The organism is Streptomyces aureus (genome assembly GCF_000725495.1).
GTDB classification, from domain to species: domain Bacteria; phylum Actinomycetota; class Actinomycetes; order Streptomycetales; family Streptomycetaceae; genus Streptomyces; species Streptomyces aureus_B.
The window spans coordinates 1-57671 of sequence record NZ_JNZD01000007.1; the positions used below are offsets into that span (position 1 = coordinate 1).

General features: G+C 72.4%; 48 protein-coding genes (1 of these 48 running past the window's edge). 12 read left to right on the plus strand and 36 right to left on the minus strand.

From position 1 onward, the window contains the following. Positions 1-344 precede the first annotated feature (344 nt). The 3 genes from IO36_RS14320 to IO36_RS14330 form a co-directional block, all read right to left on the minus strand. Positions 345-2888 carry a polynucleotide kinase-phosphatase gene (locus IO36_RS14320; RefSeq protein WP_037619995.1) on the minus strand — a complete coding sequence of 848 codons (2544 nt, stop codon included), beginning with the start codon at positions 2886-2888 and terminating at the stop codon, positions 345-347. Beyond that, positions 2885-4423, minus strand: coding sequence for a 3' terminal RNA ribose 2'-O-methyltransferase Hen1 (locus tag IO36_RS14325; RefSeq protein ID WP_037619997.1), 1539 nt, complete (start codon positions 4421-4423; stop codon positions 2885-2887). Before IO36_RS14325 ends, IO36_RS14320 begins: the two co-directional genes overlap by 4 nt. 299 nt (positions 4424-4722) lie before the next feature. Further along, a complete protein-coding gene (locus tag IO36_RS14330; protein ID WP_051900468.1) occupies positions 4723-5334 on the minus strand; it encodes a TetR/AcrR family transcriptional regulator in 612 nt (203 codons plus the stop codon). A gap of 181 nt (positions 5335-5515) precedes the next feature. Here IO36_RS14330 and IO36_RS14335 point away from each other — a divergent pair, with 181 nt between their 5' ends. Both IO36_RS14335 and IO36_RS14340 read left to right on the plus strand, forming a co-directional pair. Then, entirely contained in the window at positions 5516-6229 is a 714-nt protein-coding gene (locus IO36_RS14335; RefSeq protein WP_037619999.1) for an SDR family oxidoreductase, read from the plus strand. A gap of 98 nt (positions 6230-6327) precedes the next feature. Further along, positions 6328-7251, plus strand: a complete 924-nt coding sequence (locus IO36_RS14340) for an LLM class F420-dependent oxidoreductase (protein ID WP_037620000.1) — start codon at positions 6328-6330, stop codon at positions 7249-7251. Positions 7252-7460: 209 nt separating this feature from the next. On the opposite strand, the gene IO36_RS14345 is transcribed toward IO36_RS14340, so the two are convergent. The 4 genes from IO36_RS14345 to IO36_RS14360 form a co-directional block, all read right to left on the minus strand. After that, positions 7461-7940 (minus strand): DUF6099 family protein, encoded by a 480-nt coding sequence (locus IO36_RS14345; RefSeq protein ID WP_037620002.1) that lies wholly within the window; start codon positions 7938-7940, stop codon positions 7461-7463. Positions 7941-8133: 193 nt separating this feature from the next. Then, entirely contained in the window at positions 8134-8466 is a 333-nt protein-coding gene (locus tag IO36_RS14350; RefSeq protein ID WP_037620003.1) for a nucleotide pyrophosphohydrolase, read from the minus strand. A 37-nt stretch (positions 8467-8503) separates the two neighbouring features. Continuing rightward, positions 8504-9661 (minus strand): AAA family ATPase, encoded by a 1158-nt coding sequence (locus tag IO36_RS14355; protein WP_037620005.1) that lies wholly within the window; start codon positions 9659-9661, stop codon positions 8504-8506. A gap of 96 nt (positions 9662-9757) precedes the next feature. Beyond that, positions 9758-10147 (minus strand): cell division protein SepF, encoded by a 390-nt coding sequence (locus tag IO36_RS14360; protein ID WP_037620007.1) that lies wholly within the window; start codon positions 10145-10147, stop codon positions 9758-9760. 175 nt (positions 10148-10322) lie between these two features. Between IO36_RS14360 and IO36_RS14365 the strand changes: the two genes are divergently transcribed. From IO36_RS14365 to IO36_RS14375, 3 genes are all read left to right on the plus strand, one after another. Further along, positions 10323-10742 (plus strand): TOBE domain-containing protein, encoded by a 420-nt coding sequence (locus tag IO36_RS14365; RefSeq protein ID WP_037620009.1) that lies wholly within the window; start codon positions 10323-10325, stop codon positions 10740-10742. A 97-nt stretch (positions 10743-10839) separates the two neighbouring features. Then, a complete protein-coding gene (locus IO36_RS14370) occupies positions 10840-12582 on the plus strand; it encodes a membrane protein (RefSeq protein ID WP_037620011.1) in 1743 nt (580 codons plus the stop codon). 138 nt (positions 12583-12720) lie between these two features. Further along, positions 12721-13467, plus strand: coding sequence for an SDR family NAD(P)-dependent oxidoreductase (locus IO36_RS14375; RefSeq protein WP_037620367.1), 747 nt, complete (start codon positions 12721-12723; stop codon positions 13465-13467). 125 nt (positions 13468-13592) lie between these two features. On the opposite strand, the gene IO36_RS14380 is transcribed toward IO36_RS14375, so the two are convergent. The 10 genes from IO36_RS14380 to IO36_RS14425 all read right to left on the minus strand — a co-directional run bounded on the left by IO36_RS14380 (position 13593) and on the right by IO36_RS14425 (position 28610). Then, a complete protein-coding gene (locus IO36_RS14380; protein WP_078943186.1) occupies positions 13593-14975 on the minus strand; it encodes a vWA domain-containing protein in 1383 nt (460 codons plus the stop codon). Further along, positions 14972-16246 carry an AAA family ATPase gene (locus IO36_RS14385; RefSeq protein WP_037620012.1) on the minus strand — a complete coding sequence of 425 codons (1275 nt, stop codon included), beginning with the start codon at positions 16244-16246 and terminating at the stop codon, positions 14972-14974. The genes IO36_RS14380 and IO36_RS14385 overlap by 4 nt, the downstream gene beginning before the upstream one ends. 525 nt (positions 16247-16771) lie before the next feature. After that, positions 16772-18211 (minus strand): hypothetical protein, encoded by a 1440-nt coding sequence (locus IO36_RS14390; RefSeq protein ID WP_037620014.1) that lies wholly within the window; start codon positions 18209-18211, stop codon positions 16772-16774. A 271-nt stretch (positions 18212-18482) separates the two neighbouring features. Then, positions 18483-19847, minus strand: coding sequence for a hypothetical protein (locus tag IO36_RS14395; protein ID WP_051900471.1), 1365 nt, complete (start codon positions 19845-19847; stop codon positions 18483-18485). A 180-nt stretch (positions 19848-20027) separates the two neighbouring features. Then, complete coding sequence (locus tag IO36_RS14400) at positions 20028-20561, minus strand: DUF7144 family membrane protein (RefSeq protein ID WP_037620016.1); 534 nt, start codon at positions 20559-20561, stop codon at positions 20028-20030. A gap of 615 nt (positions 20562-21176) precedes the next feature. Next, positions 21177-22241: an LLM class flavin-dependent oxidoreductase gene (locus IO36_RS14405; RefSeq protein ID WP_037620018.1), complete on the minus strand. Its 1065-nt coding sequence runs from the start codon at positions 22239-22241 to the stop codon at positions 21177-21179. Beyond that, on the minus strand, positions 22241-22765 hold the full coding sequence (locus IO36_RS14410) for an SRPBCC family protein (protein ID WP_037620019.1): 525 nt from the start codon (positions 22763-22765) through the stop codon (positions 22241-22243). Before IO36_RS14410 ends, IO36_RS14405 begins: the two co-directional genes overlap by 1 nt. 140 nt (positions 22766-22905) lie before the next feature. Next, a complete protein-coding gene (locus IO36_RS14415) occupies positions 22906-23403 on the minus strand; it encodes a winged helix-turn-helix transcriptional regulator (RefSeq protein ID WP_037620020.1) in 498 nt (165 codons plus the stop codon). Between the two features lie 136 nt (positions 23404-23539). Beyond that, the gene (locus IO36_RS14420) at positions 23540-25507 is read right to left on the minus strand and encodes an N-acetylmuramoyl-L-alanine amidase (protein ID WP_037620021.1); all 1968 of its coding nucleotides are present in this window, start codon (positions 25505-25507) and stop codon (positions 23540-23542) included. 451 nt (positions 25508-25958) lie between these two features. Further along, a complete protein-coding gene (locus IO36_RS14425) occupies positions 25959-28610 on the minus strand; it encodes a beta propeller repeat protein (RefSeq protein WP_037620022.1) in 2652 nt (883 codons plus the stop codon). 488 nt (positions 28611-29098) lie between these two features. Between IO36_RS14425 and IO36_RS14430 the strand changes: the two genes are divergently transcribed. Then, complete coding sequence (locus tag IO36_RS14430) at positions 29099-31006, plus strand: DUF2075 domain-containing protein (RefSeq protein WP_051900473.1); 1908 nt, start codon at positions 29099-29101, stop codon at positions 31004-31006. A 157-nt stretch (positions 31007-31163) separates the two neighbouring features. Here the strand turns inward: IO36_RS14430 and IO36_RS14435 are convergent, their stop codons facing one another. The 3 genes from IO36_RS14435 to IO36_RS14445 are packed head-to-tail and all read right to left on the minus strand — an operon-like array spanning position 31164 to position 33670. Then, positions 31164-31904 (minus strand): FAD:protein FMN transferase, encoded by a 741-nt coding sequence (locus tag IO36_RS14435; protein WP_425535529.1) that lies wholly within the window; start codon positions 31902-31904, stop codon positions 31164-31166. A gap of 1 nt (position 31905) precedes the next feature. Then, the gene (locus tag IO36_RS14440; protein WP_037620024.1) at positions 31906-32313 is read right to left on the minus strand and encodes an FMN-binding protein; all 408 of its coding nucleotides are present in this window, start codon (positions 32311-32313) and stop codon (positions 31906-31908) included. A 19-nt stretch (positions 32314-32332) separates the two neighbouring features. Continuing rightward, positions 32333-33670, minus strand: a complete 1338-nt coding sequence (locus tag IO36_RS14445) for a ferredoxin reductase family protein (protein WP_037620025.1) — start codon at positions 33668-33670, stop codon at positions 32333-32335. A 318-nt stretch (positions 33671-33988) separates the two neighbouring features. On the opposite strand from IO36_RS14445, the gene IO36_RS14450 reads away from it, so the two are divergent. Together IO36_RS14450 and IO36_RS14455 are read left to right on the plus strand one after the other, a co-directional pair. After that, positions 33989-34687, plus strand: a complete 699-nt coding sequence (locus IO36_RS14450) for a response regulator transcription factor (RefSeq protein WP_037620026.1) — start codon at positions 33989-33991, stop codon at positions 34685-34687. A gap of 17 nt (positions 34688-34704) precedes the next feature. After that, positions 34705-36144, plus strand: a complete 1440-nt coding sequence (locus IO36_RS14455) for a HAMP domain-containing sensor histidine kinase (RefSeq protein WP_425535530.1) — start codon at positions 34705-34707, stop codon at positions 36142-36144. Positions 36145-36254: 110 nt separating this feature from the next. On the opposite strand, the gene IO36_RS14460 is transcribed toward IO36_RS14455, so the two are convergent. From IO36_RS14460 to IO36_RS14470, 3 genes are all read right to left on the minus strand, one after another. Further along, entirely contained in the window at positions 36255-36854 is a 600-nt protein-coding gene (locus IO36_RS14460) for a DUF5994 family protein (protein WP_037620027.1), read from the minus strand. 330 nt (positions 36855-37184) lie between these two features. After that, complete coding sequence (locus tag IO36_RS14465) at positions 37185-37583, minus strand: DUF5994 family protein (protein ID WP_037620028.1); 399 nt, start codon at positions 37581-37583, stop codon at positions 37185-37187. A gap of 43 nt (positions 37584-37626) precedes the next feature. Then, a complete protein-coding gene (locus IO36_RS14470) occupies positions 37627-38223 on the minus strand; it encodes a hypothetical protein (protein WP_051900475.1) in 597 nt (198 codons plus the stop codon). A 592-nt stretch (positions 38224-38815) separates the two neighbouring features. Between IO36_RS14470 and IO36_RS14475 the strand changes: the two genes are divergently transcribed. Then, the gene (locus tag IO36_RS14475) at positions 38816-40564 is read left to right on the plus strand and encodes a SpoIIE family protein phosphatase (protein WP_245173277.1); all 1749 of its coding nucleotides are present in this window, start codon (positions 38816-38818) and stop codon (positions 40562-40564) included. A 157-nt stretch (positions 40565-40721) separates the two neighbouring features. Here IO36_RS14475 and IO36_RS14480 read toward each other — a convergent pair whose 3' ends face one another. Then, complete coding sequence (locus IO36_RS14480; protein WP_037620029.1) at positions 40722-42050, minus strand: class I SAM-dependent RNA methyltransferase; 1329 nt, start codon at positions 42048-42050, stop codon at positions 40722-40724. 130 nt (positions 42051-42180) lie between these two features. Then, the gene (locus IO36_RS14485) at positions 42181-44229 is read right to left on the minus strand and encodes an APC family permease (RefSeq protein WP_037620030.1); all 2049 of its coding nucleotides are present in this window, start codon (positions 44227-44229) and stop codon (positions 42181-42183) included. Positions 44230-44746: 517 nt separating this feature from the next. Here IO36_RS14485 and IO36_RS14490 point away from each other — a divergent pair. Next, positions 44747-45418: a potassium channel family protein gene (locus IO36_RS14490; protein ID WP_037620031.1), complete on the plus strand. Its 672-nt coding sequence runs from the start codon at positions 44747-44749 to the stop codon at positions 45416-45418. After that, on the plus strand, positions 45418-46098 hold the full coding sequence (locus IO36_RS14495; RefSeq protein WP_037620032.1) for a potassium channel family protein: 681 nt from the start codon (positions 45418-45420) through the stop codon (positions 46096-46098). The genes IO36_RS14490 and IO36_RS14495 overlap by 1 nt, the downstream gene beginning before the upstream one ends. A 156-nt stretch (positions 46099-46254) precedes the next feature. Here the strand turns inward: IO36_RS14495 and IO36_RS14500 are convergent, their stop codons facing one another. The 8 genes from IO36_RS14500 to IO36_RS14535 all read right to left on the minus strand — a co-directional run bounded on the left by IO36_RS14500 (position 46255) and on the right by IO36_RS14535 (position 54468). Next, positions 46255-47022: a DUF3159 domain-containing protein gene (locus IO36_RS14500; RefSeq protein WP_037620033.1), complete on the minus strand. Its 768-nt coding sequence runs from the start codon at positions 47020-47022 to the stop codon at positions 46255-46257. A gap of 3 nt (positions 47023-47025) precedes the next feature. Then, a complete protein-coding gene (locus IO36_RS14505; RefSeq protein WP_078943188.1) occupies positions 47026-47424 on the minus strand; it encodes an OB-fold nucleic acid binding domain-containing protein in 399 nt (132 codons plus the stop codon). A gap of 118 nt (positions 47425-47542) precedes the next feature. After that, entirely contained in the window at positions 47543-48226 is a 684-nt protein-coding gene (locus IO36_RS14510) for a response regulator (RefSeq protein WP_037620035.1), read from the minus strand. Beyond that, a complete protein-coding gene (locus IO36_RS14515) occupies positions 48223-50766 on the minus strand; it encodes a sensor histidine kinase (RefSeq protein ID WP_037620036.1) in 2544 nt (847 codons plus the stop codon). Before IO36_RS14515 ends, IO36_RS14510 begins: the two co-directional genes overlap by 4 nt. Before the next feature lie 315 nt (positions 50767-51081). Continuing rightward, positions 51082-52299: an alginate lyase family protein gene (locus tag IO36_RS14520; protein WP_037620038.1), complete on the minus strand. Its 1218-nt coding sequence runs from the start codon at positions 52297-52299 to the stop codon at positions 51082-51084. Positions 52300-52581: 282 nt separating this feature from the next. After that, positions 52582-53346 carry a DUF3710 domain-containing protein gene (locus tag IO36_RS14525; RefSeq protein ID WP_037620039.1) on the minus strand — a complete coding sequence of 255 codons (765 nt, stop codon included), beginning with the start codon at positions 53344-53346 and terminating at the stop codon, positions 52582-52584. 1 nt (position 53347) lies between these two features. Continuing rightward, a complete protein-coding gene (dut, locus tag IO36_RS14530; protein WP_107065712.1) occupies positions 53348-53839 on the minus strand; it encodes a dUTP diphosphatase in 492 nt (163 codons plus the stop codon). Positions 53840-53883: 44 nt separating this feature from the next. Beyond that, positions 53884-54468: a PaaI family thioesterase gene (locus tag IO36_RS14535; RefSeq protein ID WP_037620041.1), complete on the minus strand. Its 585-nt coding sequence runs from the start codon at positions 54466-54468 to the stop codon at positions 53884-53886. 58 nt (positions 54469-54526) lie between these two features. Between IO36_RS14535 and IO36_RS14540 the strand changes: the two genes are divergently transcribed. Beyond that, positions 54527-55006, plus strand: a complete 480-nt coding sequence (locus tag IO36_RS14540; protein ID WP_037620042.1) for a DUF3093 domain-containing protein — start codon at positions 54527-54529, stop codon at positions 55004-55006. Positions 55007-55295: 289 nt separating this feature from the next. On the opposite strand, the gene IO36_RS14545 is transcribed toward IO36_RS14540, so the two are convergent. The 3 genes from IO36_RS14545 to IO36_RS14555 form a co-directional block, all read right to left on the minus strand. Beyond that, positions 55296-56237 (minus strand): hypothetical protein, encoded by a 942-nt coding sequence (locus tag IO36_RS14545; RefSeq protein WP_167347399.1) that lies wholly within the window; start codon positions 56235-56237, stop codon positions 55296-55298. 13 nt (positions 56238-56250) lie between these two features. Beyond that, on the minus strand, positions 56251-56547 hold the full coding sequence (locus tag IO36_RS14550; protein WP_003997302.1) for a DUF4193 domain-containing protein: 297 nt from the start codon (positions 56545-56547) through the stop codon (positions 56251-56253). Between the two features lie 395 nt (positions 56548-56942). After that, positions 56943-57671 carry the 3' portion of a sensor histidine kinase gene (locus IO36_RS14555; RefSeq protein WP_037620044.1) on the minus strand. 504 nt of this gene lie beyond the right edge of the window, so the window shows 729 of its 1233 coding nt (coding positions 505-1233); its start codon lies off the right edge, out of view; it ends in the stop codon at positions 56943-56945.

Consider the following 57671-nt stretch of genomic DNA (forward strand, 5'->3'; position numbering starts at 1 on the left):
GCCCCGGTGGGGGCTGGGGGGCGTCTGCTGCCCCGGTGGGAGCTGGGGGGGGCGTCTGCTGCCCCGGTGGGAGCTGGGGGGGGCGTCTGCTGCCCCGGTGGGAGCTGGGGGGGCGTCTGCTGCCCCGGTGGGGGCTGGTCGCGCAGTTCCCCGCGCCCCTGACGGGGCTTGGCCCCACCAGGGTTCTCACGTGCAGGCACCCAGCGGGCACGGGTTCGGGTGCCCGCCCGGTGGGGGCCGGGCGCGCCGTTCCCCGCGCCCCTGACGGGGCTCGGGTCCACCGGGGTTCGTCAGTACCGTGCCTCGCACCCCGGCAGGCGGGCCGGGGTGCGAGGGTGGCCCCGCTACAGGCGGGGGTCGACCGGTTCGGATTCCAGGGAGAGGACTCCGAAGACCGCCTCGTGGACGCGCCAGAGGGGCTCACCCTCGGCCAGGCGGTCCAGGGCCTCCAGGCCGAGCGCGTACTCGCGCAGGGCGAGGGACCGCTTGTGGTTCAGGAAGCGGCCGCGCAGCCGTGCGAGGTTCTCCGGGCGGGTGTACTCCGGGCCGTAGATGATCCGCAGGTACTCGCGCCCCCGGCACTTGATGCCGGGCTGCACCAGCCGCCCCTGCGGCCCCCGCACCAGCGCCCCGGCCGGTTTCACGACCATGCCCTCGCCGCCACGGCCGGTCATCTCCAGCCACCAGTCCACCCCGGCCCGCACCGACTCCGGGTCGCCGGTGTCGACGAACAGCCGCCGGGTGGTGTGCAGCAGCCCGCTGCCGTCGCACTCCACGAGCCGGTCGATCAGGGCGAGCTGCTCGTCGTGCGGCAGCCCGGCGAGGCTCCGGCCCTGGACGGCCAGGATCTGGAACGGTGCGAGGCGGACGCCTTCGAGACCGTCCGTCGTCCAGCAGTAGCGCCGGTACGCGTCCGTGAACGCGGCCGCGTCCGCGGCCCGTTCACGCTGGCGCCGCAGCAGCTCCGCGACGTCCGCGCCCCGCGCCGCGGCCCCTTCGAGCGCGCTCAGCACCCCCGGGAAGACCGCCCCGGACGCGGCGCCGACGGCGGCGTACTGACTGCGCAGCAGCCCGGTCGCCTTCAGCGACCACGGCATCAGCTCGGCGTCCAGCAGCACCCAGTCGGTGTTCAGCTCCTCCCACAGCCCGGCCTCGGTCGCGGCCGCGCGCACCCGGCCGAGGATCTCCTCGGTGACGGCGGCGTCGTCGAAGAAGGGCCGGCCGGTACGGGTGTACAGCGACCCGGTGGGGCCGTCGACGCCGAACCGCTCGCGGGCCACGTCCGCGTCCCGGCACACCAGGGCCACCGCGCGCGACCCCATGTGCTTCTCCTCGCACACGACCCGCTCGACCCCGTCCTCCTGGTACTGGGCGAAGGCCTCGGCCGGGTGCTCCAGATAGCCCTCGACGTGCGAGGTCGCGGTCGGCGCCATGGTCGGCGGGAGGTACGGGAGCAGCCGGGGGTCCACCGCGAAGCGGCTCATGACCTCCAGCGCGGCCGCCGCGTTCTCCTCACGGACCGCCACCCGGCCGGCGTGCCGGGTCTCGACCGCCCGGCGGCCGTGCACGTCCGCGAGGTCCAGCGGCCGGCCCTCGTGGCCGCCCGGCGCCTCGGTGGCCAGCGGCTTGGACGGCTCGTACCAGACCCGCTCGGCGGGGACGTCGACGAGCTCGCGCTCCGGCCAGCGCAGGGCGCTGAGCTTGCCGCCGAACACCGCGCCGGTGTCCAGGCAGATGGTGTTGTTGAGCCAGGTGGCGTTGGGGACCGGGGTGTGGCCGTAGACGACCGCGGCACGGCCCCGGTAGTCCTCCGCCCATGGGTAGCGCACGGGCAGCCCGAACTCGTCGGTCTCCCCCGTCGTGTCGCCGTACAGGGCGTGCGAGCGCACCCGGCCCGAGGTGCGGCCGTGGTACTTCTCGGGAAGGCCGGCGTGGCAGACGACGAGGCGTCCGCCGTCGAGGACGTAGTGGCTGACCAGTCCGTCGACGAACTCCCGTACCGTGGACCGGAATTCGTCGGTCTCGGCGTCCAGCTGCTCGATGGTCTCGGCGAGTCCGTGCGTGTGCTGGACCTGGCGGCCCTTGAGGTAGCGGCCGAGCTTGTTCTCGTGGTTGCCGGGCACGCACAGGGCGTTGCCGGAGGCGACCATGGACATCACGCGGCGCAGCACGCCCGGCGAGTCGGGGCCTCGGTCGACGAGGTCGCCGACGAAGACGGCCGTGCGGCCCTCGGGGTGCACGCCGTCGGCGTAGCCGAGCTTGCCGAGCAGGGTCTCCAACTCGGAGGCGCAGCCGTGGATGTCGCCGACGATGTCGAAGGGTCCGGTGAGGTGGGTCAGGTCGTTGAACCGCTTCTCGGTCACCACCGTGGCGTTCTCGACGTCCTCCACCCCGCGCAGGACGTGCACCTTGCGGAACCCCTCGCGCTCCAGGTGTCGCAGGGAGCGGCGCAGTTCGCGGGTGTGGCGCTGGATCACGCGGCGCGGCATCCCGGCCCGGTCGGCGCGCGCCGCGTTGCGCTCGGCGCAGACCTCCTCGGGCACGTCGAGCACGATGGCGATGGGCAGCACGTCGTACTTCCTGGCGAGTTCGACGAGCTGGCGGCGGCTCTCCTGCTGGACGCTGGTGGCGTCGACGACGGTCCTGCGGCCGGCCGCGAGCCGCTTGCCGGCGATGTAGTGCAGGACGTCGAAGGCGTCGCCGCTGGCGCTCTGGTCGTTCTCGTCGTCGGCGACGAGGCCACGGCAGAAGTCGCTGGAGAGGACCTCGGTCGCCTTGAAGTGCCGTCGGGCGAAGGTCGACTTGCCGGAGCCCGAGGCGCCGATCAGCACCACGAGGGAGAGGTCGGTGACGGGCAGGACGCGCCCCTGGTCGTTTCGCTCGCTCATGCGGCCTGCTCCTCCTTCGTGTTCGCGGTACCGGTGGTGCTGGTGCTGCCCGTGGTACGAGCTGTTCTGGTGGTGTCCTTGGTGCCGGGGCTCCCGGCGGCCAGGGTGAAGACGGCCATCTGGGTGGGCGGGCCCACCTCGGGGTCGTCGAGGCCGACGGGCGCGAACTCCACGTCGTAGCCGTGCCGTCCGGCCACGGTGGCGGCCCAGGCGCGGAACTCCTCGCGGGTCCACTCGAAGCGGTGGTCGCCGCGCCGGGAGTGTCCGGCCGGCAGGCTCTCCCAGCGCACGTTGTACTCGACGTTCGGCGTCGTCACGAGGACGGTCCTCGGGCGCGCGGAGCCGAACACGGCGTACTCCAGGGCGGGCAGCCGGGGCAGGTCGAGGTGCTCGATCACCTCGCTGAGCACGGCGGCGTCGTACCCCTTCAGACGGCGGTCGGTGTAGGCGAGCGAGCCCTGGAGGAGCCGGACGCGCTCCGCCTGCCGCTCGCCCATGCGGTCCAGCTTGAGGCGGCGCGAGGCGATGGTGAGCGCGCGCACCGACACGTCGACCCCAACGATCTCGGTGAACCGGGTGTCCTTGAGCATCGCCTGCACCAACTGGCCCTGTCCGCAGCCGAGATCGAGGACCCGGCTCGCGCCGGCCGCGTGCAGCGCGGCGAGGATCGCGTCCCGGCGCAGCACGGCGAGCGGCACCGGCTTCTCCTCGGTGTCGGTGTCCTCGTCGACGGCGTTGTCGATCTGCTCGACGGCGATGTCGTCGGCCTCGGCGAGCCGGGCGAGTTCGAGCCGCTCCATGGCCTGACGGGTCAGGGACCAGCGCCGGGAGAGATAGCGGTCGGCGATCAGCTTCTGCTGCGGGTGCCCGGGCAGCCAGCCCTCGCCCGCCCGCAGCAGCTTGTCGACCTCGTCGGACGACACCCAGTAGTGCTTGGAGTCGTCGAGGACGGGGAGCAGCACGTAGAGGTGCCGCAGGGCCTCGGCCAGCGTCAGCCCCTCCGCCTCCAGTTCCAGGCGTACGTAGCGCGAGTCACCCCACTCCGGGAAGCGCTCGTCGAGCGGGACCGCCTCGGCCGTCACGGTCCAGCCGAGCGGTTCGAAGAGGTCCCGGACGAGACCGGCCCCGCCGCGCGCGGGCACCGCGGGCACCTCGACGCGCAACGGGCGGCTCTGCTCCGGCAGTTCGGGCCGGGCGGCGCACTGGCCCTTCATCGCGCTGGAGAAGACGGCGCCGATCGCCACGGCGAGCAGCGAGGAGGCGGCGTACGGGCGGTCGTTGACGTACTGGGCGAGGGCCGCGTCGGGGGCTCCGCCGCGTCCCTTGCCCTTGCCCCGCCGGACCAGCGCCACCGGATCGACCTCCAGCAGCAGCGCGGCCGTGCACCGTTCGGCGGTCGCCTCGGGGTACAGCACATGGGCCGTTCCGTACGACGTCGAGAACTTCTGCGCGTTGTCGGGATGCTTGTGCAGCAGGAAGCCGAGATCGGTCGCGGGTCGCTCTGGAGTACCGGTGGTACTGATCGTCAGGAACACGGTGCATCTGCCTCGAAACGTCTGCTGAGCTGTGGAGACCCCTGTGGGCCGTTCGACGCCCGTCCCCCCGGACGCGCCTGCTCAACGTACAGCGAACACCAGGAGCACACTCAGCCAATTTCGCCGCCCGGGGCGGGGGACAAGGGTCGGGGTCGGGTGTCGGGTGATGGGCGCGGGGGCTCGCGACAACCACCGGGATCAGGCGCCGGTCACCCAGGCGAAGGCTCGCGACGGAGGACCGGGGTCAGGCGTCGGTCACGGACCCGGGCCGCGCGACGACGGTCGCTGTCAGGCGCCGCTCACGGCCCCGGAATGACCGGCGGCGCGGCGCTTCCCACACCCCCGGCCCCCAGCAGGGCCGTCGCCGTGGCGAGGGCGAGGCCGTCGAGGCCCTGGCCCTGCATGACCGCGCGGACGCCCGAACCGTCGAAGGCGACGGTGAGCTGGCGGGCGAGCAGTTCCGGGTCCCCGGCTCCGCCGCGCTCCGCCTCCCGCCGGAAGAACGCGGTCAGCGCGTCCTTGCAACGGCGGGCGACCAGGCTCGCGGGGTGGTCCGGCGCCTTCAGCTCGGCGGTCACGGACACGAAGGGGCACCCGCGGAAGTCCGGCCGCGCGGCCATCTCCTCCAGCCGTTCGAAGACGTGCAGGACGCGCTCCCGGGGCGTCCCGCCGTCGTCGGGGGGCAGCAGGAACGCCAGATAGGCGGGCGCCCTGCGCTCCAGGCTCGCCGCGAGCACGCCGTCCTTGCTGTCGAACAGCTGGTACATCGAGCGCTTGGACACCCCGGCCACCCGGCACAGCGCCTCGACCCCGACGCCGACGCCCTCGCGGTAGAAGAGCTCGGCCGCGGCGTCGAGCAGCCGCTCGCGGGTCGGGGAACCGGTGTTCGCGGTCGCGGTCGGCTGTGTCATGAGCCCAGCTTACGTTCTCCGCTTGCCCATGGGAAACCGATCGGTTTACAGTGCGGACAACACAGAAAACCGATCGGTTTACGATGGATCCGCGCGGCGGACGGCGACGGCGGCCAGGTCCGCACCCGCTCGTTCCGTTCGGTTCCCCCGCGATTCCCGGCTGCCCCCAGAGGAGAAGCTCATGACCAGGATCGAAGGCTCGGTGGCGCTCGTGACGGGCGGCAGCCGCGGTATCGGCAAGGCCCTCGTGGACGCCCTCTACGAGCGCGGCGCCCGGAAGGTCTACGCGACCTCCCGCGACCCACGGGCCGTCGCGCACCCCGACGCGGTGCCGCTGGCCCTGGAGGTCACCGACCCCGCGTCGGTCGCGGCCGCCGCCGCACGGGCCCAGGACGTCACCGTGCTGGTCAACAACGCGGGCGCGACGGCCCCGACGTCGTTCCTCGACTCCCCCGTCGAGGACGTGCGGCGCGAGTTCGACGTCAACTTCTTCGGGCCGCTCCTCGCCACCCGGGCCTTCGTCCCGGTCCTGGAGCGCAACGGGGGCGGGCACATCCTCACCGTGCACTCGGTCCTGTCCTGGGTGACCGTCCCCGGCGCCGACGGCTACAGCGCCGCCAAGGCCGCCCTGTGGTCCCAGAGCAACGCCCTGCGCCTGGAGCTCCAGCCCCGCGGCATCAAGGTCACCGGGCTGCACGTCGGCTACGTCGACACGGACCTGACGAGCGGCCTCGACGTGCCCAAGGTCTCCGCGACCAGCGTCGCCGCACAGGCCCTCGACGGCATCGAGGCCGACGCCCACGAGGTCCTCGCCGACGCGCTCACCCGCCAGGTCAAGGCCGGCCTCTCGGGCGAGGTGAGCGACCTGTATCCACAGCTCGCCCCGCCGCGGTAGCGGCCGACCGCACGGTCCCCGAGAACGCCCGGCCACAGGGGCGGAAGTGCCAGCGGTTCGGCACGGGACGCCTGTTGCGGCCGGTGCATGATGGATACATGGATCTTCGAGTGTTCACAGAACCGCAGCAAGGCGCGACCTACGACACGCTGCTCCGCGTCGCCAAGGCCGCCGAAGACCTTGATTACGGAGCCTTCTTCCGCTCCGACCACTATGTGCACATGGGATCCGTCGACGGACTTCCCGGCCCTACCGACGCATGGATCACCCTGGCCGGCATCGCCCGCGAGACGAGCCGTATCCGGCTGGGCACCTTGATGACCGCCGGAACCTTTCGCCTCCCCGGCGTCCTCGCCATCCAGGTCGCCCAGGTCGACCAGATGTCGGGCGGCCGGGTCGAACTCGGCCTGGGAGCGGGCTGGTACGAGGCCGAGCACACGGCGTACGGCATCCCGTTCCCGAAGGAGAAGTTCGGCCGGCTGGAGGAACAGCTCGCCGTCGTCACCGGCTTGTGGAGCACGCCGGTCGGGGAGCGGTTCACCTTCGACGGAACGTTTTACCAGCTCAAGGACTCGCCCGCGCTGCCCAAGCCCACCCAGGCGAAGGTGCCCGTCCTGATCGGAGGCCACGGCGCGCGACGGACGCCCGCCCTCGCGGCGCGCTTCGCGGACGAGTTCAACATCCCCTTCGCCTCGGTCGCCGACTCGGAGCAGCAGTTCGGGCGTGTCCGCGCGGCCGTGCGGGGGGCCGGGCGCAAGGCCGACGAACTCGTCTACTCCAACGCCCTGGTGGCCTGTGTCGGCCGCACCGACAGCGAGGTGCGGCGGCGGGCGGACGCCATCGGCCGTGACGTCGACGAGCTGAAGGCCAACGGGCTCGCGGGCTCCCCGGCCGAGGTGGTCGAGCGGATCGCCCGGTATCAGGCGGTCGGTTCGCAGCGGATGTATCTCCAGATGCTCGACCTCGCCGACCTGGACCACCTGGACCTGATCGCCTCCGAGGTGGCACCCCAGCTCGACTGACCGCCTTCGAGGCGGCGCCCCGGCTCGACTGACCGCCTTCGAGGCGGCACCCCGGCTCGACCGGCCACCGCCGGGGCGAAACCCCAGCCGGACCGACCGGCCTTGAGCCGGCATCCCGGCTCGACCGACCGCCGCCGGGGCGGCGTCACGACCCGCCCCGGACGGAGTCGTGCCGTGCCCGGCGGGGAGTCACCGCCGCCCCCGGGCTTCTATCCCGCGGCCGGATCCCGCTCCACCACGCGTTTCTCGTCCCGCACCGCGAGACGTCGCAGCATCTCCAGGACGCGGTCACGGGACTCGTCCGCCGCGTCGATCGCCTCCATGCACTGCCAGTAGGTCCCCTCGTCGTCCGCCGCGCAGGCGACGGCGACCAGGGCGATACCGACTTCCGCGAGCAGAGCCCCCAGGCACAGCAGGGCCTCCCGCGCGTCGCCCAGCTCCGTGAGCCGGGCGGCCCTTAACGCGCCGACGTCGAGGGCGTGATCGCCGAGCACCCCGCAGCCGCGGCCCGCCAGCTCGGTCAACCCCAGCGCCTCGCCCCGGAGTTCAGGTGGACCAGACACGGCGAGGCGGCTGCCGATCGCCTGGGCCAGGGAATGCGCCTGCCACGCCTCCGCCATCACCTCCGGAGTCTCGCCGCTCTCCGCCAGGGCACGTCTGCTCGTCACGATGAGCCGCATCGCTTCCATGCGCTGCCCCCGTCTGTCCGACGCGCTCGCACGCGTCCGCCCGAACTCCCTTGTTCACTACCCAGAGTGAGGGTGCTTGAGACAGAAAGCCAGAGGAAGCCCGAAATCTGTGGACACGGAATCGCATCGACCCGGTCCGGCTACTACGGAGAGTGAGTGACTCCGTTTAGGGGGTCGTACGGCGGACGGACCGTCAGGGTTTGTCGGGCACCGGGAACCGCCGCTCGTTCCGCTCGATCTTCGCGGCGAGCGCTTCGAGCGGGTCGATCCCCAGCACCTCGCAGACCTGGAGCAGATACGCGAGGACGTCCGCGACCTCGTCGGTGACGCGGTGCGCGGTGTCCGGGTCCCGCATCACGTCCGCCGACTGCTCGGGCGTCAACCACTGGAAGATCTCCAGGAGTTCGGACGCCTCCACGCTCAGGGCCGCGACCAGGTTCTTGGGGGTGTGGTACGGCTGCCAGTTCCGCGCGGCCGCGAACTCGGCCAGCCTGCGCTGCAACGTCGCCACGTCCAGTTCACTCACGACGTCAGGTCTACCACCCCGGCCCGCCTCCCCCCCCTCACGGCGTCAGGTCGACCACCGTCGCCCCGGCCGTCGCGAAGCCCCGGGTCGCCTCGCTCACCGTGCCCAGGAGCCGGATGTGCCCCCGCTCGCACATCCGGGCCGCCAGCCGCACCAGCTCCCCCGCCTGCCGGGCGTCCAGCCCGCGGTCGAGTCCGTCGGCCAGGACCGTCAGTGACTGGAGCGCCGCGGGGACCTCACCCGCCGGGTCGACCTCCAGGACGCCGGGCCCGGTGAGCAGCACCAGGGCCAGCGCGAGAAACCTCAACTCCCCGTCCCCGAGCAGCCCGAGCGGCGTACGGACGCCGTCGCCGCGGTCGAGGAGCGCGCGCACGACGCCGTCGCCGAGCACCTCCGACGGGACGTCCGTGACGGGCCCGGCGCAGCCGGCGCGGACCGCCGCGACCAGGTGGGCGTACCGGTGGCCGCACTCCGACCTGGTGCGCCACAGGACGTCGGCGAGGTTGCCGCAGCCGCGCAGCAGCCGCCCCGAGCCGAGCGGAACCGGCGCCCGCATGGAGTCCGGGTCCGGATCGCAGACGTAGACGGACCGCAGGGCGAGCACCATCTGCTCGGCCGCCGCGAGGACATGGCGTTCCCCGGCGGTGCGGCCCGCGACGCGCAGGGGCAGCAGCGCGGTGCCGAGGCGGTCGTCGGGGAGCGGGACCCGGGTCACCGCGGAGGAACCCCCGGTGTGCCAGGCGGCCTGGACGCACGGGCGGCCCGGGTCGCGCAGCGCCGTCTCCAGCAGGGTCCGTCCGCCCGCCGACAACCGCTCGCCCACGACGCGCAGTTCGGGTTCGGCCTGGACGGCGACGTCGAGCCGGACCGGGCCCTCGGGGCCGTCGACCGTGCAGCCGATCCGGAAGCCGCGGCGGTGCTGTGCGTCGGGGCGGGACCGCTCGGGCACGCAGGCGAGGGGGTCGGGGAACACCTCGTGGAGCCCGGCGCCGGCACCGAGCCGGGCCAGTGCCTCGTAGGCACGCAGGGCGGACGTCTTGCCGGCGCCGCTGGGGCCGGTGACGAGGGTGAGCGGTCCGAGCGGGAACCGGACCCGGCGGTGGACGGCGAAGGCGGCGAGCCGCAGCTCGGTGAGCCCCGGACGGACGGGGCGCGCCTCGACCGCCGTGGGGGCTTCCGGCGAGGACAGAGTCATATGCGGACGGTAGGTCCCCCGGGGCGAGGCGAACCGTTACACCCCGGGGATCTTCCTACGATCGGGGGACGGACCCCCGATCGCCGCCGGACACCGTCAGAGGCCGGGAACGCCGACCCCTTCCATGAGCCCCCGCACCTCGGTCCCCGGGGGCGTCAGGAGGAACACGTTCCGGTCCACCCGGTGCATGCCGCTGGCGAGGCCGAAGACCACGCCCGTACTGAAGTCGAGGACCCGCTTGGCGACGTCGGTCTCCGCGCCCGTCAGATCGAGGAGCACGGGGATGCCGGACATGAGGGTCTCGGCGACGTCCCGGGCGTCCGCGAAGACGTTGACCCGCAGGACCACGAACCGGCGCCGCGTCTCGGTCTCGGCCTCGGGGATCGACCGGTGCCGCACCGCCGACGGCCAGGCGTCCCGGCCGCGCAACGGAACGACCTGGGCGAGCCCTTCCCACTGTTCATCGGTGACGTCGTGGCCGTTCATCGATCCACCCCGTCCTGGCTCGCACTCGTTGTCTGCACCGGGCAATTCTTACGCATGGTCACCCGTTCGGCCCAACAGCGACACGGTCCGCCACTCGGGCCGGCGGGCGGTGCGTGCGGCAAGCTACGCATATAACCCCGTATCCATCACCCAGGACAGCAAGCGAGGCCTCCCGATGAGCCTGAGCATCCGCAACCGACTCCCCGGCACGGTCGTCTCCGTCACCCCGGGTGAGGTGATGGCGACCGTGAAGGTCCAGCTCGACGCGGGGCAGGAGATCACCGCGGCGGTCACCCTGGAGGCCGTGCGGGAGCTGGGCCTGGCGTCGGGGTCCGCCGTGCAGGCCCTGGTCAAGGCGACGGAGGTGTCCCTCGCGACCGGTCCGGTGGAGGGGCTGAGCATCCGCAACCGGCTGCCGGGCACGGTCACCGACGTCACCTCGGGCGGGGCCATGGCCCAGGTCAAGGTGCGGGTCGCGGGCGGCGAACTGACCTCCGCGATCACCCGGGACGCGGTGGCGGAACTGGGTCTCGCGGTCGGCTCCGAGGTCGTCGCGCTCGTCAAGTCGACCGAGGTGTCCCTGTCCAACGCCTGACGCCAGGCGGCCACGGGAGGTGCTCTTACTCGCCTCACACCGGACTCTTCACCTCCCGTCGCACCCGGCTCACCTGCGAGAACTAGCGTATGGGGCCGTGTACTCGGCAGAAATCAAGCCGGCGCCCACGCGCCGGCAGGCCCCCGCGAAGGTGTCGCCCGGCGGGACGGCCGGGCGATGGAATCCGGACGACGCGCCCGCGCAGTGGCACCGCGTCCTGACCCTCCTGGCCGACATCAGCCTGTTCATCGGTACGCGCCCGCTCTGGGCGCAGGCCGCGAGTCACTGGCTGCTCGTGGCCGCGGTCGTCTCGCTCTGCTACGCCTCGATCCTGGCCTCGGGCGTCCTGGCGCTCGTCGTGCGCCGGGGCCGCTCGCTGGCCCGCGTCGACCTCGTCGTCCTGCTGACCGCGGTGACCCTCGTCGTGTGCGGGCTGGTGATGAACCACCAGGGCAGCGACGAGTCGGTCCTCACCACCCAGGCCGCCCACGAGTTCGTCGCCGGGCACCAGGTGTACGGGCGTCCGTGGCCGTGGCTGTTCGGTCACGGCGTCGCCCTCACCGCGACGATGAACGGCGGCTACGACTTCACGTACGGGTATCCGCCGCTCGCGCTGATGCTCACCGCGCCCCTGCTGTGGGTCGGACACGGATCGACCGCCGCGACGATGGTCGGCACCGGGGCCCTGATCGCGGGCGCGGTCGTCATGTGGAGGATGCTGCCGGTGCCGTGGCGGTCCGCCGCGACGATCTCCTGCCTCGGGCTCGGGCTGCTGCCGACGTACGCGCGGCTCGGCTATCCGGCGATCCTCGCCTGCGCCCTGCTCATCCCCGTGGTGCTGGGATGGCCGCGGACGGGCGGCGGGGGACGGGGCGACCTCGCCCGTGCGGCCTGTCTCGGCGCGGCCTGCGCGGCCCAGCAACTCCCCTGGTTCCTGGCGCCGTTCCTGCTGGCCGGGGTGTACGCGCTGCGCCGCGGCGACCTCGGCGCACGGGCGGCGGCGCTCGCGGTGGGCCGCATCGTCGGCGTCGCCGCCACCACCTGGCTGCTCATCAACGCGTACTTCATCGTGAGCGAGCCGCGCACCTGGTTCTCCGGGATCGCGCTGCCCCTGACCCAGAACGCCGACATCCACGGGCAGGGTCTGGTCGACATCTCGCTGTACTTCACCGACGGCAGCGGCCGGCTCGCCTGGTACGCGCACGCGAGCCTGCTGCTGGCGGCGGGTCTGCTGGCGCTGTTCGTGCTGTTCGTGCGGCGTCTCGGCCCGGCGGCGACGGTGCTGCCCTGGTGCGCGTTCTACGTGGCGACGCGCTCGCAGGACGGCTACTACCTGCTGATGACCCCGCTGTGGGTGGCCGCCGCGATCACCGCGCCCTGGCAGTCGTTCAGGACCGCGTGGCAGCCCCGTCCCGCGTTCCTGCGCGGTCCGCACCGGCGCCCGGCGCGGCTGGCCGCGATCGCCCTGCTGCTGGCCCCGTCCGCGGCGGCGGTGACCGTGGCGGCCACCGGGTCGCCCCCGCTGCACATGCGGATCACCGAGGCGCGCCGCGCCGCCCACGAGCTGACCGGCCTCACGGTCGGCGTCACCAATCGCGGGGCCTCGTCGCTGAGTCCGCACTTCACCGTGACCACGGGCCAGGGCATGAACCGCTACTGGTCGGTGACCTCCGGCCCCGCCACCCTGGCCGGACATGCCTTCGGGCGCTACGAACTCCGGCCCCCGGACGGGAAGTTCCCGCTCCCCCGGGCCGGTGTCCGGCTGCGACTGCGGGCCGTCTCGGAGTCGCCGATGACCCTGTCCAGCACGGACCTCCACCTGCCGGCGGCCCCGCGCTGAGCACTCCGCCGCCGATCCGTCGCGGCGGCGGCCGAGAATCGGCGCACGCGGCTGTTCGACGGAACGGGTACCTGCTGCAATGGTGCGATGCCGATACCGGGAACGTCGGATTTCTCGCACCGTGAGGGTGTCGCTTTCGTGTCGGGCGGTACCGGGGGCATCGGCGCCGCGATCGTGCGGACGCTCGCCGGGCGCGGCACCGACGTGGTGTTCACCTACCGCTCCAGCAAGGAGGCCGCCGAGGCGCTGGCCGCCCGGACGGAGGCGGAGTTCGCCGGTCAGGGCCGCCGGGTACGGGCCCTGCGCCTCGACCTGCGCGAGGAGGAGGCCGTCGCCGACGCCGTGTCCGCGACGGCGGCGGAATACGGCGGACTGCACACCCTCGTCCACGCGGCGGGCCCGCACGTGCCGATGGTGCACCTGAGCGTGGTCGCGCCGAGCGAGTTCCGGGCCCAGCTCGACGTGGACGCGGGCGCGTTCTTCACCCTGGTGCACGCCGCGCTGCCCCCGCTGCGGGAGAGCCGTGGCAGCGTCGTCGCGGTGACCACCGTGGCCACGCGGCGGTATCCGGTGCGGGACGGGCTCTCCGCGGGACCGAAGGGAGCGGTCGAGGCGGTCGCCCGCGCCCTGGCCGCCGAGGAGGGACGCTTCGGGGTCCGGGTCAACTGCGTCGGCCCCGGCATGCTGACCGACGGCATCGCCGCCCGCCTGATCGAGTCCGGCGAACTCGACGACAGGGCCCTGGAGATCACCCGCCACAACACCCCCCTGCGCCGCTTCGGCAACGCGACGGACGTGGCAGAGGCGGTCGCCTTCCTGGCCTCGGACCGAGCGGGCTTCATCACGGGCCAGGCGCTGGGGGTGGACGGGGGGTACAGCTTGTAGCGCCGACGACCGCGAAGGGGATGCGGCCGCGGGAAGGGGTGCGGGCGCGCGAGGCGTACGGCGGATGCGCCTGCGCGGGTACCGGACAGGCGGATGCGCCTGCGCGGGCATCGGAGCGGCTCGCCTCAGCCGATCTCGACCACGCGGGCCCAGGCGGGCGGGCGGTCGGGGACGTAGTCGGGGTCGTCCTCGTCGCACTCGCCGCCCGCCCGGCGGGCGAAGAGGCCCACCACCGTCCGGCACGGGGGCCGCGTGTCCGGCCAGGGGGTCTGTCCGTCGGTCAGGACCACGACGACGTCGGGCACCGGCCTGACCCGGAGCGCCGCCCTGAATCCCGAGCGCAGGTCCGTCCCGCCGCCGCCCAGGAGCGGGATGCCCTCGGCCCGGCACAGGGGGTGCGCGACCCGGGCCGCCGCGTCGCACGAGACGACGGTGACCAGGTCGCGGCGGCCGCCCACGGCGCGGGCGATCGCGGCGACCTCCAGCAGCGCGCTGCCCAGCTCCGTGTCGCTGACCGACCCCGAGGTGTCGATGACCACCGAGACCCTCGGCGGTCTGCGGCGCAGGCTCGGCAGCACGGCCCCGGGCACCGAGGCCGAGCGCCGCGACGGGCGCCCGTACGTGTAGTCCTCCCCCACGCCCGGCCCCGACGCCGCGGAACGGACCGCGGCCCCCAGCAACTCCCGCCAGGGCTGCGGCGGGTGGAAGGCCTCCTCGGCCCAACGCTCCCACCCCGCCGGGTTCCTCCCCGGGCGGGCCTTGATGCCCTGGGCCACCCGGAACCGGACCGCGTCGCGCTCCTGCGCGGTGAGGCCGTGCGCGCCGTCCGGCCCGAGGTCCCACTCCCTCTCGCGCCCGTCGGCCCCGCTGCCGCAGTCCAGCCAGGCCAGGCTCTGTGTGTGCGGCCCCAGCCGGAACAGACGCAGGTACTCCTCCATCAGCTTCCCGGAGGGCAGGTTCAGGAACTCCGGGGTGACGGCGCCCTCGGGACAGGCCAGCCCCTCACCGAACGCGTCGTCGTTGATCTCGCAGTCGGCGGCGATGTTCATCCGCAGCCGCTCCGCCGGGCCGGTCAGCCCCTGGGCGCGGGCGAACCGCTCGCTGCGGTCGTGGTGGTCGCGCAGCAGGTGCGACACCTCGTGCACCCAGACACCGGCCAGGTCCTCGACGGGCGTACGGTCCACGAACCCCGGCGAGACGTAGCACCGCCAGTGCCGGTCCACGGCCATCGTCGGCACCCGGCGCGAGGCGACGGTGTGCAGGGCGAACAGCGCCGTCGCCAGATAGGGCCGGGCACGGGCCGCGTGCAGCCGGGCCGCGTAGAGCTTGTCGAGGTCCAGGCCGAGGTTCGGGTCGAAGGCCAGGTCCGGGTGCGGGTGCGAGTCCGGGTGCCGGTGCGGGTCCGGGTGCGGGTGCGGGGCCGAGACCGGGTGCGGGGCCGGGTCCGGGTCCGGGTGCGGGTACGAGTCCGAGGCCGGGTGCGGCGCCCGTGGCGCGGGCGCCGTCATCGGCGGGCCCCGGCGGCGAGCGCGACGCGGGCCGCCGCGTCGTCCGCGCGCCGGGACAGGGTGACCGCTCCGGCCAGCCGCTCGATGGACTCCGGGACGTCCCAGTCCTCCCGGCGCAGCGTCGCCAGGGTCGTCGCGGGCACGACGACCAGGTCCGGGGCGCCGGTGTCCAGAGCCCGTACGAGCAGCGCCCAGGCGGCGTCCCAGCGGTCCTTGTCCGGCCGCTCGCGGACCGCGGCCACCACACCGTCGAGAACGGCCTGACGCAGGTCACCGCGCTCGGGCAGGACGGCGGCCGCCGGGTCGGCGAGCAGGGTCTCGGGGTCGGGCAGGTCCATGCGGTCCACGCTCGCCAGCAGTTCGAGCCCCGGGCCGTCGCCGACCGCTCCGCGTACGAGCAGGGAGAGCACGTCCCGCGAGGAGCCCGCGGCGTGCGCGAAGGCGATGAGCTTCAGGGCCGCCTCCCAGCTCCGGGGCGAGGGCCAGGCACCGCCCCGCCGGGCCTCGCCGCCGGGCAGCCTGTGGACGAGTCCGGGACGGGCCGCCAGGAGTCCGCACACGGCGCGGCGGGCGAAGTCCACGGCATCCGGGAGCAGATGCGGGTCGAGCCGGGGCAGGCTCGCGCGCGGCCAGGTCCCGCCGAGTCCGCGTACGACGACGTCGTGGTCGTGGGTCCACTGGAGGTGAACGAACCGGTTGGCCAGCGGCGGGCTCAGTTCCCAGCCGTCGGCCGCGGAGGAGCGGGGGTTCGCGGCGGCCACGATCCGTACCCCGGGCGGAAGCCGGAGGGCACCGACGCGCCGCTCCAGGACGAGGCGGAGCAGGGCGGCCTGGACCGCCGGGGGCGCGGTGGACAGTTCGTCCAGGAACAGCAGTCCCCGGCCGGCCCGCACGAGCCGCACCGCCCAGTCCGGCGGGGCCATGGGGACGCCCTGTTCGGCGGGGTCGTCGCCGAGGACGGGCAGCCCGGAGAAGTCGGAGGGCTCGTGGACGCTGGCGATCACCGTGGTCAGCGGCAGGTCCAGGGTCTCGGCGAGCTGGGTCAGGGCCGCGGTCTTGCCGATCCCGGGCTCTCCCCACAGGAGGACGGGCAGATCGGCGGCGACGGCGAGGGTCAGCGCCTCCAACTGGATGTCGGACCGCGGCTCCGTCTCGGTGTCGCGGAGCAGGGCGGACAGGGCGTCGGCGACGTCGAGCCGGCCGGCGCCGACCGGGTCGCCGACCGGGCCATCGGTCGTGTCGGCGGGAGCGAAGGAACTGCTTGTGGACATGTCTGATCACCTTTGAGTTCGTGAAGGGACCGCTCAGGCAGGGGACTTGGGCCCCAGGGCGGTCAACTGGCGCTGGGCGGACGGTGGACGAGCGGGCGGCCGGTGACCGCGTCCCGGGGTCGGCGGGCGATCGCCTCACACCCGGTGGACGAGCGGGCGGCGATCCGTCGCCTCGCGCGGACGGCGGGCGAGCGGTCGGCGTGCGGTCATGACGTGCGGGCGGTGGACGAGTGGGCGGCGCCCGTCGCATCCAGCGGGAGGTGAGCGGCGAGCGGTCATGGCATGGGGGCGGTGGACGAGTGGGCGGCGGCCGGTCGCGGCCAGCGGGAGGTGAGCGGCGATCGGTCGGCGGGTCGGCGGGCGGTCATGGCATGGGGCGGTGGACGAGTGGGCGGCGGCCGGTCGCGTCACGCGGAAGGTGAGCGGCGAGCGATCGGCGTTCAGTTGCCTGGCGCGGTAGCGGACGGCCGTGTCACGCACCTGCGAGAGGGGGGGTGGGTCTGCGAGACGGGGGTGGGGCAGGGGTCAGCGGGCGGTCGTGTCGCGTGGGTGGGAGCGGTGGTCGCGGGGCCGGGCGGGTCCCGGGGTGAGAGGACCGGGTGGGGGGCCGGCCAGGCCCGCCCGGAACAGCCCGTACATGAGCCGCCGTTGCGCGGCGGCCCGGAGTTCGTCCCGCAGCGCGCCGTCGCGCAGCACGGCCTCGGGACCCAGCAGTCCCTCGACGACGGCCAGCGCCCCGGCGGTGTCGCCGTGCCGCAGCCGTTCCCGGACGCCGGTCAGGCAGTGCGGCCGCCGGTGCGCCTCGTCGATGACCCGGAGGCAGGGAAGCGGTGTGCCGGTCAGCGCGACCAGCAGTTCCTCCCGGCGGATCTCGGCCGGATCGTGGTCGAGCGGCACGAGTACGCCGTCGACGAGACCGATCCGGTGCACGGCTCCCCTGCACTCCACGAGGCGGGACGCCTCCGCAGGATCCGGACCCGCGCCGGACGCCGGTCCGGCGGGGGCGTGTTCCGGTACCAGCGCCGCGGCGACCAGCGGATGCAGCCGCCCGGCCGCGACGGCCCCGGCGCGGAGCAGCGCCAGGTCGGGCAGCGTCCAGGTCGCGGCGTCGGGCAGGGCCGGCACCGCCCGACCGCCGCCGTCCGGGCCGGTGGGCGCGGCGGTGATCCGCAGTTCGGGCGGCCCGGGGCGTGCCGGGTCCGCGGCCACGTCCAGGAGCGCCCACCGGTGCCTCCCGAGCCGCACGCCGACGGTTCCGGCCGTACGTCCCTGGTCGGCCAGCAGGATCGCCGCTTCGTCCGCCCACCGGCCGACGGCACAGCCGAGGTCCGGGGACACCGGCCACGACGGTTCCCCCGTCCCCGTACAGGCGTCGTCCGTCGGCTGATCGGCCCCGGCCCTGACCCGCAGCTCACCGGTCCTGCGGGCGTCCCACAGGTGGCGGTGCAGGTCCAGGCGGTACCGCCGGCTGGGTCGGGGGTGCGGATGGCGGCGGGCCCCGGTGTCGAGGGCGAACCGGACCCGGGACGCGCCGGGAGCCGGGTCCCACAGGGCGAGGTTGAGTCGCTGGCCGCCGTCCGCCCAGGCCGGCGGAGTACGGACGACGAGGTGCACGGGACGGACGACACCGTCCCGCCCGGCATGCTCGTACCGGGCCAGGGTGATCGTCAGTCCGGGACGCAGCAGTCCGTCGGGGGCGACTCTCGGCAGGTGCCAGCGCAGCAGGTCGGGAGCCAGATGCCGGAGGTCACGGCGGAGCCCGGCCGCCAGTTCGCGGCCGTGGGTCCGTGCAAGCGACCGGTGATCGAAGTCGATGTCGACACCGGCGGCGGCGCAGGCCCCCGCCCAGTCGCCGTGGTGGCGGCGGGCGGTCGCGGTCTCGATCATGGCGGGCGGCACGGCGAAGTCGCGCACGCGCGGCCAGAAGGAGAGGAGGGAATCCTCGTACGCGGTCGAAGTGAGCATCAGCACTCACCTTGCGCGGACGGGTCCCCCCATCTGATCGGGGAGGAATGTGTCATCGACCGGAGGGTAGCCCGGCACCGACGATCCGGCAGGCGATTTTCCGCGCACACCGCTCCGGCGCCCTCGTCGGGACGACGGACGGAACCGGTCAGGGCCGGACGGGAGCGAGGACGACGGCGGGCGCGCGGGACGAGGACGGGCTGCGCGGGACGGGACGAGGACGGGGCGCCCGGTCGGAGAACGGGCGCCCCGTCACGCATGCGACCGTCCGTCAGGCCGGGCTCTTGGCCGCGGGCCCCGCCGGCGGCCCTCCCCCGGCACCGGCCAGGTGCGGGGTCCCGTCGTCGTCGAGGAACTCGACCACCGCCAGGGCCAGCAGGGCCAGTACCGCGATCCAGACGGTGACCACGGCCGTGGGGTAGTTCCAGACCAGCAGGATCACCACGGCGACCACGACCACGGTCCAGTTGAGCCACGTCTTGACCCGGTGCACCCACGCGCCGACCGCGCCGAGTTCGACCCCGGTCGCCGTCCGCACCGCGCCGATGCCGCCGGTCCAGGCCGCGTTGACCCGGGTGGCCGCCCGGCCCCTGCCGGTCAGCCAGGCCGCCAGCGCCACGATGACGCCGAGGGTGATGATCAGGCGTACCGAGGTCCGCAGGTAGCGCACCAGGGTGTCGAAGATCGAGGCGGCGGCGGGCTGGGAGACATCCGCCGGGAGGCCGTCGAGATAGATCGCCCGGAAGATCCACAGGGCGATGCCGAGGACGGCGGCCCCGGCCGCCACCAGCAGCGCCGCCGTGACCAGGGCGCGGCGTCTGCGGACGGCGAGCAGCACACCGCCGGCCGCCAGCAGCAGGGTCAGGACCGGCAGCCAGAACCCGACCAGCTCGAGCAGCCGGTACAGCTTCTTGGCCTTGCCGATGGAGTCGGAGGTCATCACGGTGAAGTTCGTGTGGACCTGGGGGATCTTCGCCGCGACGGTGAGCCCCTGGTCGACGAGCGCCTGCTTGACCTGGTCGACGACGGGGGCGAGGTCGATGACGACGGCGTCGTTGGTGAGCTTGACCGCTCCGCCGCCGCTCCCGGTCAGCGCCTTGTCGACGGCGGCGTGCGCCCTGCGGTTCAGCTGGGTCCACAAGGTGGCGAACGCGTCGCTGCTGACGAACTTCAGCGCCACGGTGTGCACGAAGTCCTTGATGCCGCTGGTGATCGGACCGCTGAGCGGCCCGAGGGCCTTGGTCAGCCGGGGCCGGTCGGCGGGGGCGACCGACTGGAGCAGGGTCTCGACGTCGACGTGCTGCATCACCGCGTCGGTCACGCGGTTGGCGACGGCGTTCTGGATGTCCGGGTCGGAGGCGAGCGGCTGCATGGTCTGTACGTAGCGGTTCGTGTTCCCGATCAGATCGCTCGACCAGGCCGCCACGGCGCTCAGCGGGGTGAGCAGGGCCGCGAGGAGCACCAGGACGACCGCGAAGGTCGAACGGACGCGGTGGTGCTGGCGCTTCGGCGCGCGCTGCTCCAGTTCGGCGACCCGGGCCCGCAGTTCGGCGATCTCCCGGGCGTCACCGCTGCCCGCGGCGTCGCCCGCACCGCCGCCGTTCGCGGTGCCGCCGCCCGCCTGCCCGGCGTTCACCTCGGCTCCGGATCGTTGCCGGTGCCCGGGGCGCCGGGCGCGGGCAGCCCTGCCGGCGTCCGCTCCGTCACGTCGTCCATGGCGCGTCTCGTTCCGCTCGTTCCGGTTCGTGGGTTCGTCGGCACTGCGACGGTCCCGTCCCGGCGGCGCTTCTTCGCGCGGGGCCGGGACGGGGACGGGTCAGCGCGGCTGCCGGCCGTCCGGCCGGTACGTGGCCAGGGCCCAGATGATGAAGACGTCGATGGCCAGCAGGATCACGGACCAGATCGGCGCGTACGGCAGGAACATGAACTGGAAGAGCATGCTCAGCGACGCCAGCACGATGCCGGTGATCCGGGCCCAGCCGGCGTCCTTGAGGATCCCCCAGCCGGTGACTGCGGCGATCGCGCCGAGGATCAGCAGGATCCAGCCCCAGCCGGTGAGGTTGATGCGGTAGACGTAGTCGTTCACGCGCGTGTAGACGTCGTCCTTGGCTATCGCAGAGATGCCCTGGAGGATGTTCAGACCGCCGTTGACCAGCAGCAGGACGCCCGCGAAGGTGACTCCGCCGGCCGCCCAGCCGCTGCTGCCCGAGGGCGGCGGGCCCAGGCCGCCCGCGGCGGGACCGGCTCCGGACCACTGGTCTCCCCACAGCGGCATGTCTCCGCCGCTCGGCTGGGATCCCGTGCCGCCACCGGGCGGGGGGCCCGGAGGCCTCGAAGAATCCTGGCTCATGTTCGACCACCTCGCTGCGCTGTCGGCCGCCGGCCGTCCCCGCGCCGGAAGCATCGGGGAGTTCGAGCGTCCGTCGACCGCTCCCCGCCCGCCACGGGGACTCCGCCGACCGGGTGACACGGAGGCCGCGGGCGCGCCGTACGACGGCGGCAGGCCCCGTACCGGGGGTACCGAGGAAGCGCCCCGACGGCCGTCCCGGCCTCACGGACGGCCCGACCACCGCCTCCCCTCACCGCCCGCCGCCACGGACCAGCCGACCCCGCCTCCACTCACCGCCCGCCCCACGAACCGCCCGATCACCGGGCCTCACGATCAGCAGCCCGGGCACCCCGTCCCCCGCGCCCACCCGGTCACCGGCCCCGCGGGCCAGGCGACCCGTCCCCTCACCACGCCCCCCCAGGCCAGGCGACCCCATCCCCCTCACCCGCACGCCCCGCAGACCGCCCGATCACCGGACCCCACGGACAACAGCCCGGGCACCCCGTCCCCCGCGCCCACCCGGTCAGCGGCTCCCCGGCGGGTCGGCGCACCCCCGATCACCGGGTCGTCCGCGCCACCCGCCACCCGCCGGCCACCCGTCACAGGCTGGCCCGGGCCCCCAGGGCCGCCCGCTCCTCATCCCCCCGCGCCAACCAGGTTCCCCTCCCGCACCAGCTCCAGCGCGCGCCCCAGTGTCGTGAGCCGCTCGTCCAGGGTTTCGCCGGCCGGGTAGAGGCGGACCGTGTCGACTCCCGCGGCGCGCCAGACGCGGAGCCGCTCGCGGACCATGTCCTCGGTGCCGATGAGGGTGGTGCCGAGGACCATCTCGTCGGTCACCAGGGCGGCGGCGCCGTCCCGGTCCCCGGCCTGCCAGCGCGCGTGGACCTCCGCTGCGGTCTCCGCCCAGCCCTGCCTGCTGTACGCGGCGTTGTAGAAGTTGGTGGTGGCGGAGCCCATTCCGCCCAGGCTGAAGGCGAGTTCCTTCTTCCGGCCGGCGACCATGGCGCGCAGCGCGTCCTCGTCCTCCGCGAACGCCACCTCGGCGCCCTGGCAGATGTCGAGGTCGGCGCGGACCCGGCCCGCCGCCGCGAGGCCCGCGTCCAGGTGGTCGAAGTAGGCCTCCTTGGCGCCCTCGGGCACGAAGCTGGTGCCCAGCCAGCCGTCGGCGATCTCACCGGTCAGGTGCAGCATCTTCGGCGACAGTGTGGCGAGGTAGACGGGCAGGTCGTGTTCGGCGCGGATGGACAGCCGCATGGGCCGCGCCTCGCCGCCCGGCAGCGGGATCGTGAACTCCCGCCCCTGGTAGGCGAGTTTCTCCCCGGCGACCGCCTGCCGGACGATCTCCACGGTCTCCCGCATCCGGGAGAGCGGACGGGCGAACGGCACGCCGTGCAGCCCCTCGATCACCTGCGGGCCGGAGGGACCGAGGCCGAGGAGGAAGCGTCCGTCGGAGAGGTTGGAGAGGGTGATCGCCGCACGGGCGATGGCCGCCGGGGTGCGCGTCCCGAGCTGGATGATCCCGGAGCCGAGCAGCAGCCGGTCGGTCCGCGCGGCCAGATAGCCCAGCGGGGACGGCGCCTCGGAACCCCAGGCCTCCGCGACCCAGCAGATGTCCATCCCGAGCTTCTCCGCCTCGACCACGAAGTCGACGGTCTCCCGCCAACCGCCGCCCGACGCCTCGATCGTCGTGGAGGTACGCATCAGGCGTCCGCCCCTTCTGCGTTCTCGGCCAGCTTCCTGATCGCCTCGACGGTCCCGGTCATGCTCCGCTCGAACTCCCGCAGCCGTACGAACACGATCTTCTGCTCCTTGTCCGGCATCCGGTCGATCGCGAAGGACAGCCCGGAGCGGCCGGGCCCCATCCGCATCCACTGGGTCAGTTCGGTTCCGCCGTCCGCCTCCCGGAGACCGAACCGCCAGAGCGCGCTGGGGTGTTCGGGGTCCCCTACCGCCCAGGCGAACACGCGACAGGGCGCGCACTCCACCACGTACGAGGTGGTCTCCCACTCCCCCAGCGAGGGGTGTCCGCTGCGCCCCACGAACCGGGCGCCGACCGCGGGCGCGGTCGCCCCGTCGAGCCACTCGGCCGACCTGAGCTCCGTGCTCAGCTCCGGCATCCGCCGGATGTCGGAGACCAGGTCCCACACCCTGCGCGGTGGGGCGTCGATCCGTGTCCGCACCTCGACGGTCGGCTGGTCCGCGTAGCGGGCGCCCGTCCACTCCATGCTCTCCGGCCTTCCTCTCGCCCCCAGGAAGCCACCCCTCCCAGGGCCCCGACCTTGAGAGTTGCTTAGATAGACTGACCTGTCAAGGAAAACCGCCCCCGGCTCGCGGGCCGGAGGCGGAAACGGGGAAGCGTGCGGGCTCAGGCGGTGAAGCGCTCCCGGATCTCCGGGCGCTCGGCGAGGTGCGGCGGATAACCGGGGCCGAGCCGCGGCCGGGTGTCCTCCGAGGTCATCGGCTCGCCGCAGTCGGCGCACACGACCGCGGCCTCGCTGCGGTGCCCGCAGCGGTCGTGGTGGAAGACGACCGGCGGCCCCTGTTCGTCGCTGAGCCAGCGGTTGCCCCAGCTGTTCATCGCGGCCAGCACCCCGAAGAAGTCCCGGCCCATCTCGGTCAGCAGATAGTCGTAGCGCACCGGGTCCGTCTGATAGGCCCGCTTCTCCATGAGCCCCTCGTCGACCAGCCGGCGCAGCCGGTCGGTCAGCGTGTTGCGCGCGATGCCGAGCTCCTGCTGGAACGCGTCGAACCGCTTGATCCCGTAGAACGCCTCGCGCAGCACCAGCGGCGTCCACCAGTCGCCCAGCAGGTCCATGGTGCGCGCGATGGAGCAGGGCCAGTTCGCAAAAGAAGTCCGCCTCACGCACCCAGCATACGAGGGTCTCGACAACGGACCCGGCAGGTCGGAGCGGCAGTGGACGCCCCGTCCCCGACAGCCGTGTGCCCGGCGCGCCCCTGGGACGCGCCGGGCACCGGTCCGGCCGGGAGGAACCCCCGGGTCACCCGTTCGTGGCGGTCCCGTCCGTGGCGGTCACGTCCGACGAGTAGACCAGCGCGACGCGGTGGTTGTACTGGATGGTGTACATCTGCTTGGCGCCGACGACGACCGCTCCGGAGGTGAAGTAGTCGTCGGTGTTGGCCGGCGGCCGGGTGGCGACGTACGCCTGGCCGGCGGGCACGGTGTAGTAGCTGATCGGCGCCTGCGTCGACGGGGACAGCCCCGCGGGGTACTCCGCCCGGTCGGGGTAGCTGGAGCCGTAGACCGCCACCGGGGTGGTGCCCGCGGCGGAGACCAGCGTCACGTCGTGCGCGGGCACGGTGTTGGCACCACCGGGGTTGTGGAACCAGACCATGGAGCCGCTGTACCAGATGGCGGTCCAGTCGCCGTCGACGCCGGCCACCACGAACTGCTGCCCCGCCTGCGCGGTCGATCCCCAGTCGTTGATCCGGTCGGTGCCCGCCGCGCCCTTGTGGACGGCCTGGTCGCCGAAGAGCGGGGCCGTGTCGCTGGGCCCGGTGCGCAGGAACACGAAGTTGGACGACTGCTGCTGCTCGGTGCACGCGGTGGTGGCACCGGTGGGGTCGTCGCCGGGGCAGATCTGCACGGTCTGCTGGTTCCCGGTGAAGCCCGGGGCGATCGTCACCGCCGAGCCGACCGGCCCGACCCCGTGCTCGCCGTCCACCGGGGCGCCGAGCAGGCTCATCAGGTGCTCCCAGTCCCAGGACGTGCCCGGGTCCCAGTGCATGCCCGAGACGAGGCTGGAGCTCGGACCGGCGACGTTGTCGTGGCCGACGATGTGCTCACGGTCCAGCGGGATGCCGAACCGGTCCGCGAGGTAGCGCACCAGGGACGCCGTGGCCTCGTACTGCGCCTCGGTGTACCAGGTGCCGCCGTGCGCGGCGTACCCCTCGTGCTCGATGCCGATGGAGTGCAGGTTCGTCGAGTAGTTCCCGGCGTGGAAGGCGATGTCCTTGGTCGGCACCATCTGCGTCACCGCGCCGTCCGAGGCCCGCATCACGTAGTGGGCGGAACTGCCGCCCGCCTTCTGGAAGGTCGCGATGGCGGACTCGTACGACGACTCGGTGTCGTGGATGACGATGGTGTCGATCCTGATGCCGTTGGCCGGACGGTTGGAGACCTGGCCGTTGGAGGACGCCGCCGGCAGGAACGTGCAGGAGACCTCCGTCGGGCATTCGGTCTCGGTCGCCGTCGCCGCGACGCCGGTCAGCGCCGGCTTGCCCGACTGCGTCTTCGCGCCACGGACGTCGCCGTCGGCCGTGAGCGACACGCGCTGGCCGTCCTGGGTCACGCGCGCGGCCCCGGACCTGAGGGTGGCGAAGACGCGGTCGGCGAAGGCGGTGGCGCTCCGCTTCTGCGGCGAGCCGCTGTAGCGGGCCACGGCCCCGTACCACTGGCCCGGGTCCGAGGAGCGGCTTCCGGAGACGGCCTGCTGATAGGAGGCCAGGAGCGCGGCACCGCCCGCGATGTTCGCCGAGGGATCGTTCCGCAGTTCGGCGGGGCTCAGACCGGTCAGCTTCGCCGCCGCCCGCAGCGTATGCAGGGCCGGGTCCTTCGCCAGGGCGGCGAGGTCACCGCGTCCCACCGCTCCGGCCGGACCGGAGGCCAGCATCGCGGGGGTCACGTCGGTGAGGTGCATCGGGCCGTAGCCGCCGCTGGTGCTCATCCGGCCGGCATGGGCGTCCCATGCCGACTCCTGGTACCCCACGGCGAGCAACACGCCGACGGGGACGTGGTACTTGGCGGCGGCGGCCGTGAAGGCGTGCTGCCGCGCGCTCGATCCGGACGGTGCGGCGGTACCCGACGGTCCGGCGGTCCGGGCCTCGGCGGCCGTCGGCGCCAGGGCGGCCAGGGTGCCCGCGGTCAGCGCGGTCGCGGCGGCTAAACCGATCAGCCGACGGCGGGCCCCGCGCTTACGGGCGGCGCCGTCCGCCGTCTTCTTCGTCATCACGTGTTTCCGTACTCCAGCGGGAAAGAGAAGCGGCCGTCGCACAGCCGGACGGCGGAACCGACGCCACTTCGAGGGGGAGAACAAGGAAATTCCGGAGATCTCCGCATCGCGGCCGACCCCGGAAAGGACTTCTGCCCGGCCTACGGTACGCGGCGGCCCACCGCTTTCCGCACCCGGCACGAGCGTCACGCCGTGACGACAACCCGTCGCAGGTCAGCAGTGCTTGATGGAGCATCAGACAAAGCAGACCGAAAAGGGAATCCCCGTATCACGCGGCGAATTCCCGCATTCCGCCGCAGGCCATGCACCGAACGCCCCGCATGCCGCACGGCACGCCCTCAGCAAGTCGCGCTCCCGCCCTTTTGCCGCGGGTACGCCGCGCCCCGCCCGCACGAAGCGGGGGCGGTCCCGAAAGGAGGAAACCGGGACCGCCCCGCACATCACCGTGTCAGCCGAGCTCGCGCAGCTTCACCGCGTAGATGCCGCGGCCGTGCGTGGCCGCGTACAGGGTGCCGCCGTCGGGGCTCGTCCTCAGCTGGAGCACCGCGACCGCCGCGAGGCTGCCGACGCGCTGCCACTTCGTACGGCCCGGCGCCCGGTAGACGACTCCGAGGTCGGTGGCGACGGCGAGACCGCCGTTCGCCGTGACGAGCGCGGAGTTGGCGGGCACGTCCGGAAGGCCGGTGGAGATGTCCTTCCAGGTGGTGCCGCCGTCCTTCGACTCGAAGACATGGCCGACGCCCGCGCCGGGGCCCTCGGTCCAGTGCCGGGAGAAGCCGTTGACCGCGAGGAACACGTGGTCGGCGTTCTTCGGGTCGATCGCGAAGCCGCTGAGGTAGCGGTTGGGCACCGTGCCGTCCGCTCCGGTGGCCGGGAGGGAGATGTCGTGCCAGCCCGTGCCGTCCGCGTTGCCGACGGAGATGCCGCGGGCGAAGCCCTGGTTGTTGCAGGGGCCGCACCAGGCCGCGTACACCTTGCCGCCCGACGCGGCCACGGCGGTCGCGGTGCGCCCGGCGCCGAAGTCGTGGACGCTCGTCCACTCGGAGCCACTGCGGATGGCGTAGCCGTGGGTCTGCACCCACACGTGCCGGCCGCCGGCGATCCATGTCGAGCTGTTCTTCATGTCGGCCGCGAGCGGGGCGATGAAGCGGGCCTCACTGGTGGCGTTGTCGGCCGGGGCGACGTTGTACGAGGTGACCTTGCTCGGGTCGGCGACCCAACTGCCGTCGTTCACGGCGCAGTTCTGGGTGACCTGGACGGAGAGGTAGACGTACTCCTCCGCGATGTTGCAGCCGTCGGCCGGGTCGGTGAGGGTGTCGCCGCCGTCACCGCCGAAGTTGGAGCCCATCACCGTGTCGTTGCCGCGCAGGATCGACTGGCCGTTGTCCTGCAGTCCGCCGGTGACGGAGACGCCGCCGTACGTACGGTCCCTGCCGATGCCGACCGAGTAGTACTGGAGGGTGTCGATGGTGCCGTCGTTGAGCGAGGTCCAGTCGGTGGCGTGGCCGGAGGCGTCCTGGGCGCCGTCGACCGGACGCCGGTAGGCGCCGCCGTCGTTGCCGACGTAGACGTAACTCCTGCCGTGGTAAATGCCGATGGCCACACCGTGCTGGTCGGAGTGGGTCGTCTGGTGGCAGTCGCCGGTCTGCTTGGCCGGGTCGATGCTCCAGCAGGAGAAGCCGAAGTTCCAGTACGGGCCGACGGTCGACCAGCTGCCGCCGCCGTCCTTGGACTCGTAGACCTCCTCGAGTCCCGCGTACACGTGTTCGGCGTTCGCCGGGTCGACGGTCAGGAACTGGTTGTACCAGGCCTGCACGCCCGGCATGTATCCGCTGGAGGTCAGCGCCGAACCGTCGGCCGCGAGCTGCTTGTAGTCGGCGACCTTCGTCCAAGGTCCGCTGGGAGAGCCGGACTTGGAGACGAAGATGCCTTCCAGGCCGCTGTCCGGGTTGGTGTTCAGCTGCTCCGGGGACTGGTCGATGGCGTAGTAGCGGGAGCCGTCGGCCGAGCGGGCGAACGTGACGCTCCCGACGTCGTCCGCGTCGGCCGGAAGGTCGCCCAGACCGCTGGTGATCCGCGTCCAGGCTCCGCCGGAGCCCTTGCTGTAGAACCCGTTGTAGTCGTCACCGCTGCGCCAGCCGACCGCGAGGACCACCTTGGCGGGGTTCTTCGGGTCGATCGCGATGTCGTTGGTGATGTTCTTGTAGGGCGCCGAGGGGTCGTCGGCCAGTGAACCGCCCGGCAGATACGCCGGGTTGGGCGCGAACTCCAGCTTCCAGGCGCCGCCGAGCTTCGTGGTGGAGTGGCTCCACACGCCCTCGCTGGTCGCCGCCCACACCTTGCCGCCGCCGAACCGCAGTTGATGGATGGTGGTGCTCTCCAGCTCGTCCCCGCCGACCCGGCTGCGGGAGGAGAACGTGCCGTGCCGCGGGTCGCCCAGCACGTACACCCCGCTCCCGAGGTACGCGTCCGCGTTGGTGTTGGCCTCGCCGGTGCCCAGCCACAGCCGCCCGGAGCCGTCCAGCGCCAGGGCGCCGGTCGACTGGGAGGGCAGCCGGTCGCTGATGGGCTGCCAGTGCCCGCCGCCCGACCGGGACCGCCACACGCCCCCGCCCGCACTGCCGGCGTAGACGTACCCGTCGCGGCCCGCCGCCATCGCGGCCATCCGCCCGGTGACCTTTCCGGACCCGCCGCTGGAGTTGGAGTCGTAGTCGCGGTACCGGGAGTCGTCGGAGTCGTACGGCAGACCGGTGACGTGCCGCCAACTCCCCTTGGTGGAGGGGAGTGCAGCCAGATCACGCCACGCGGCCCCGTAGGCCCCGGGCGCCACGACACCGGGCGAGGTCCGCGCCTCGGCGTACTGGTCGGCCCCCTCGGCGATCTCGTCGGCCTCGTTCCCGTCGTCGTCCTCGGCGGCCGCCTTGGGCGCGACGGACCCCCCGGACTCCCGGTGCTCCGCCGCGAGTTGCTTGAGGGCCCGGACCCCGAAGGGGCTCCCGCCCCGACCGGGCGCCGCGCCCGCGGGTATCGCGACGAGGCCGGCGGACGCGGTGATGGCACAGATCGTGAGCCATCGTCTCTTGCGCGCTGTTGCAGACAACAGTTCCTCCCGAACAGGCTTCGACACAGCCGTCGCAGGAGACCCGACCACGCACACAGACCCCCGTCCACCATTTGGACAACCCTTGAACAGAACCTGCCAGATTCCACATCCACACACGAAGGGCCCCAAGCCGATCAAGAGGTACGGGGACCCGGCGCCGCTCCCACTAGGCTCGAGGCACCACACGGCCCGACACACCCACCCTCGCGGCCACGCCAGCCCTCGCCGCCGTGCTAGCTGCGCGCCCTCGTCACCGACGCCAACGCCCGCAGCCGGCGGAACACCACGTGACCCTGGCAGCCCGTCATCGTGGCCGAGTCCCCTGTCCTGTCCATCCCCTTGGTCCAACCGCTCGCCTAGGATGGCCAGAACCATCTCAGCGGCCCGCCGGGCTTCCTGATCCGCCTCGCGAGAACGCGTGGCGGGCCTCAAAGGACATGCCCCCACCCGCACGAGTCTTCTTCGTGCTGCCTGGGGGCACTTCCTTGCTGTTCCGTGAGTCCGCGGCGTCGGTGGCCGCCCGCATCCTCGAAGGGTCGCTGGCGCTGCATCTGAACGAGAACTTCCGCCACCAGCACGGCCGGAAGGCCGGGCAGTCGGAAGTGAGGTCCTGGGAACGCAGCCTCCCGGCGTTGGTCAACGCCCTGCTGGATGCCGGACTCGGCGACGTCGAGGTCCTCATCGAGTACAGCCTGCCCCTCACCAGCAAGCGCGCGGACGCCGTCCTCGCGGGCGTGCACCCCACCACGGGCGAACCGTCCTACGTCGTGGTCGAACTGAAGCAGTGGAGCGAGGCCCACCCGGAGGAGGACGAGCCGCTGCTCTGCCGGATCGACGCGTACGCGCACCCCGTGCTGAACCCGATCGAGCAGGTCCGCGGGTACTGCGAGTACTTGCTGGCGTTCAACGGGGCGCTGGAGCGCATGCCGAGGTCCCTGGCCGGGGTGGCGTTCCTGCACAACGCGACCGAGTTCGGCGTCGCGAGTCTGCGGGGCGTCGAAGAGGACCAGCACGGACGGATGTACACCGGCCAAGAGCGCGGCGCCTTCCTGGACTTCCTGCGCTCGCGGCTCGCCGCGAAGCCCGGTGCGGAGGCTGCCGACGTACTGCTCAGCGGGAGGATCCGGCCGTCGAAGCAGCTCATGGCCGTCGCGGCCGCGGAGATCCGCGACCGCGAGCAGTTCGTCCTCCTCGCCGAACAGCGGGTCGCCTACGAACAGGTGATGTCCGCCGTACGCAAGGCGAAGCGGTCCAACCACAAGCAGGTCGTCGTGGTGACGGGCGGTCCCGGCTCCGGCAAGAGTGTCGTCGCCCTGTCGCTTCTCGGCGAGCTGTACCGGCGCGGAGACACAGCCCTGCACGCGACCGGCTCCGCCTCGTTCACCAAGACCATGCGCAAGGTCGCCGGGACACGCATGCCCGCCGTGCAGAAGCTGTTCATGTATTTCAACAGCTTCATGGACGCCGAGCCGAACGATCTCGACGTACTGATCTGCGACGAGGCCCACCGGCTGCGGAAGACCTCCGCCAACCGCTACACCAAGGCCGAACTGCGCACCGGCCGGCCTCAGGTGGCCGAGCTCATCGACGCGGCCCGGGTGCCGGTGTTCCTGCTCGACCAGCACCAGGTGGTGCGGCCCGGTGAGATGGGGACGAGGGAGGCGATCAAGCGGGCCGCCGCCGAGAAAGGCCTGGACTGCACGGTCGTGGAGCTGGACGGCCAGTTCCGGTGCGGCGGGAGCGACGCGTACGAGAAGTGGGTCGTCGACCTCCTCGGTCTGGAGGGCGGCACGCCCTCCGTGTGGGAGCCGGACGGCAAACTGGAGCTGCGGACCGCCGAGACCCCGCAGGAACTCGAGGGCTTCCTCGTCGCGCGCCGCGAGGCGGGCTACGGGGCGCGCATGTCGGCCGGCTACTGCTGGAAGTGGACCACCAAGGTCACCCCGGCCATGACAGCACTTCCCACCGACGTGGTCATCGGCGACTGGGCGCGGCCCTGGAACGTGTACGGCGACCGGTCCGTGCTCGGCGCGCCGCCCGCGCCTCTGTGGGCCACCGATCCGGCCGGCTTCGGACAGGTCGGCTGCGTCTACACCGCGCAGGGCTTCGAGTACGACTGGTCCGGCGTGATCATCGGCCCCGACCTGGTGTGGCGTACGGACCGCTGGGTCGTGGACCGGTCCGCGTCGAAGGACCCGATCTTCACGAAGGCGACGCCGGACAGCGACATCGACCGGCTGATCCGCAACACCTACAAGGTGCTGCTGACCCGGGGCATGGTCGGCACGATCATCTACTCGACGGACCCGGAGACGCGCGACAAGCTCCGCTCCCTGGTCCGTCCGAAGTCGGAGGCGCCGACGCGACCCCTTGTGCAGCAAGTTCGCCGCTGAGGACCGCGCCTGACGGGCCTCCAACGGTCGCCGGCGTGGAACCGCGCCCTGTCCCGGAGCACTCCTCCGCCGGAGTGCGCCATGCCCGTGCCGACCGGGCCGTGCCCTCCCCCTGACTCGTGGTCTCCCGGGCAGCCGTCGCCGGGGAGACCGGCGGTCAGGCTGCTCTCGGCACCCCCTCCCCCACCGGAAACCCCTCCGACCTCAGCACCCGCCCCCCGGGCAGTACCGCGAACACCTCGCAGCCCGGCTGGGACGCGGCCCAGTCGATGCCCTCGGGGCCCATCGCGAAGGCCGCGGTGGCGATCGGGTCCGCCTCGGTCAGGGTGGCGGCCGTCACCGTCACGCTGAGCAGTGCCGTCGCCGGGCGCCCGGTGCGGCCGTCGACGATGTGGTCGCCGCGCTCGTAGCGGGCGGACGTCGCGACCGCGCCGTCGGTCAACTCCAGCGTGGTGCACAGCATGTCGGCGTGCTCGGGATGGCGCACCCCCACCCGCCAGGGCCCGCCGGAGACGACCACGTCTCCCCCGGCGTTGAGGCAGAACCGGCGTGCGCCGGCCGCCCGCAGCAGCTGCGCGCCGCGCTGCACCGCCCAGCCCTTGACCACCGCGCACGGGTCGAACCCGCGCCCCGGCGGCCGCACGTCGAACGCGCCTCCGGTGGCACGGCGGTAGTGCTCGCACAGGTCGAGCACCTCCACGAGGTCCTCGCTCAGCTCGTGCCGCGCGAGCTCGCCGCGGCCGTGGCACGCCACCTCGCTGCCGGGCCTGAACGGGCTGAACCGTTCGTCCACCTCGCGCAGCCAGGCGAAGACCGCGTCCGCGGCCCGCTCCGGTACGTCCGCGTCATCGACCCGGAGCGAGACGGGGAACCCCATGACGTGCTCGACGCGCCGCACGTCAGGCGCCCTTCGCGTCGATCGCGGCCTGGAGGGAGGTCCGGTAGGCGTCGCTGGTGATGGTCGCCCCGGTGACCGTGTCGACGTCCGCGCTCTGCGCCTTCAGCGTCTGCGCGACCAGCTTCGGCACCGCAGCCCGCGTCTGCGGGTGGTCCGGCTGCTGGAGCATCCGCACCGCGGTGATCCTGCCGCCCTCGAAGGACGCCTCGACCTGCACCGGGCCCTTGTCCGTCGTGACGGTCGTGCCCTTGACCACCGTGGCGGAGGAGGACCCCGAGGAACCGGATGGGGTAGAGGCAGCGGGGGCCGGGCCGGCTGTGGAGTCCGCGGGGGCCGCGGACGGCTCGTAGCGCCACACGGCGATCAGGCCCACGATGCTGAGGGCGACGACGGGTACGGCTCGCTTCACGATGTCTTCCTCGTCTGTCTCAGCCGGCCAGGCTGAAGCGCTCGAAGTGGATCTGCTGCTTGGGCACGCCGAGTTCGTCCAGCGTGGCGAGGACGGCGCTCATCATCGGCGGGGGCCCGCACAGGAAGACGTCGCGGTCGGCGATGTCCGGCACCATCCGCTTCAGCTTCTGCGGCGCCAGCTTGTCGGGTACGGACTTGCCGGTGACCAGGCGCAGATCGGCGCCCTTGGCGAGCGCGAGGTCGCGCAGCTCGTCGTAGAGGACCGCGTCGCGCTCGGAGGCGACCCGGTAGACGACGACCGTGTGGCCGTCGAGGTCCTCCAGGAGCGCGCGGATCGGGGTGACGCCCACGCCGCCCGCGATGAGCAGCGACGTGGAGCGTGTGCGGTGCAGGGTGGTGAAGGCGCCGTAGGGACCCTCGGCGAACACCCGCGTGCCGACCTTCAGATGGCGCAGCGCGGCGCTGCCCTCTCCGGCGGCCTTGGCGGTCAGGCGCAGACCACGGCCGTCGGGGGCGGCGGACAGGGAGAAGGGGTTGGCCTGCCACCAGCGGTCCCTGGTCAGGAACCGCCAGAGGAAGAACTGGCCTGCCTGCGCGGGCAGTTTGTCGAGGTCGCGGCCGGTGATGTGGACCGAGACCACGCTGTCGGACTCGTGGACGACCGCCGACACCCGGAACCGGTGGCGCCGGTTGCGCCACAGGGGCAGGGCGACCCGGCCGACGACGACCGAGCCCAGGGCGACGGTCCAGAGCCCGTACCAGTACGCCCTCGCGGCGGACGACGAGGTGAACGTCGTCCCCACCGCGACCTGGTGCGTGAAGGCGAGCACCACGGCCACGTACGCGTACAGATGGACGAAGTGCCAGGTCTCGTACGCGAGTCGGCGACGGGCGGCGCGGGCGGAGACCGCGCCGACGACGAGGACGAGCACGAAGGCGACGAGCGCGCGCAGGACGCCCTCGGTCGTCTCGGCGAGGTCGAGGATCTCGGTGACGGGGCCGACACCGGTGCCGTCGGCGTAGCCGAAGGCGATGAGGACGACGTGGGCGAGCAGCGTCCACAGCAGGGTGAAGCCGGTCCAGCGGTGCCAGCCGGTCAGCCGGTCCATGCCGATACGGCGGTCGAGCCAGGGCAGCCGGGCCACGAGGACCAGCTGGAAGGCCATGGCCAGCGCTCCGTACAGTCCGGCGAGGCGGCCGAGGACGATCAGGGCGTTGGAGGCGAAGCCCGCCCGGACGAAGAAGAAGGCGACCACGGCCGCGTTGACGGCGAGCACCGCGCAGAGGCCCGTGCGGGCCACCACCCTGGGGCGTACGGCCGTGGGGGGCGCAGGGGGCGACAGGACGGTCGTCACGGGACGGCGGCTCCTTGATCGGGTCGGGTCAGGTCGGATCGGGTCCGGCCGCAGGTCGAGGCGGGTCCGGCCACGGGTCGGGGCGGGGCAGGGCGGGTCCGGCCAGGGATCGGGGCGATCCGGCCGCGGATCGTTCGGGTCCGGCAGCGGATCTGGTCAGGTCCCGCCGCGGATCTGGGCGACCCGGCCGGGTGACTCCGAGCCTCGCTGGCGACAGCTGTCGGGAACCTGTCGATCGGCTGACAAGTCCTTATCAATGAGGCCGAGGTGTGAGCCCGGGCACACGGTCCGGCCCGCCCCGTGACGCAGTATGGGCGGGTGGAAAAAGTGCGCCTCCTGGTCGTCGACGACGACCCGCCGATAGCCGACCTCGTCGCGACCGTCGCCCGTTACGAGGGCTGGGACGCCGTCACCGCGAACACCGGTGAGGAGGCGCTCCGTCTGGCCGGCGAGTTCCACCCGGACATCGTGGTGCTGGACCTGATGCTGCCGGGCGTGGACGGCTTCGGCGTCCTGGACCGGCTGCGCCGCTCGGGCACGATGGTGCCGGTGGTCTTCCTCACCGCACGGGACGGCGTCGCCGACCGGGTGGCGGGGCTGACCCGGGGCGGCGACGACTACCTGGTCAAGCCGTTCGCGGTCGAGGAGCTGATGGCGCGTCTGCGCACCGTGCTGCGGCGCAGCGCGGGACCGAACTTCCAGCGCTCGGTGCTGCGGGTGGGCGACCTGTCGATGGACGAGGACACGCACGAGGTCCGCCACGGCGAGAAGCGGCTCACGCTCACCCCCACCGAGTACGAGGTGCTGCGCTTCCTGCTGCGCAAGTCGCCGACCGTGATGACCAAGGCGCAGATCCTCGACCATGTGTGGGAGTACGGCTTCGGGGGCCGCTCGAACGTGGTGGAACTGGTCGTCAGCCGGCTGCGCCGCAAGCTCGACGAGACGAGTGACACGGGCGCGCCCCTGATCCACACGGTGCGGGGCTTCGGCTACGTCGTCCGGCAGGCCGGCGAGTGAGGCGGCTGGTCGGCCTGGTGCGTGGGGCGCTGCGGCGGCTGCGGCTCGGCACCCGCCTGGCGCTGGGCCTCGGGGCGCTGTCCCTGGTGGTGTTCGCCGTCGTGGGCGCGGCTCTGACCACGTACATGCGGGACTATCTGACCAACCAGCTCGACGACCAGCTCGGGCTCGCCCAGGTCGCCCAGTCCAAGAGCGTCGCCGAGACCGGCACCCTCGAGGGCAAGAAGTACTACCGCTGGTTCTACGCGGTGTACGACGTCTCGGGGAGCGCCCCCGAGCTGCGCTCGCCCGAGGAGGCCGGCGATCTGCCCGAGGACATCGCGCCGTTCACGTCGCTGGCCGCGCGGGAGGCCGTCGACGGCACCGAGGTGCTGCGCACGGTGCACCTGTCGGGCTCGGGCGAGTACCGGCTGCGTGCGTGCGCGGTGAAGCCCGGGGTGGTCCTGGTCAGCGCCGCGCCGACGGACGGCATCAACGCCACGATGCGGCGGCTGATCGGGGTCCAGGTCGTCGCGTTCGCCGTCGCGCTCGCGGCGCTCGTGGAGTTCGGGCGGCGGATGCTGCGCCGGGGTCTGAACCCGCTCAGCGACATGGCGCACACGGCGCACGGCATCGCCTCGCACGACCTGACCGAGTCGGCGGCCCGGCTGCCGCTGCGGGCCGACGAGCGGGGCGGCGGCCCGGAGGTCGAGGAACTGCGTACGGCCTTCAACACGATGCTGGAGCACATCGACCGCTCGCTCGCGGTCCGCGCGGAGGCCGAGCGGCGGCTGCGCCGCTTCGTCGCCGACGCCTCGCACGAACTGCGTACACCGCTGATGTCCGTACGGGGCTACGCGGACCTGTTCCAGTACGCCGCCGCCAACGCCCCCGAGGAACGCGAGCGGCACCTGGCGCGGCTGCGCGCCGAGGCCGCCCGGATGGGGGTGCTCCTGGACGACCTGCTGCTGCTCGCCCGGCTGGACGCGGCCGAGGTGGACGCGCCGCTCCGGCTGCGCGAGGCGGATCTGGTGGGGCTGGCCGGGGAGGCGGCGGCCGCCTTCCGCGCCGGCCACCCGGACCGCCCGCTCACGGTCACGTCGCGGGCGGACGCGCTGGTCCTGAGCATGGACCCGCATCGCGTCCGCCAGGTCCTGGACAACCTGCTCACCAACGCGGCCGTGCACACACCGGCCGGCACGCCGGTGTCGCTGGAGGTCGTAGGGCTCTCCGACGCGGCGGTGGTACGGATCGAGGACGCGGGCCCCGGCGTCCCGCCCGCCGACGTGGAGAAGGTCTTCGACCGCTTCTACCGCGTCGACAAGGCCCGCACCCGAGACCGCGGCGGCACCGGCCTGGGCCTGTCGGTGGCCCGCTCCCTGGTCCACGCCCACGGCGGCACGATCACCCTGACCAGCACCCCAGGCACGACACGCTTCACGGTGACCCTGCCCCTACCGCGAACCGGAATGCCGTGAGGAAGGCGGGATGCGCCCACTGGGCTGTGAGTTGAGCAAGTTGATGAGGAGCACTGCGAAGGCGATCATCGTGAGGATCACGACCACGGTCACGAATGTCTGCATGGTCCTCACCTCCCCATCGGCTGATGCGGCATCGCGGCGGTGACGGTCGGGATCCGGGGACGTGCGGCCGGATCGCGGGCCTCATGGCCTCCTTCGGAGTCCCAGGCCGCTTCCACGGCCCCATCCGTCTCGGACACCGTGCGCAGGCTCGCCGCCTCCTCCATCAACCGGCTCGCGGTCGAGGTGCCCAGTGGATCGCTGGCGGCGGCCATCAGCCAGGCGGCCGACGCGGGAGTCGTCCGCGGCGGGACCACCAAGAGGTTCCAGCGACCCATGCGGTAGGAGAGCAGCAGCAGTTCGTGCGGGTCCTGCTCGGCCAGGAACCAGCCCACCTTCACCACGTGCCCGGCGACGGACACCTTGCACGGAGCGACCGGCCAGTGGGTGGGATTCGCCGCGACCCGGGTGATCCTCCCCCACAGCGGATCCAATACGGCCGTGAGGGAAGGAAGTTCGGCCCCGAGATCACGGGAGTGGGGCCACCATGCGCCATCCAGCAGAACCGGTGCCGTGCCGACGGGAGCGAGCGACAGACGGAGAGAGGTCGAGGAGAACACACGACCATCGGCTTCGGCTGTCGGCGTGAGGGAAACGGCCGCAGTCATGACGCGAACCCTGCCCCCGGGCAGGCCATGACCGGCCCGGCGTATTCGATCGCCGAAAACAACACGGGGCTGGAAGCCTGTGTGCGAAATATCCTCGGTGATTTCAGGCTACTCCTCCAACAGGTCCGACAGACCTCAGGGTCACCGGAGAGTCGACGTCATCGACCTCTGCTGCACCGGCTGTCCGCACGCTGCATCGAGCTGCTCGGCGTGTCGGCCTGTCGGCGTGTCGGGATCCTCCTCGCGGGCCCGCCGGGACGTCCCGCCGATCCCCCGGGAGACCGGCGCCGCGCCGCCCGTCTCGGCCGGGCGGCGCAGGGGCGGGTCCTGTCACACGTGATCGCCGGCGGCGACTGCCATGAGCGGGACGGCGGCCTCCTCGGTCGTGTCCGGAGGCACGACCAGCAGGTCCCAGCGCCCCTGGCCGGGGGCGAGCAGGACGATCGTGTGCGGGGCGGATTCCGCCACGTTCCTGCGCAGTCGTACGACCTGGTTGAAGACGAGCGTCCGGCCGGGCACCGCGGGCCACGTCGCCCCGTGGACGGTGACGCTGGTGATGTGACCCCACGCGCGTGGCAGACCGGCGAGCAGCTGAGGGAGTTCGGCGAGCAGGTCGGACGAACGGGGCCACCACGCTCCGTCGATGGGCCGGGGCATGCCGCTGCGGGGCGCGAGACGCAGCCGGAGGAGGGGGTGGGAAGGAGGCGGGAACTGCAGTGCGGTGGTCATGAAAGGCTCCTGCCAACTGCTTCAAGGGATTGAGGGGGTGGCATCAGGCGCGGCAGGCCGCGACCCGCGCCGCAGTCGGCCGGCGCAGGTCGTGCGCCCGGCCGAGGCGTTCGAGGAAGCGGATGACGGCGGCGGAGGGGGTGAGCCGGCCGCGGTCGACGCCGTGGCGGGCGCTGGTGGGGTCGGCGTGGTGGAGGTCGTGCCGGTTCTCGCCGAACGCGAGGAGGGCGAGGTGCCGCAGATCGGTGGCCCGGCCGGGGCGCCGCGCGCGGAAGGGGCGCTCGCCGATCAGGTGACAGAGCGAGTTCACGCTCCAGGTGACGTGGCGGAGCAGTGCGATCCGCACAAGTACCGCCCTCGGAAGGGCGGCTGAGCCGTACGGCCGCGTACCGCCGATGGCCCGAACCCCCGCGAGCGGCAGGGCGAGCGTGAGAACGCACAACGCCGGAAAGGCGCGGGCGATCGCCACGAACGGCAGGACGACGATCGCCGTCGTCACCGTGACGTACAGCCGCTCACCGCCGTCGCGCGCGGGTGCCGGGCCGTCGGGCGGGAAGGGGGACGTCCCGTCATGGCCCTGGGTCGGCGGGGCGGGGCCCGACGGTGTGACCGCCGCGGACGTGCTGGGACTTAAGGGCATACCCGACTCCTCGGCCTGGATGCGGATGCGCGGCCGGGGTCAGGGGCTGCCCATGTGAGGACGGTGGCGTGCTGTGGAAGGCAGATGGTGCGGAGTGCTACGGAGTACGAGACGCCGGTCCGGCACCGGTCGGGATTCCGGCATCGGGTTTCCGGAATACGGAAAGTCTTCGTCCCGCCTACCGTACTCCCGTCTGAGTCAACAGCGGCTGGTTTCGGAAGCAGCATCGCGTTCACACGGACGGAGCCCCCGATGAATCCCACTGGCCGCGAGCAGGTACCCGGGCCGGGACTGGCGGTGACGACCACGGCCACACTGCACCGGCGGAAGAACTGCCGCGAAGCCGTCAGGACAATCCCGTACGCCGCACGGAAGGCGGAGGCCTTCCTGATGTCTCCGGCGCCGAGTTGCGTGACGAACGGGCGATCCCTGAGCACGATCCGGCTGCGGCCTGCACTTGTCCGGTGGGCGAGCAGGATCTCGCGTCGGCCGTGCGAGCGGGTTTCCGTCAGGGGATCATCGGTACTGATCTGTCGGTTCCCCTGAAGCGCCCGCGGTCTTCGGCGGGAGACCGCCATGGCTGGAGGGCGGCGTGGTGGAGGATTCGGTGCTCGGTGCGGGAGGTGAGGGGCGGTCGTGGCCGGCGGCCGAACCGGACTTCTGGCGGCAGGTCGTCGAGCAGCTGAGCACGGCCCTGATGGTGGTGGATCCGGCAGGCCGGATCCTCGCCTTCAACTCAGCCGCCGAACGGCTACTGGGCCGAACCACCCGCGCGGTACGCGGCAGGGACGCGCACGACCTGCTGCACCGGGACACGGGCGGCGGCAAGCTCCCGCGCGAGCGGTGCCGGCTGCTCCGGGCGCTGGCCGAGGGGGCCGCCACGCGCGGGGAGGGCGACAGCTACGTACGCGGTGACGGTCATCTGATCACGATCTCGTGGTCCACCTCTCCCCTGACGGACGGCGGCTCGTTCAAGGGCATGGCCGTACTGTTCACCGACATCACGAGCGACCGCAGCGCACGCCGGGAGCGTGCGGCCTATACGAGTGCTCTGGAGGACCTCAACGAGCGGCTGACGCTGGTCGCGGAGATCACCGACGTCCTGGGCCAGACCCTGGAGACCGACGAGGCACTCGCGCGGCTGGGCCGCCTGCTGGTTCCTCGCCTCGCCGACTGGGTGGCGGTTGACCTCCGGACCGGTTCCGGACTGGTCCACCGAGTGGCGGTGACCGGCCCCGCGGGCCGGGATGCCGGGCAGGAAGGCAGGAGGGAGCGCCTTCCCGAAACCGGGGAAGCGGACCGCTCGGCTCTTGTCCAGGTGCTGCACGGAGGTGATCCCGTGCTCCAGAACGGGCAGGACGCGCAGAACGAGGCGGGGACGACCACTGCGCCCGGCTCTCCCCTGGCCGTCGCCCATCGTGACTTCCTGCAGACGGTGGACGCGACGTCCGCCATCACGGTCCCGCTGGGCTCCTACCGGCAGCTCACCGGCGCCCTCACGGTGGTGCGCACCGATCCGGCGCACCCCTTCGACGCCGCCGACCTGGAGGTGGTGAGCGACATCGGCCGCCGGGTCGGCCTGGTCATCGACAACGCACGGCGGTTCGGCCGCCAGCGAGCCGTCGCCGAGGCCATGCAGCACAACCTGCTTGCCCCACTGCCCCAGCCCGGCCGCCTGCGGCTGGCCGCCCGCTACCAGCCGGCCCCCGCGGGCTCCCAGGTCGGCGGCGACTGGTACGACGCGTTCGAGCTGAAGGACGGCACGCTCGCGCTGGTCATCGGCGACGTCGTGGGCCACGACCTGACCGCGGCCGCCGGGATGGCCCAACTGCACGGCATCCTGCGATCCCTGGCCTGGGACCACACCGGACCGCCCGGCGCTGTCGTCGACCGCCTCGATGACGCCATGCCCGCCATCACCACCGTCCCCATGGCCACCCTCGTCCTCGCACAGGTCGAGGGCCACCCGCACACCGGCCCATGGACCCTGCGGTGGACCAGCGCCGGACACCCGCCGCCCCTCCTCCTGCCCCCCGACGGGCACACGCAGTACCTCGAAGCCGGACAGGGACTCATCCTCGGCGCACCCGTGGACCCCGGCGTGGGCCGGCCGGACGCAACGCACCCCCTGCCGCCGGGATCCACCCTGCTGCTCTACACCGACGGCCTGGTCGAAATCCCCGGCAGCGACCTCGGCACCGGTCTGGACCGGCTGCGTCGCCACGCCCTCGCGCTCGCCCACGTACCGCTGGACACGCTGTGCGACCAACTGCTCGCCCGTATGCCGCCCGGCAGCACCGACGACGTGGCCCTGCTCGCCCTGCGTCTGCCGACGCTGTGACAGGGGACGCGATCAGTGAGCGGTGAGTGCCCCGGGCGTGCCCGTGGACGATCGCAGTCGACTCCGCCCGACTCCGGCACCAGGCGCGTCGTTTCAGCGACAGGATCTCGCCCGTACCGCCCGCGACGCACATTCCGCGCATCGACAAAACAGCAGGTCAGGCGTCCTTCTTCACCGGCTCCAGGATCGCCACGCACTCCACGTGGTGGGTCATCGGGAACAGGTCGAACGCTCGCAGGGTCCGGACCTTGTAGCCGCCGTCGCGGAAGTACGCCAGGTCGCGGGCCAGGGCCGCCGGGTCGCAGGCCACGTAGGCGATGCGGCGGGCGCCCAGGGACGTGAGGTGTTCGACCGTCCTCTTGCCGGCGCCCGCGCGGGGCGGGTCGAGGACGATGATGTCGACCTCGGTGATGCCGGTGCGCGGGAGGACCGCCTCGACCTTGCCCTGCTCGATGCGGACGCGGTCGAACCCGGCGAGGTTGTGCCGTGCGTCCTCCACGGCGCGCTTGCCCGACTCGATGCCGAGGACCGCGCCCTGGTCGCCGAGGCGGTCGGCGAGGGCGCCGGCGAAGAGGCCGACGCCGCAGTAGAGGTCGAGGGCCATGTCGCCCTTGCGCGGCAGCAGGCCCTGCATGACCGCCTTGACGAGGGTGTCGGCGGCCATGGGGTGGACCTGCCAGAAGCCGCCGCTGCCGACCCGGTGGGTGCGGCCGTCGGCGCGCTCGCGCACGAACGCGCGGCCGTGGACGCGGTGGATGCCGCCGTCCTTCTCCTCGACGCGCATGACGGAGACCGGCTTGTCGAGCTCGACCAGGGGCAGGCGGGCGCCGGGCCGGGGCTCCAGGATGACCATGCGGTCCTGCGAGCCCGTCGCGGCGATCGCCTCGACGGCCGCCATGCCGGACCAGTCGCGCTCCTCGATACCGAGCTCGGTGACCCCCGGGGCGGCGATCAGACAGCGCTCGACGGGCTCGACCTCGTGCGAGCGGTGGCGGCGCAGTCCGGCGTTGCCGTCGGGGTCGACGGCGTACTGGACGCGGGTGCGCCACTGCGGCACCTCACCGGCGGGCAGCTTGTCGCCCTCGGCGGGCATGACCGTGCCGTCCCAGCCGGCCTCCTCGGGCGTGAGGCCCGCGAGGCGCTGGAGCTGCTCGGCGATGACCTCGCCCTTGAGCCGGCGCTGGGCGCCCGGCTTGGCGTGCTGCCAGTCGCAGCCGCCGCAGCGGCCGGGGCCCGCGTACGGGCAGGGCGCCTCGACGCGGTCCTTGGAGGCGTCGATGATCCGCACGGCGTCGGCGCGCAGGAACCGCGCCCCTTCCTCGCCCTCGGTCACCCGGGCGACGACCCGCTCGCCGGGCAGCGCGTGGCGGACGAAGAGGACCTGGCCCTCGTCGGTGCGGGCGATGCAGTGACCGCCGTGCGCGACGGGGCCGATCTCGACCTCGTACTCGTCCCCCACCAGCGACTTCTTCGGTTCTGCCTGCATGGTGGGGTGACTCCAGTCGAGAGGGGGGAAACGGCCGGACGACACAGCCGGACAACAGCCGTCCAGTCTACGTGCTCACGGCACCGCTTCCCGCCCCGTCCGTGAGCCCGCGACGCGCCTCCCGCCCCCGTCAGCTCTTCTGGGTGGGCTCCTTGGGCCGCTCGTGGGCCGGTCCGCGGCGCACGGCGCCCGGAGCGTTCCAGTCCTGGCGCTTGCGGGCGCGCAGCTTCGCGGCCTCGGAGGACTCCAGCTGGTAGGGCACGGAGGTCACCATGACGCCCGGGGTGAACAGCAGGCGGCCCTTGAGGCGCAGGGCGCTCTGGTTGTGCAGCAGGTGCTCGTACCAGTGGCCGACGACGTACTCGGGGATGATCACGGAGACCGCGTCGCGCGGCGACTCCTTGCGCAGACCCTTCACGTACTCGATCACCGGGCGGGTGATCTCCCGGTAGGGCGAGTCGAGGACCTTCAGCGGTACGTCGATGCCGCGCCGCTCCCACTCGTCGCGCAGGGTCTTGGTCTCGGCCGGGTCCACGTTGACGCTGAGCGCTTCGAGGGTGTCGGAGCGCAGCAGCTTGGCGTAGGCGAGGGCGCGCAGCGCCGGCCGGTGGATCTTGGAGACCAGGACGACGGAGTGGACGCGCGAGGGGCGGACGCTGTCGTCGGTCGGTCCCTCGGGTGCGGCCAGCTCCTCCGCGACGCGGTCGTAGTGCTTACGGATCGCGGTCATCGTCGCGTAGAAGATCACCATGCCGAGCAGGGCGACCCAGGCGCCGTGCGTGAACTTGGTGACGAGGACGACGACCAGGACCAGGCCGGTGAAGAAGGCGCCGAAGGCGTTGATCGCGCGGGAGCGGATCATGTGGGTGCGCTTGGCCTGGTCGGTCTCGCTGGCCAGGTGGCGGTTCCAGTGGCGGACCATGCCGGTCTGGCTGAGAGTGAAGGAGACGAACACGCCGACGATGTAGAGCTGGATCAGCCGGGTCGAGTCGGCCCCGTAGATGATCACGAGCATGCTCGCGGCGCCGGCCAGCAGGACGATGCCGTTCGAGAAGGCCAGGCGGTCGCCGCGGGTGTGGAGCTGGCGCGGCAGGTAACGGTCCTGGGCGAGGATCGAACCGAGCAGCGGGAAGCCGTTGTACGCGGTGTTCGCGGCCAGGAACAGGACGAGGGCGGTGGCGGCGGCGAGCAGGATGAACAGGAAGCTGCCCTTGCCGAACACGGCCTCGGCGACCTGGGAGATCACCGGGTTCTGGACGTAGTCGGCGCCGACGGCCACGCCGTTGTGGATCAGGTCCGTGGCCGGGTTCTCGGCCATGCGCACCTTGGTGGTCATGGCCAGGGCGATGATGCCGCAGAACATGGTGACGGCGAGCAGGCCCATCGCGGCGAGCGTGGTCGCGGCGTTCTTCGACTTGGGCTTGCGGAAGGCCGGGACACCGTTGGAGATGGCCTCGACACCGGTGAGCGCCGCACAGCCGGAGGAGAAGGCGCGCAGCAGCAGGAAGACGAGCGCGAAGCCCGCGAGCCCCTGGTGCTCGGCCTTGATGTGGTACTCGGCGGTCGGCGCCAGCATGGTGTCGCCGAGCACGAGACCCCGGAAGGCACCCCAGGCGATCATGATGAAGACACCGGCGACGAAGACATAGGTCGGGATCGCGAAGAGCTTTCCGGACTCCTTGACTCCGCGCAGGTTCATCAGCGTGAGCAGCACGATGACGGCGACCGCGCAGAACACCTTGTGCTCCACCACGAACGGCACCGCGGAGCCGAGGTTCTCGATGCCGGAGGCGATGGAGACGGCGACGGTGAGGACGTAGTCGACGAGCAGCGCACTGGCGACGGTGAGGCCGGCCCGTGGACCGAGGTTGGTGGTGGCGACCTCGTAGTCGCCGCCGCCGCTCGGGTAGGCGTGCACGTTCTGCCGGTAGGACGCGACCACCGTGAACATCAGCACGACGACCGCGACCGCGATCCAGGGGCTGAAGTGGTAGGCCGACACGCCCGCGATGGAGAGGACCAGCAGCACTTCCCCGGGCGCGTACGCCACGGAGGAGAGCGGGTCGGATGCGAAAACGGGGAGGGCGATGCGCTTCGGCAGAAGCGTTTCCCCCAACCGGTCGCTGCGCAGTGCGCGCCCGATGAGGATCCGCTTGGGCACGTCGGTCAGTTTGGACACAACAGGGAATCGTAAGGGTTCGAACTGGCTGTCGCCCACCCACCTTCCCACTTCGGCCCGTCGTCTGCTCTCCGGGTGAAAACGGGGTGGCCTCCGGCTGCGGATTCCGTGGCCGTGGAGACCCACGTGTCTATATGACAAAACCCCGCCCCCGAGCGCCCTGGAGGACGCATGCACCTGACCCCCGAGTTCGTCGGCGCGGCCGTGGCACTGGCCGGCCTCGGAATCCTGACCCTCGCGAGTGTTCGCAGCATCACACGGCGCTGAGCCCGGACCCCGGCCCGCGTCCGGCGGCGTCCGCCCCTGCCCGCCGCCGGTCGCGGCCGTTCATCGCCGGTCGCGGTCCGTTCGCGGTCCGTTCGCCGGCGCTCACCGCGCCGTTCCGTGAACGTTCCGCGAAAAAGGCACGGCCGAACCTGCTCAAGGATGCCCCCGGCCGACCGTGCGTGTGTAGCTTGGGCGGCGGTCTGAGACCCTGTTTAGCCTGAGCCGTAACCATTCATGCGGAAGGACGGTCGTGCACATCGTCATCATGGGCTGCGGAAGAGTAGGTTCCGCTCTTGCCCAGAACCTGGAGCAACAGGGGCACACGGTCGCCGTGATCGACCAGGACCCCACCGCCTTCCGGCGGCTGGGCTCCGGGTTCGGCGGCCGCCGCGTCACCGGAGTCGGCTTCGACCAGGACACCCTGCGCGAGGCGGGCATCGAGGAGGCCGGTGCGTTCGCGGCGGTCTCCAGCGGTGACAACTCCAACATCATCGCCGCCCGCGTGGCCCGCGAGATGTTCGGCATCGAGAACGTCGCCGCCCGCATCTACGACCCGCGTCGCGCCGAGGTCTACCAGCGCCTGGGCATCCCGACCGTCGCCACCGTCCGCTGGACGGCCGACCAGATGCTCCGCCGGCTGCTCCCCTCGGGCGCCGAGCCGCTGTGGCGCGACCCCACGGGCGGGGTGCAGCTCGCCGAGGTGCACACCTCCGTCGCCTGGGTGGGCCACAAGATCAGCCGCCTCCAGGACGAGACGGGCGTGCGCGTCGCCTTCCTCACCCGGCTGGGCGAGGCCGTGCTGCCCAGCTCGCAGACGGTGCTGCAGGAGGGCGACCTGGTGCACGTGATGATGCGCACCGACGAGGTGGACAAGGTCGAGGCGGCGTTCGCCAAGGGCCCTGAGGGAGAGGCGGGGCACTGATGAGAGTCGCCATTGCCGGTGCCGGCGCCGTGGGCCGCTCGATCGCGGGCGAGCTGCTGGAGAACGGCCACGAGATCCTGCTGATCGACAAGGCGCCGACCGCCATCTCGGTCGAGCGCGTCCCGCAGGCGGAGTGGCTGCTCGCCGACGCGTGCGAGATCACCTCCCTGGACGAGGCCGCGCTGCAGCGCTGCAACGTGGTCATCGCGGCCACCGGCGACGACAAGGTCAACCTCGTGGTCTCGCTGCTCGCGAAGACCGAGTACGGGGTCCCCCGCGTCGTCGCCCGCGTGAACAACCCCAAGAACGAGTGGCTCTTCAACGAGTCCTGGGGCGTGGACGTCGCCGTCTCCACCCCGCGTCTGATGTCGGCCCTCGTGGAGGAGGCCGTCAGCGTCGGCGACCTGGTGCGGCTGCTGCGCTTCAGCCACGGCGACGCCAACCTCGTCGAGCTGACCCTGCCGCCGGAGTCCGCTCTCGCCGGTACGACCGTCGGCGACGTCGCGTGGCCCGAGGACACCTCGCTGGTGACCATCATCCGCGGCACCCGCGTCCTGACCCCCTCCCGGGAGGACTCCCTGGAGGCGGGCGACGAGCTCCTCTTCGTGGCCGCCCAGGCCCGCGAGGAGCAGCTCGAGGACCTGCTGTCGGTGCGGCGCGACCCGAGCACCACGAAGTAGCCGTCCGTCCCCCGTCGGCGGTCATCCCACCGCCGGCGGGGGACGCGCACGGCGGTACGACGAAGGGGGCGCCCGGAGAATCTCCGGGCGCCCCCTTCGTCGTATGCGTTGTTCCCGACCAGGACCGTGCTCAGGCGTCCTCGGCCGGCAGCGGGCTCAGGCCTGGCGGCGGTGCCGGGCCGGGGCCGGGGTGTCGCCGCGCTCGTGCGCGAGGGCGGCCTTGCGCTCCTTCTCCGCCTGCTCCTCGGCCTCCATCTCGGCGAACACGTCGATGGGCGGCGGCGCCTTGGCCAGAAAGACCCAGGTGAGCCAGACGGCGAGCAGGAACGGCGGGATCTTCAGGGCGATCAGGACCCAGCCGAACTGGGTGGTGTCACCCCACCAGTAGAGCGGGAAGAGCACCGCGCACTTGGCGAGCAGAATCAGGCCCCAGGCCCAACTGGCCTTGGCGTAGGCCTTCTTGCGGCCGGGGTTGCGGGTGCGCCAGGAGAGGTTCTCCTTGAAGACCGGGCCGAGGATCAGCCCGATCAGCGGGACGCCCGCGAGGGTCGTCACGATGTAGGCGACGGCGAGCCCGAGCGTGTAGAGCATGCCGGGCAGGTAGAAGTCCTTGGCGTTGCCCGTCATCATCGCGAAGACCACACCGAAGGCGACGCCGAAGACACCGCTGAAGGCGTGCTTCACGGTGTCGCGCCGTACCAGGCGGACCACGACGAGCAGCAGGGACACGGCGAGGGCGGCGATCGCCGACCAGTGCAGGTCCTTGTTGATCGTGAAGATGGTGACGAAGAGCAGGCCCGGCATCACGGTTTCGACCATGCCCCGCACGCCGCCGAACGCCTCGAAGAGTGCGGCCTCGGTCACCGCCCGTGCATCCTGCTGGGCGTCCTGGGCGTCTTCGGTCGGCTTGTCGAGCGACGTCACCGGCTACTCCCGTCCGAGGGGTCTGAGTTCGTACTTCGGATTGAACAACACCCTACGGCCCCGGCTCATCGAGATACGGCCCGAGGCGATCAGCTTGCGTCCGGGCTCGATGCCGACGATGGAACGCCGGCCGAGCCAGACCACGTCCAGGGCGGCCGAGCCGTCGAACAGCTCGGCCTCCAGGGCCGGGACACCGGCCCTCGGCCGCAGAGTGACCGTGCGCAAGGTACCAGTAACGGTGACGATCTGCCGGTCGTGGCAGTCACCGATACGGGTGCAGCCCGCGGTCGCCGTGTCCTCCCGCAGCTCCTCGGACTCCAGGTCCTCCTGGGACGAGGAGAGCCGGTCCATCATGCGCCGGAAGCGGCCCGCCGGCTTTTCGGAACGAGGGACAGCACTCATACCGAAAGCGTACCGGGGGGCGCCGACAGCTTCGTACCCGCTCCGCCACCGCCCCAACCGGCCCCGGAGTCCGCTCGATCGGGCGACCCGGACGGTCGCCCGGCGGGGGCCGGCCGCGTCACCGTTCGAATCTGTATCCCATGCCCGGTTCGGTGATGAAGTGCTTCGGGTGCGAGGGGTCGACCTCCAGCTTGCGGCGCAGCTGCGCCATGTAGACCCGCAGGTAGTTGGTCTCCGTCCCGTAGGACGGGCCCCAGACCTCCTGGAGCAGCTGCTTCTGCCCGACGAGCCGGCCCGTGTTGCGGACGAGCACGTCCAGCAGGTGCCACTCCGTGGGGGTGAGCCGGACGTCACGCCCGTCGCGGTGCACCTTCTTCGCCGCGAGGTCCACGGTGAAGCCCGCGGTCTCCACGATCACGTCGTCCTCACCGCCCCCGGTGGGCTCGGCCCTACGGACGGCGGCGCGCAGCCGGGCGAGCAGTTCGTCCATGCCGAAGGGCTTGGTGACGTAGTCGTCGGCGCCGGCGTCGAGGGCCTCCACCTTCTCGTCCGAGGAGTGCCGGGCGGACAGCACGAGGATCGGCACGCGGGTCCAGCCGCGCAGTCCCTTGATCACCTCGACGCCGTCCATGTCGGGCAGGCCGAGGTCGAGCACGACGACGTCGGGGTGGCGGGCGGCGGCGAGCTGGAGCGCGGTGGCTCCGTCGGGGGCCGCGTCGACCTCGTACTTGCGCGCCTTCAGATTGATCACGAGGGCTCGGGTGATCTGCGGCTCGTCGTCGACCACGAGGACCCGGGTCATGAAGCCTGCCTTTCTGCGACTGCTGATCGGGCGGCCAGGTCGGGCCGGTGGTCCACCGCCCGCACCGTGAGCACCATGGTGAGTCCGCCGCCGGGGGTGTCCTCGGCGTTGAGGGTGCCGCCCATCGCCTCGGCGAAGCCCCGGGCGACGGCGAGCCCGAGGCCCACTCCGGTGCCGCGCGGGGCGTCTCCGTAGCGCTGGAAGGGCGCGAAGATGCGGTCCTTGGCCTCGTCCGGGACGCCGGGGCCGCGGTCGACCACGCGGACCTCCACGCGGTCGGCCATGGCGCTGGCCGCGACCAGGACGCGCGCGTCGGGAGGGCTGTACTTGACGGCGTTCTCGACGAGGTTGGCGACGGCGCGCTCCAGGAGTCCGGCGTCGACGGCGACCATCGGCAGGCTCTCGGGGATGTCCAGGTCCACGCTGCCCTCGGGGACACCGAGGAGGGCCATCGGGACGACCTCGTCGAGGTCGATCTCGCGGAACAGCGGGGTGACCGTGCCGGTCTGGAGCCGGGACATGTCCAGGAGGTTGCCCACGAGGTGGTCGAGGCGGTCGGCTCCGTCCTCGATGCCTTCGAGGAGCTCGGCCCGGTCCTCGTCGGACCAGGCCACGTCGTCGGAGCGCAGGGAGGAGACCGCCGCCTTGATCCCGGCGAGCGGGGTGCGCAGGTCATGGCTCACGGCGGCCAGCAGGGCGGTGCGGATGCGGTTGCCCTCGGCCAGTTCCTTGGCCTGGTCCGCCTCGAACTGAAGCCGCTGGCGGTCCAGGACGACCACGGCCTGCGCGGCGAAGGCGGCCAGGACCCGGCGGTCGGAGGCGGGCAGCACCCGCCCGGTCAGGGCGAGCGCCGTGTGGTCGCCGACCGGCATGTCGACGTCGGCGTCCTCGGGGCGGGCCGCGGGCGAGGGACCGGCGCTGCCCGCGCAGGTCCACGGGTCGACGTCGCCCGCGCGCTCCAGGAGGGCGACCGACTCCATCCCGAAGGTCTCGCGGACGCGCTCCAGCAGGGCCTCCAGGCTGGTTTCGCCGCGCAGCACGCTGCCGGCCAGGAAGGAGAGGATCTCCGACTCGGCCCGCAGCCGCGCCGCCTGGTGCGTCCGGCGGGCGGCGAGGTCCACCACCGACGCCACGGAAAGGGCGACGCCCACGAAGACCACGATGGCGACGATGTTCTTCGGATCGGCGACGGTGAGCCGGTGCAGGGGCGGTGTGTAGAAGTAGTTCAGCAGCAGGGAGCCGAAGGCCGCCGAGGCGAGGGCCGGGAGGAGTCCGCCGAGCAGGGCTGCCGCGACCGTGACCGCCAGGAACAGCAGCATGTCGTTGGCGAGGCCGAGGTCGATGGTGTTCAGGAGCAGGGCCATGACGACGGGGCCGCCGATGCCGACCGCCCAGCCCCAGATGATCCGGGAGCGGCCGAGCCGTGCCCCGCGCGCCACCGGCAGACCGCGCCCCTTGGCGACCTCCTCGTGGGTGACGATGTGGACGTCCAGGTCGGGGCCCGACTCCCGGGCGACCGTGGTGCCGACACCCGGCCCGAAGACGTACTGCCAGGTCTTACGGCGGGAGGAGCCGAGCACGATCTGGGTGGCGTTGACCCCGCGGGCGAAGTCCAGCAGGGCGGCGGGGATGTCGTCCCCGACGACGTGGTGGAAGGTGCCGCCGAGGTCCTCGGCCAGGGTGCGCTGGACGGCCAGCTCCTTCGGGGAGGCGGAGGTGAGGCCGTCGCTGCGGGCGATGTAGACGGCGAGGACCTCGCCGCCCGCCCCCTTCTCGGCCAGCCGCGCGGCACGCCGGATCAGGGTCCGCCCCTCGGGGCCGCCGGTCAGCCCGACGACGATCCGCTCCCGGGATCCCCAGATCTTGGAGACCCGGTGTTCGCTGCGGTACTCGGTCAGATACTCGTCGGCCCGGTCGGCGACCCACAGCAGCGCGAGTTCGCGCAGGGCCGTGAGGTTGCCGGGGCGGAAGTAGTTCGAAAGGGCCGCGTCGACCTTGTCCGGCTTGTAGATGTTGCCGTGCGCCATCCGGCGGCGCAGGGCGGGCGGCGACATGTCGACCAGCTCGATCTGGTCCGCCCGCCGCACCACCTCGTCCGGCACGGTCTCGCGCTGGCGCACTCCCGTTATCGACTCGACGACGTCACCGAGCGACTCCAGGTGCTGGATGTTGACGGTGGAGACGACGTCGATCCCGGCGGCGAGCAGTTCCTCCACGTCCTGCCAGCGCTTGTCGTTGCGGGAGCCGGGGACGTTGGTGTGCGCCAGTTCGTCCACGAGGGCGACGGCCGGGGCACGCCGGAGCACTTCGTCGACGTCCATCTCGGTGAAGACTGCGCCCCGGTGCTCCAGCTCCATGCGCGGGAGCTGTTCCAGGCCGTGCAGCATCACCTCGGTGCGGGGCCGCTGGTGGTGCTCGACGAAGGCCACCACGCAGTCCGTCCCGCGCTCCACGCGACGGTGCGCCTCGGACAGCATCGCGTAGGTCTTGCCCACGCCGGGTGCCGCACCGAGGTAGATCCGAAGCTTGCCGCGTCCCATGACCTCATTGTCTTCCCGTCACCGCTGTGTACGCAGCGTCGACCTTACGGCCAGGATTCCCGGCGAAGGGGACGAGCGGCCCGCCGGGGAACGTCCTTGACGCAACCCTGATGCGCGGCGCGGCCTCGCACCTTTCCCCGCGGGCCGACGCGCGAACGTGCCGGTGACAGGGGTGGTGGCGTCGGCGGCGGTGCCGATGGTGACGGTGACGGTTCGGCTCATGGTTTCTCCCGGTGGTCCCGCGGACCGGGCGCCGGCCTCCCGGCCGGTCGCCCGGTCCCTCATCTCCTCATCGGACGGGACCCCGGTTTCGGTTCACGCGGGATTGTCGCCGTGCGTCAGCGTCTCCCACGCGACGAAGAGGTTGTTGCTGCCGGCCGGGCGGTTCTGCTGGGTCAGCGTCTGGGTGTTGGTCATCGCGATGCCCAGACGGTTGTGCAGGGCGTTGTAGCCGACCTCGGTGACCGGGCCGAGCCCGAGGTTGAGCGAGCCTCCGCACAGCCAGCTCGGGACGGCGGTGCCGAGCTGGTACTTCGACTGGAAGCCGAGCGCCTGGCGCAGCCGCTCGCCGACGTCGGTGCCGTACAGGTCCTGTCCCTGGATGCGGCTGGTCTCGGCGATGTGCGAGATGGCCGAGATGCCGTAGCCGGTGTGCGTGAGGTCGCGGCAGGTCTCCTGGGTGAGTCCGGTGACGAAGGTGGACTGCCCCTGCCAGTAGTTGACGATCTTCGCCGTGGTGTCGAGGTTCTGGCTCGGCACGGTCTTCGGCACCGCGCCGTCGCTGGCGAGGTAGACGTACGCCGCCGTGCGCGTCCGGAACTTCGCCATGGCCTTGTCGTACGAGGTCCTGTCCTCCAGGAAGACGGAGATGCCGACCGCGGCCTCCATCATGGACAGCTCCCAGTTGCCGTTGGAGTTGGAGCCGTTGATGACCATGGGCAGGTAGACGTCGCGCAGCATGCCCGCGAAGCGGCCGGAGTTCGCCCAGGTGCCGGTGTACGTGTACTTGATGATCTCGGCGGCTCTGGGCCAGGAGGAGCCGGCCCAGCCGGTCTGGAGGGGCGCGTTGCTGTTGGTGTGGGACTTGATCACCGCGGACCAGGCGTCCATCAGCTCGATCGACTTCCTGGCGTAGCGCTCGTCGCGCGTGACGTACCAGGCGAGGGCGTCGGTGTACGCGGCGATCGCGTCCTCGCGCTCGTCGGTGCAGCCGTAGTTGGGGTTGGAGTACGAGCCGCACTCCACGGTCGCGCGGGGCGTGGGGGTGCGCGTGAGCGAGGCGTACTTGCTCGCCATCATCTGGTCGTAGGCGCCCTTCCAGGGCTGGGCTCCGGCCAGGACCTGGGTGCGGGCGAAGTCGAGCTGCCCCTTGGAGACGGTGACTCCGGGGTGCGCGAACGCGGCGGGCGCCGCGTCGGCCCGGTGGGCGCCGGGCCAGGACAGGAGGGTGCCGACGAGTGCGGCGGTCGCGGCGACGGTGACGAGGAAGGCCGGGCGCCGTCTGCGGCTGTGCCGAGTGGGGGTGTCGGACATGCAGAGCCATCCATTCTTGTATGTGAATGACACACGGGATGCTGAACATGGAGCGCTGGCCGGTGACCATAGGTACGGACCAGGCTTCCGTCAAGGCCTGAAGAAAGAGCCGCTGCTCAACCGTCGTTCACATACAGAAACAGGCGGGGGTGCGTGTCCGGACCCCGCGCGGGGCGGGCCGCGCGAACCGCACGCAGGGGCCTGCCCGCGCACGCGAAAGGGCCGCACCCCCGTGAGGATGCGGCCCTTTCGTGGTCCGTCTCTTCGTGTCCCGCCGTCCGGCTAGCGGACCTCGGTGATCTCCGGTCCGCGCTGGAGCTGTCCCATGCCGCCGGAGAAGCGGGAACCGGCCTGGTCCTCCTGCTGGACGCCCTCGGGGACCATCTGCGCGTCGTTCGGCAGCTTCAGGACGATCGGGTCGCGCGGGGCCATGGGGCCCTCCCCGCGGACGACGACCGTGTCCCGGAAGATCTGCTCCAGCAGACCCGCGGCCTGCGGCTGCACCGCGCCCTGCCCGGAGATCACTCCGCGCAGGAACCAGCGGGGACCGTCCACGCCGACGAACCGCACGACCTGGAAGCCACCCGTGCCGTCCGGCAGCTGCACCGGCACCTGCGCCCGCAGCTCCCAGCCCAGCGGGCCCTCGACCTCGTCGATGACCCCGCCCTGCTGTGTGATCCCGGAGGCGATCTCCTCGCGCACCTCGCCCCAGATGCCCTCGCGCTTGGGGGCGGCGAAGGCCTGGAGCTGTACGGCGCTGTCGTTGACGACGACGGTGGCCGCGACGATCGCGTCGCCCGCGACCTCGACCCGCAGCTCCATGCCGTCGACTCCGGGCACGAACAGACCGCCGAGGTCCACCCGGCCCTCGGCGGGGTCGCGCACCTCCGCGCTGTCCCAGGGCCCGTCGGGGCGCGGCTCGGGCTCGAGCCTCACGCGCTCACGCTCCGCGTTCTCGTCCGCCTCAGTGTCGACGCTGTCGACGACCTGCTCGGCCTCGCCCGCCGCGTCCTCGGCGGCACTGCCCTTCTTGCGACGTCCGAACACGTCACTGTCCTTCCCGGTCGGATACGACCGAAGCGTATCGATTCCCACCCGTTGTGCTGTCCACGGCGGCATGACCGCCGGTGGACCCGAAGCCCCCTGCGGCCCGCGCCGAGCCGGGAAGTTCCGCGACCTCCTGGAAGCGGACCCTCTCGACCTGCTGGACGACCAGCTGGGCAATCCGGTCGAAGCGCTCGAACCGCACCGACTCGTGCGGATCGAGATTCACCACGATCACCTTGATCTCCCCACGGTACCCGGCATCAACCGTCCCCGGGGCATTCACGAGGGCCACACCGCAGCGGGCGGCCAGGCCGGAGCGGGGGTGCACGAAGGCCGCGTACCCCTCGGGCAGCGCGATGGCCACGCCCGTCGGCAGCACGGCCCGTTCACCGGGCTTCAGCTCACGGCTCTCGGTGGTGCGCAGATCGGCTCCCGCGTCACCGGGGTGCGCGTACTCGGGAAGCGGTACGTGCGGATCGACGCGGGTGATCATCACGGGGAGTTCCGGACGGGGCACGCCGGCCCCGGGGCTGTGGCTCACGGGTTCACCTCGAAGGCACGGGCTCGCCGGATCTGGTCCGGGTCGCTCATCGCCGCGCGGATCTCCTCCGGGCGGCCGTTGTCGATGAAGTGGTCGACCTTCACCTCGACGAACAGGGCGTCCGCGCGGACGGCGACGGGGCCGTCGGGGCCGCCGATCCGTCCGGTGGCGGTGCAGTAGATCTTCCGGCCGGCCACCGCGGTGACCTCGGCCTCCAGATACAGCACCGTGTCGACGGGCACGGGGCGGACGAAGTCGGTCTCCAGGCGTCCGGTCACGGCGATCGTCCGCAGCAGCCAGTTCAGCGAGCCGAGCGTCTCGTCGAGCGCGGTGGCGAGCACGCCGCCGTGCGCGAGTCCCGGGGCGCCCTGGTGGACGGGGCGCACGGTGAACTCCGCCGTGATCGTGACGCCCTCGCCCGCGCGGGCCTCCAGGTGGAGTCCGTGGGGCTGCGCGCCGCCGCACCCGAAACAGTGTTCGTAGTGTGCTCCGAGGAGCTCTCCGGGGGCGGGCGCGTCGGGGTGCCGCACCGGCGCGACGGCGTCGGCGGGAGGCGTCAGAGCTGCGGAAGTACCACTCACAGGCGCAGACCTTACCCGCGCGTCCACCAAGTCTTCGCACCGTGCCAAGCTTGGCGTCATGCAGCTCTCCGCCTCCCCGTACGAAGAACGCCTCACCGCGCCCCGGTCGTGGTGGCTGATCAGCTTCCTGGTCGGGCTCGCCCTGGCCCTGGTCTTCCTGCCGTTCGGCACCCTGCCGATGCTCGGGGCGCTCGTCGGCGGCACCGCGTTCGCGGCGGTCGCGGCCAGTGCGTACGGCTCGATCCGCATCCGCGTGGTCGGTGACGCGCTGGTGGCCGGGGACGCCCGGATCCCGGTCTCGGCCCTCGGCGACGCGGAGGTCATGGACGCGGAGGAGGCGCGCGCCTGGCGCACCCACAAGGCCGACACCCGCGCCTTCATGCTCCTGCGCTCGTACATCCCCACGGCGCTGCGCGTCCAGGTCACGGACCCCGAGGACCCGACGCCCTATCTGTACCTGTCCACGCGCGAGCCGGAGCGCCTGGCCGCGGCCCTGGAGACGGCACGAGAGTCGTCACGGGCCGCCGAGGGCGCCTGAGCACGGTGTTCGACTGACCCTGCAACGGGGCCGAGCATGACGCCCGGCCTGGCCGGCGAGGGCGGCTGACCCCTGGGATCGGCCGGTGCTGCGAGGGCGCCTGAGCACGGCGTTCGGCCGACTCATCGAGGACGGCTGAGCACGACGCCCGGCAGGCCCCGCGAGGGCGGCCGAGCGCGGCGACGGCCCGACGCTGTGAGGGCGGGCTCCACCCGGGGATCGGCCGGCCCGACGAGGGTGGCCGAGGGTTCCGCCGGTGCCTCCGGGTGCGGAGGCACCGTGAGCGGTCTCAGCGTCCCGGGTCCGTGCGGCCGGGGCCCGTGTCCCCGAGGTCGGTCGGGATCTCCCCGATCCGGACCGGATCCACCGGCTTCTCCAGCGGCGGCAGCTGCGGGAGCGCGTCCCAGGGCACCTGCATCCTGCGCAGGTCCTTGCGGATGTGGCCCGCCACGCGCTTGGTGTCACGGCGGTTCATCACCGCGCCCACGGTCGCCCCGATCATGAAGGGCATCAGGTTGGGCAGGTCCCGGACCGTCCGCTTCATGATCTGCTGGCGCAGCTCGCGCTTCATCTGGCCGCCCAGCGCGGCGTTGATCGTCATGGGTTTGGCCACGTCGATGCCGCGCTCGCCCGACCAGGAGTGCAGATAGGCCGTGCTGCGCTCCTTGAGGGTCCCCGGCGGGCGAAGGCCGTAGACCTCGTGGAGTTCGGCGATGAGCTTGAGCTCGATCGCGGCGACGGCGGTGATCTCGGCGGCCAGCTCGGTGGGCATGGCGGGCGGCACCGGCAGCATCGCGGCGGCGCCGATCCCGGCGCCGACGGTGGAGGTCGCGGCGGCGGCGCCCGCGACGAGCTTGTCGGCGATCTCCTCCGGGCCGAGGCCCGGGAATTGTCTGCGCAGGGCGGCGAGGTCGCGTACGGGAATGCGCGGGGCGATGTCGATGATGCGGTCGGTGACAAACGCCAGGCCCGCCCTGGCCCGGACGCCACTCCTCGTGACGCCCCTCTTGAGGCCGTCCCGGACAGCCTCCACGCGACGCCTCGCGACGGGCGAGGAAGTGTCCGTGGGGGCCGTCAGGCCGTCTGTGGCGCCCGTTCGGTCGAGCGAGGCTGATCCCTGTCCGGAAGAGCCCCGCTCGTCGTCACGCACGCCGTCAGGGCCCTTGGCGGGCCCTTCGTCCGCCGCCCTGGACGGGAGGCGGCGCTTCCAGGGTGGGGTCGAGCCTGTCACGGCCGACCCTGCCTCAGTCGCAGTCGCGGCAGATCGGCTGACCGTTCTTCTCGCGGGCCAGCTGGCTGCGGTGGTGCACCAGGAAGCAGCTCATGCAGGTGAACTCGTCCTGCTGCTTGGGCAGTACCCGGACGGCCAGCTCCTCGTTCGAGAGGTCCGCACCGGGCAGCTCCAGGCCTTCGGCGGCCTCGAACTCATCAACGTCGACGGACGAGGTCGACTTGTCGTTCCGGCGAGCCTTCAGTTCCTCAAGGCTGTCCGAGTCGACGTCGTCGTCTGTCTTGCGCGGGGTGTCGTAATCCGTTGCCATTGTCGCTCTCCCCCTCTGGGTGGTCTGCGGTGTCTCCAGCGCACGTAACGCGTGAGAGGCCGGACTTGTGCCCGACCCGAGGCGGAGATTTTGCCTCACATCAAGGTCTGTTACTCAATCGACACCCAACCGGACTCGGTGAGAGTGATCGGCTTGGATGGCGATGCGGACCGTACACGGTCCCGAGGCCGCACTTCAAAGGCGCCCCACCGTGTACTTCCCGTGATCAGGACCCCCGAAAACCCGGCATTTCCCGGCTTTCCGGCAGGTCACATGATCACGGAGAGTAGACGGACAGAAAATCGTTCTTGTGATCGATCACACACGGGTCACTCGGGTGGGTGACCCGAGAATTCCGCGCAAAGCGAACATCGCCGCGTGTCCGCGCCATGGTCTCAGATGGGAAGGGTGACGCGCATCACGAGGCCACCCCCTTCTCGGGGCTGGGCGACGATGTGACCCCCGTGCGCCCGGGCGACCGAACGGACGATCGACAGGCCGAGGCCGACACCCTTGTCACTGCCCGTACGCTCCGTGCGCAGCCGCCGGAAGGGCTCGAACAGATTGTCCACCTCGTACGCGGGAACGACCGGTCCCGTGTTCGACACTTCCAGGACCGCCCGGCCGTGCTCCGTGTCCGTGGTGACCTCGACCCAGCCGTCCTGCGGCACGTTGTACCGGACGGCGTTCTGGACGAGGTTCAGGGCGATCCGCTCCAGGAGGACGCCGTTGCCCTGGACGACCACCGGGGCGCGCCGCCCGCGGATCTCCACGCCCTTGGCCTCGGCCTCGGCGTGCACCTGGTCGACGGCCTGCGAGGCGACCTCGGCGAGGTCCACCGGCTTGCGCTCGATGATCTGGTTGTCGCTGCGGGCGAGCAGCAGCAGGCCCTCGACGAGCTGCTCACTGCGCTCGTTGGTGGCGAGCAGCGTCTTGCCGAGCTGCTGCATCTCCGTGGGCACCCCGGGTCCCGAGAGGTGCACCTCGAGCAGCGTGCGGTTGATCGCCAGGGGCGTGCGCAGTTCGTGCGAGGCGTTCCCGACGAACCGCTGCTGCGCGGTGAAGGCCCGCTGCAGCCGCTCCAGCATGTCGTCGAAGGTGTCCGCGAGCTCCTTCAGCTCGTC

Coding starts and splice junctions, on each gene's coding strand:
- IO36_RS14320 (WP_037619995.1), bottom strand. CDS start 2,888: ATGAGCGAGCGAAACGACCAGGGGCGCGTCCTGCCCGTCACCGACCTC.
- IO36_RS14330 (WP_051900468.1), bottom strand. CDS start 5,334: ATGACACAGCCGACCGCGACCGCGAACACCGGTTCCCCGACCCGCGAG.
- IO36_RS14335 (WP_037619999.1), top strand. CDS start 5,516: ATGACCAGGATCGAAGGCTCGGTGGCGCTCGTGACGGGCGGCAGCCGC.
- IO36_RS14340 (WP_037620000.1), top strand. CDS start 6,328: ATGGATCTTCGAGTGTTCACAGAACCGCAGCAAGGCGCGACCTACGAC.
- IO36_RS14345 (WP_037620002.1), bottom strand. CDS start 7,940: ATGGAAGCGATGCGGCTCATCGTGACGAGCAGACGTGCCCTGGCGGAG.
- IO36_RS14355 (WP_037620005.1), bottom strand. CDS start 9,661: ATGACTCTGTCCTCGCCGGAAGCCCCCACGGCGGTCGAGGCGCGCCCC.
- IO36_RS14360 (WP_037620007.1), bottom strand. CDS start 10,147: ATGAACGGCCACGACGTCACCGATGAACAGTGGGAAGGGCTCGCCCAG.
- IO36_RS14365 (WP_037620009.1), top strand. CDS start 10,323: ATGAGCCTGAGCATCCGCAACCGACTCCCCGGCACGGTCGTCTCCGTC.
- IO36_RS14380 (WP_078943186.1), bottom strand. CDS start 14,975: ATGACGGCGCCCGCGCCACGGGCGCCGCACCCGGCCTCGGACTCGTAC.
- IO36_RS14385 (WP_037620012.1), bottom strand. CDS start 16,246: ATGTCCACAAGCAGTTCCTTCGCTCCCGCCGACACGACCGATGGCCCG.
- IO36_RS14390 (WP_037620014.1), bottom strand. CDS start 18,211: ATGCTCACTTCGACCGCGTACGAGGATTCCCTCCTCTCCTTCTGGCCG.
- IO36_RS14400 (WP_037620016.1), bottom strand. CDS start 20,561: ATGAGCCAGGATTCTTCGAGGCCTCCGGGCCCCCCGCCCGGTGGCGGC.
- IO36_RS14405 (WP_037620018.1), bottom strand. CDS start 22,241: ATGCGTACCTCCACGACGATCGAGGCGTCGGGCGGCGGTTGGCGGGAG.
- IO36_RS14410 (WP_037620019.1), bottom strand. CDS start 22,765: ATGGAGTGGACGGGCGCCCGCTACGCGGACCAGCCGACCGTCGAGGTG.
- IO36_RS14420 (WP_037620021.1), bottom strand. CDS start 25,507: ATGACGAAGAAGACGGCGGACGGCGCCGCCCGTAAGCGCGGGGCCCGC.
- IO36_RS14460 (WP_037620027.1), bottom strand. CDS start 36,854: ATGACTGCGGCCGTTTCCCTCACGCCGACAGCCGAAGCCGATGGTCGT.
- IO36_RS14465 (WP_037620028.1), bottom strand. CDS start 37,583: ATGACCACCGCACTGCAGTTCCCGCCTCCTTCCCACCCCCTCCTCCGG.
- IO36_RS14470 (WP_051900475.1), bottom strand. CDS start 38,223: ATGCCCTTAAGTCCCAGCACGTCCGCGGCGGTCACACCGTCGGGCCCC.
- IO36_RS14480 (WP_037620029.1), bottom strand. CDS start 42,050: ATGCAGGCAGAACCGAAGAAGTCGCTGGTGGGGGACGAGTACGAGGTC.
- IO36_RS14495 (WP_037620032.1), top strand. CDS start 45,418: ATGAGAGTCGCCATTGCCGGTGCCGGCGCCGTGGGCCGCTCGATCGCG.
- IO36_RS14505 (WP_078943188.1), bottom strand. CDS start 47,424: ATGAGTGCTGTCCCTCGTTCCGAAAAGCCGGCGGGCCGCTTCCGGCGC.
- IO36_RS14510 (WP_037620035.1), bottom strand. CDS start 48,226: ATGACCCGGGTCCTCGTGGTCGACGACGAGCCGCAGATCACCCGAGCC.
- IO36_RS14515 (WP_037620036.1), bottom strand. CDS start 50,766: ATGGGACGCGGCAAGCTTCGGATCTACCTCGGTGCGGCACCCGGCGTG.
- IO36_RS14520 (WP_037620038.1), bottom strand. CDS start 52,299: ATGTCCGACACCCCCACTCGGCACAGCCGCAGACGGCGCCCGGCCTTC.
- dut (WP_107065712.1), bottom strand. CDS start 53,839: ATGATCACCCGCGTCGATCCGCACGTACCGCTTCCCGAGTACGCGCAC.
- IO36_RS14540 (WP_037620042.1), top strand. CDS start 54,527: ATGCAGCTCTCCGCCTCCCCGTACGAAGAACGCCTCACCGCGCCCCGG.
- IO36_RS14550 (WP_003997302.1), bottom strand. CDS start 56,547: ATGGCAACGGATTACGACACCCCGCGCAAGACAGACGACGACGTCGAC.